Source organism: Roseateles sp. DAIF2, assembly GCF_015624425.1.
Taxonomy (GTDB): domain Bacteria; phylum Pseudomonadota; class Gammaproteobacteria; order Burkholderiales; family Burkholderiaceae_C; genus Kinneretia.
This window is the reverse complement of record NZ_CP049919.1, coordinates 2,629,089-2,686,759: the sequence shown is the minus strand read 5'-3', so window position 1 is coordinate 2,686,759 and position 57,671 is coordinate 2,629,089. Positions and strand designations below refer to the sequence as shown.

Below are 57,671 nucleotides of genomic sequence, written 5' to 3'. Positions count from 1 at the left end.
GCTCGCAGTCGCGCGGCTGGAACGGGGACTGGCCGGTGTCCATGCGGTCGGCGGTCAGGTACTCGTCCACCAGCGCCGCCATGCGCTGCGCGGCGCTGCGCAGGTTCATGCAGCGTGCCAGCGTCTTCTCGCGCACCGCGTCCAGGTTGCGCGCGATCTGCTGCGCGGTCGTGTTGATGATGGCCAGCGGCGTGCGGAACTCGTGCGAGACCATCGCGACGAAGTCCAGCTGCGATTGCTTGGCGCGGCGCTCGGTCTCCAGCGCCGCGCGCAGCTCCTGCTCGAGCCGCTCGCGCTGCGCGATCTCCTGGCGCAGATCGGTGGTGCGGGCCCGTACCGCCTGCTCCAGACGCTCGTTGTGCTTGCCGACGATCTCGACGATGCGGGCCTGCGCGCTCTCCTTGTCGCGCCGCTCCTGGTCGTAGCGCCGGTTCAGCCGCATGCTCATCAGCACCATGTGCAGCAAGGTGCCCAGGGCGGCCACGTTGTTGGTCCAGACATTGGTCGGCAGCCAACCCAAATTGCGCACGAAGCTGAGCAGCACGCCGGCGTAGTAGACGCCGAAGATCAGCAGGAAGGCGCGTGCCTGCCCCTTGTCGCGCGGCAGCAGCCAGCAGGCCGCGCCGAGCAGGAGCACGATGCTGAGCATCGCCACCGGCTGCATCGCCAGCATGCCGGCCCCGTTGCGTCCGGTCAGCACCAGCACCGCCGCCACCAGGCTCAGCCCGGTCACGACGCGCAGGCTCCAGCGGAAGAAGCCCGGCCAGCGCTGGTCCAGTCCCAGCTGCATGCCGGCGAAGCGGATGCCGATCGCCAGCCCGGCGCACATTGACAGGCCCAGCATCGGGTCGGACAGCCAGACCGGCATGTCGAACAGCTGCTGCGGCAGCCCCGCGGTCAGGGCCTCGACCAACAGCGCATTCGACACATACAGCAGGTACCAGGCGCTGAGTCGCTCGCGCGTCATCTGCCAGAACAGCAGGTGAAAGGCGATCAGCAGCAGGCCGAAGCCGAAGCCCAGACCATAGACCAGGTACTCGCGCCAGATCCGGCCGGTATGGACCTCGGGCGTCATCAGGGTCAGGTAGGTCGACATCGCGTTCTTGGTGCGCAGCCGCAGCAAGAGGGTCTCCGGCTCTTGCTCCGGAAGCCGCAGCGGCAGCAGCACATTGCGCGCATCGATCGCCCAATGCCCGCGGCCGACGTCCTCGCCGGAGCGCTGCGCGAGCCGCCATTGGCCCTGCTCGTCCTGGCGAAACAGGCGCACATCGTCCAGCAGGGCATGGCTGAACTGCAGCAGCCAGTCCGGCGCGGCGCCCGCCGGCCGCTGCACCACCAGGCGCAACCAGATCACATCGTTGGTGTAGCCGATGTTCAGCGGGCCGGGCAGCGCGCGCCAGCCGGGCGCGGCGGCGGCCGCCTCGGCCTCGAGCCGACCTTCCGGGTCGCGCAGCATGGCCAGATGCCCGCCGCTGGAGAGCGCGCGCTCCGGGTCCAGCCGCAGCGGCGGCTGGGCCTGGGCCAGCGCCGACAGGCCCACCAGCCCCAACAGGGCCAGCCAGCCGCAGATCCGCCCCCAACACCGCAACACAAGCCAGTTTTTCATCGGCGCGCATTATCGGGGCCGGCCGCGGCCTGCCTACAATCGCGCCCCGGATGCGCTCAGAAACGCTCAGACAGTTGCCCTCGCCTGCCCCTACCCTTGCCCCATGCGTGATGTGATCCTGCTGGAAGACGAGGCCGTGCTGCGCGAGGAACTGAGCGAGTTCCTGGCCGGCTGCGGCTACCGGGTCGATGCCGAGTCCTCGCTGGAGGGCTTCCAGCGCCGCTACGACCCGACTCGCCATGGCATCGCGCTGATCGACCTGGGCCTGCCCGATGGCGACGGCCTGACCCTGATCCAGCAGCTGCGCGCGCGCGGCGACAGGCTCGGCATCGTGGTGTTGACCGCACGCGGCGCGACGCGCGACCGGGTTGCCGGCCTGGACATCGGCGCCGACTACTACCTGGCCAAGACCTCCGACCTGGACGAGCTGGCCGCCACCCTGAGCGCGCTGTCGCGCCGCCTCGGCGATGGCGGCGGCGCGCCGCAGCCGAACGCGGCCTGGGTGCTGGAGCTGAGCCCGCGGCGCCTGCTGCCGCCGGGTTTCGGACCGATCGCGCTGTCCGAGCAGGACCTGATCGTGCTGCACGAGCTGATGCGCGGTGCCGGCCAGATCGCCAGCCGCCAGCAGATCGTCGAGGCGCTGGGCGAGGATTTCCTCAGCTACGACCAGCGCCGCCTGGACACCCAGATGCGGCGCCTGCGCCGCAAGGTCAACGAGGCCACCGGCCTGGCGCTGCCGATCAACACCGCACGCAATGCCGGTTATCGCTTCCACGCCCGAGCGCTGATCCGGCCCTGAGCCAGGCGGCAAGCGTGAACAAAACCACGCTCGGCACCACCAGCATCCTCGGCGCTCAGAAACGCTCAGTTTCGCGCCCCACCCCATGCCTACCCTGAGGGCATGACACAAGCTCCGCCCGCTGATCCGGCCCGCCAGCCCATGGGCTGATACCGGCCCGGCCCCTGCTCCCCACGATCGACCCGCATGCCCTGCGGGCAGCGCCGCCGCATGCCCGAACCGCAGCTTCAGCCTCTCGCCACGAGACCTCGACAATGAACAAGACCTACCGACTGATCTGGAACGAACTCAGCCAGAGCTGGGTGCCCGCCCCCGAGGGCGCACGTGCGCGCGGCCAGCGCGCCGGTGGCGGCCTGCTGCGTCTGGCCGCGTTGAGCGCCACCACCTTGCTGGCGGCCGGTGCCACGCAGGCCCAGAGCCTGCCCAGTGGCGCTCAAGTCGTCGCCGGCAGCGGCAGCATCGCGCAGAGCGGCAACCAGCTGACGATCACCCAGACCAGCGACAAGCTCGCCACCAACTGGCAGAGCTTCTCGATCGGCGCGGGCCAGAGCGTCAACTTCGTCCAGCCCTCCAGCAGCGCCATCGCGCTGAACCGCGTGCTGGGCTCGGGGGTCTCGACCATCCAGGGCGCGCTCAACGCCAACGGTCAGGTCTTCCTGCTGAATCCCAACGGCGTGCTGTTCAGCGCCACCGCCCAGGTCAATGTCGGTGGCCTGGTGGCCTCGACACTGAACCTCGGCGACGCGGACTTCATGGCCGGCCGCTACCGTTTCAGCGGTGACAGCACGGCCAGCGTGGTCAATGCGGGCCGCATCCAGGCCGCTGCGGGCGGCCACGTGGCCCTGATCGCCGCGCGCATCAGCAACACCGGCAGCATCGCCACCGGCGACGGCGGCCGGGTGCAACTGGGTGCCGGCCGGCGCGTGCTGCTGGATCTGGGCGGCCCCGCCAGGCTGGAGGTCGAGCAAGGGGCGCTCGACGCGCTGATCGAACAGGGCGGCGCGATCCGCGCCGACGGCGGCCTGATCTACCTGACGGCCAAGAGCGCCGGCGAGATCGCCGGCAGCGTGATCAAGCACACCGGCACCAGCGAGGCCCGCACCCTGGCCAGTGGCGCCAAGGGCGAGATCTACCTGCTGGGCGACCTGCGCCGCGACGGCGTCCAGGTCGGCGGCACGCTGGACGCCAGCGCGCCCCAGGGCGGCGATGGCGGTTTCATCGAGACCAGCGCGGCCAAGGTCAATCTGGCCGCCGACCGCAAGATCAGCACCCTGGCCGCCCGGGGCAAGACCGGCACCTGGCTGATCGACCCGAACGACTACACGATCGCCGCCAGCGGCGGCGACATCACGGGCGCCCAGCTGTCCACCGACCTGGCCAGCACCAATGTCACGATCGCCACCACCAACCAGGGCACGGCCGGCGGCAACGGGGACATCTTCGTCAACGACGGCATCGACTGGAGCAGCGGCAACACCCTGACGCTGAAGGCCGAGCGCGACATCCAGATCAACCGGCAGATCCGCCATGGCGCCGGCACGGGCGACCTGATTCTGCGCAGCGACAGCGATGCCAATGGCACGGGCGTGGTGAAGTTTGCCGATGCCAGTACCCGCTACATCGATTTCAGCGGTTCGGACGGAAATATCAAGCTGTATTACAACCCGACCAACGCCAATCCCGAAAAAAAGTACCAGACACCCACAAATTTCGATCGCAACATCATCCTCGGTGGCGGCGCGCTGGCACCTTACATGCTGGTCAACAACGCCAGCGATTTACTGAGATTCCTCGACTCAGCCGGCCAATTTGGCGATCCATCCCAATTTGGTTTCGTGGCCCTGGGACAGGACATATCCCCAGATACTGGTCGATTGACAATCCAAAAGAACGCATATATCAGAGGAGTCTTCGACGGCAACGGCCACAAGATATCCAATATGGACATCAAGGGGGGCGGACTCTTCTATTACGCGGTGGGTGGTGTCATCAAAGATCTAACTATTGATGAAACCAATACTGTGGAGCTCTCCTTTCACAAGGCAGGAGCTTTTGTCGGACAAGCCAAAAACTCGACATTGGAGAATTTGGTCAACAAAGCCCCAATCTCGGTGACCGCTGGCAACCGAGGTGATTCCATCGGCGGCATCGTTGGTGAGTTCAAGGACGGAACCATGATCAATGTGATCAATCATGGCAACATCGATGCAGGCAACAGTCTTCTAGGCCTTGGCGGAATTGTCGGCTGGATGGAATCCAGCCACCTGTATCGAGGCCGGAATCATGGCCACATCTCGGGCTCGACCTCATCCAGCACGAACAACGATCACCAAGCGGGAGGTATCGCTGGGACTTCAATTTACTCCACCATTGTCGACGTCAAAAATACAGGCAACATATCAATTCGCGTCCCTATTCAATCAGATACAAGCAGGGGAAATTTCGTCGGCGGAATTATCGGAGATTCCTTTGGCGACAAAATAATGTCCCAGCTGGAAAGTCGTGGATCCATCGCCGTGACCACGCATGGAAGAACCAGTGTCGGCGGCCTTGTTGGCCAGTTGCGGGGTTCGGGACAGATCGTCGCCCGCGACCTCTTTTTTGATGGCGCGATCAACGTCACGGCCAACAAGTACACGAATGGCGCAGATGCGAATCTCTACGCGGGGGGGATCTTCGGAAGCATCAGCAGGTCCACGACCACCAACAGCAAGCACCAGATCAACAATGCCATTGCCCGGTTCAGCTATACGTTGGACGGCGGCTCGACAATTCCGTCAAGCTTCCAATACACCGCCGCCCTGATCGGCTCGCTCTATACCTATGCCACCGTCAGCGACGCGTACTGGCTCGACTCGGCCACCGGCTTTACTTCCGCAGATGGTGCCTGGGCGCCAGGAGCGTTCTCCTTTGGCACGGGCAGCGCCAAAACGAATATGGCCGCCAAGAGCACGGCCGAGCTCGGGACGGCCGCAACCTTCGGGCCATCCTGGGAGGGATGGTCCATAACGGATGGCAGCCTGCCCGCGCTCAAGCCGACGGTCATCGCCTATGCCGATCCCATCGTCAAGCAATACGACGGCCAGACCTACTCCGCCCAAGCCGCTGCCGCTCACATCAAGTACGCCGGCGGCAGCAGCGCCGACGTCAGTGGCAACGCCACGATCGGTGGCAGCTTTGCCAGCGCCAAGGCGGCAAACGATTGGTCATGGTATGAATCCACCGCATATGGAACCCAGGTCGGAGGTCTCTCCGCGGCCTCCGCGGACAAGCTGCTCGTCCAAGCGGGAGGCTTGTTCAAGATCAACCAGCGCCTGATCACGGTCACTGCGGACAACCTGAGTTACACCTACGGCGGCACCGATCCGGCACTGACCTGGCAAATCACGAGCGGCGCCCTCGCTGGCAGCGACGCGTTCACCGGCGGCGTGACGCGCAACGCCGGCACGAACGCCGGCATCTACCGGATCAGCACCAGCGCGCTGTCTGCCGGTAAAAACTATCTGGTCGCGAGGAACGACGGCACGCTGACCATCGCGAAGGCGCCCCTCACCATCACCGCTAACAATGCCAGCAAGACCTACGATGGCCTGCGCTGGTCCGGCGGCAATGGCCTGATCTACTCGGGGTTCGTCAACGGCGAGACCGCCGCGAATCTGGGCGGCACCCCGAGCTATGGTGGCAGCAGCCGGAATGCGGTCAACGCAGGCAGCTACACCCTCGCGCCCTCGGGCTTGAGCAGCGGCAACTACACGATCACCATGGTCAGCGGCGTGCTGACCATCACGCCACGTGCCATCACCGTCACGGCCGACCACGCAAGCAAGGTCTATGGCGATGCCGACCCCAAGCTGGGTTGGCGCGTCACGGCCGGCAACCTGGTCGGCAACGATCGTCTCAGTGGCGCGCTGACCCGTATCGCCGGCGACAGGGTCGGCAGCTACAAGATCGATGCCTCAGCCCTTGGCAACGCGAGCGGCAACTACACGATCACCACCGTCGACGGCGCCCTCACGATCGCCCCGCGTGCCATCACCGTCACCGCCGACAGCACCAGCAAGGCCTATGGCGAGGCCGATCCGACACTGGACTGGCGTATCACCAGCGGCAGTCTGGTCCAGGGCGACAGCCTGTCCGGCAACATCACCCGCGCCACCGGCGAGAACGCCGGCCGCTATACGGTCAGCGTCGCCGACCTCGCCAATGGCAACTATGCGATCACCGCGGTCGATGGCGCCCTGACTATCAACCCGCGTGCCCTCACCGTCACTGTCGACAACGCCAGCAAGATCTACGGCAGCGCCGACCCCGCGCTTAGCTGGCAGCTCACCGGCGGCAGTCTGGCGGGCAGCGACAAGCTCAGCGGCAGCCTGACACGTGCACCGGGTGAGAACGTCGGCCGGTACGCCATCGACGCCTCGGCCCTGGCCAACGGCAACTACGTGGTCACGGTGCAGGAAGGCAACCTCACGGTGAACCCGCGCCCGATCACGGTAACGGCCGACAGCGCCAGCAAGGTCTACGGCGATGCCGACCCGGCGCTGGGCTGGCGGCTCACCGGCGGCAGCCTGGTGGGCGCCGACACGCTCGGCGGCGGCCTGACACGCGCGCCGGGCGACAAGGTCGGCAGCTACAAGATCGATGCCTCCGCCCTCGTCAACGGCAACTACGCAATCAGCGTGGTCGACGGCGCATTGACCATCACCCCGCGCGCGATCACGGTCACCGCGGGCAACGCCAGCAAGGTGCAAGGCCAGACCGACCCCGCACTGGGCTGGCGCGTCAGCAGCGGCAGCCTGATCGGCGACGACCGCCTGGAAGGCCAGCTCACCCGGGCCGCCGGCGAAGACGTCGGTGGCTACGCGATCAGCGCAGCCGCCCTGGCCAATGGCAACTACCTGATCACCGTGATCGACGGCATGCTCAGCATCACCGCCGCGCCCAAGCCCGGTCCCGGAACCCCCCCCACTCCCGCGCTGGAAACTGCCCAGTCCAGCGCCGCCCGGCAGGCCGCCGCTTCGGGAGGACTGCAGGCCAGCAGCGCAGCCAGCACGCCCCTGTCGCCGCGGCTGCAGGACAACAGCAGCCTGAACCTGGTGCCAATCAGCGGCGATGCCCTGAGCACCGCACTGGCCGCCAGTGGCAGTGGCCGCGATGCGGGTGGCGCGCTGCGCGTGCTGGTGGTTGATGGCGGCCTGCGCCTGCCCGTGCCGCCGGCCCTGTCCGTCGGCCGCGCCGAATCCGATGCCCGAGCGCAATGAACGGCAGCGCTGCTGCCGTCCTCCAATCCCTTCCGATGCCTGAGATGACCCGTTTCACCACCGCCCCGAACACCCGCGAACACCAGCGCCCCCATCCGATCGCGCTGGCCCTGGGCGCGCTGCTATGCGCAGCCCCGGCCCTGGCCCAGCAGGCGCTCCCCGACGCCGGCCGCACGCTGCGCGAACTGACGCCGCCCGCCGAGGCACCCAAGCCGTCCAGGCCGCTGGACATCCTGACGCCGGACAGCGGACAGCCGGTCGCCCCCGGTGGACCCCAGGTGCAGCTCCAGTCGGTCGACTTCAGCGGCCATACCGTGTTCGACGCCGATGCATTGCGCGCCGTGCTGGGCGAGGTCACCGGTCAACGTTTCGATCTCGCCGGCCTGCGCGGCCTGGCCGCGCGCATCACCGCGCATTACCAGCGCGCCGGCTACCCCTTCGCCCGCGCCCTGCTGCCGGCCCAGGCCTTGGGCCAGGGCCGCTTACAGATCGAGGTGATCGAGGGCCGCTGGGGCAAGGTCCGCGCCGCCAACGAGGTGACCGATGTGCAAGCCGCGGCCCAGGCCTATCTGGCGCCGCTGCCAAGCGGCGCGCTGATCGAGCAGGCCCCGCTGGAGCGCGCGCTGCTGCTGCTGTCCGACCTGCCGGGCGTCACCAGCCATCCGGTCGTGCGCCCCGGCGAGGCCGGCGGCAGCGGCGACCTGGAGGTGTCGGTGCAGCGGGAGCGCAGCGTCGGCGCCGAGCTCGCGCTGGACAACCACGGCAGCCGCTACAACGGCATCTACCGGGCCCGGCTGCAGTTGCAGATCGACAGCCCCTTCACCTTTGGCGACCAATTGCAGCTGCGCACCATGGCCAGCGATGAGGCCCTGCTGCTCGGTTCGCTGGACTACAGCCTGCCGCTGGGCGCCCAGGGCTGGCGCGGCCGCATCGGCTACGCCCATACCAGCTACGAGCTGGGCCAGCAGTTTGCCGCGCTGCGGGCAGGCGGCAGCGCCAAGGTCGCAAGCCTGGGCCTGAGCTACCCGCTGCGGCGCACCCGTCTGGCCAACGTCACGCTGGCCGCCTCCTACCAGCACAAGGATCTGCGGGACCGGCAGGACGCCCTCGCCACCCGCAGTGCCAAGCGCAGCGACAGCGTCGCGCTGACCCTGCAGTTCGACCGGCGCGACGAGATCGGCGGCGGCGGCATCAGCTACGGCAGCCTGAGCTGGACGCCGGGCCGGCTGCGCCTGGACCCGCAGGCCCGCGCCGGCGACGCACTGACCGCGCGCAGCCAGGGCCGCTTCGACAAGCTCGGCCTGGACCTGCACCGCATCCAGGCCCTGAGCGGCGCCTTCAGCCTCTACGGCCATCTGGGCGCGCAGTGGAGCGAGGGCAATCTCGACTCGTCGGAGGACTTCGGCCTCGGTGGCCCGGCCGGCGTGCGCGCCTACCCGAGCAGCGAGGGCTATGGCGACCGCGGCCTGCTGGCCCAGCTCGAGCTGCATTACGCCTTGCAGCCCAACACCAAGCTGCTGGCCTTCTACGACGCCGGCCGCGTCGACATCAATGCCCGGCCCTGGGACCGGGCCGACAGGCATCGCAGCCTGGCCGGTGCCGGCCTGGGGCTGCGCTGGCAGCTGCGGGGCGTCAGCGCCGACCTCAGCCTGGCCTGGCGGACCCAGGGCGGCAGCCCGCGTTCGGACACGCGCCCGGGCCAGCCGATGGCCTGGTTCAGCCTGGTGTCGCGCTTCTAGACCTCCGCCTCCAGCGCCTTCAGCACCTCCGAGCGGAACTCGCGCTGATAGAGGATGTAGATCACGCCGGCGGTGCCGGCGATGAAGGCCCAGGGCGAGAAGAACCAGGCCACCGCGGCGAAGGCCAGGTAGTAGGCGCGCAGGCCGTCGTTGAAGGTCTCGGCCGCCAGGCCGACGACCTTGCCGGCGCGGTCGGCGAAGGCCTCGCGCGACAGGCTCGGGTCGGCCTCGAACTGCTTGGACTCGGGCGCCGCCGCGACCAGCAGCGCGCCGAAGGTGTACTGCCGCATGCTCCAGGTGAAGCGGAAGAAGGCATAGACGAAGATGCCCGCCAGCAGCACCAGCTTGAGGTCGAACACCAGGGTGGAGGTGCGCGCCGCGAACGGGATCTCGCGCACCAGCTCGCTGGCCTGGTCGCTGGCGCCCAGCACGGCCAGCAGGCCGCCGATGATCAGGATCGTGGTCGAGGCGAAGAAGGAGGGGCTGGTCGACAGGCTCTGCACCACGACGCCGTCGATCACCCGCACCTCACGGTAGGTGGTCTGCAGCATCCAGCGCCGGCGCTCGCGGTTGGTCGCGCCCAGCACCGAGGCCTTGGTCAGCGAGCGTTGCTTCGCGAAGCGCGCATATCCGGCCCAGCCGACGAAAAAGAGCCCCAGGGCGAGCCAGTCGATCAGGGGCAGGAATTTCAGCAGCGTCAGCAAGGTGTTCATGGGCCGGAGTCTATCCAGCCCATGAGGCTCAACGAGGCAGGTCGAACACCAGGACCTCGGCGTCGGCGCCGCCGGCGATCTCCAGCCGCTCAAGCTCGCGGATCTGCAGCGCGTCGCCGCCCGTCAGCACCTGGCCGTTGACCGTCAGCGCGCCGCGCACCAGGTGCACGTAGGTGAGGCGGCCCGGTGCCAGCGCCAGCTCTGCGGTCTCGGCGCCGTCGAACAGGCCGGCGTAGAGCCTTGCGTCGGCATGGAGGCTGACCGAGCCCTCGGCGCCGTCCTTCGAGGCCACCAGGCGCAGTTTGCCGCGCTTCTCGGCCGCGTCGAAATGCTTCTGCTCGTAGCCGGGCGCGACGCCGCGCTGGTCCGGCATGATCCAGATCTGCAGGAAATGGGTCGCGCCGGTCTTCAGGTTGTTGAACTCGCTGTGCATCACGCCGGTGCCGGCGCTCATGCGCTGCACGTCGCCGGGCCGGATCACGCCCGCGTTGGCGCCGCCGGCATGGCCGTTGCCCATGCTGTCCTTGTGCGCCAGCTCGCCGTCCAGCACATAGCTGATGATCTCCATGTCGCGGTGCCCATGGGTGCCGAAGCCGGTGCCGGCGGCGACGCGGTCCTCGTTGATCACCCGCAGCGGCCCGAAGCCCATGCGCTTGGGGTCGTAATAGTCGGCGAAGGAGAAGCTGTGGAAGGACTTCAGCCAGCCATGGTCGGCATAGCCACGGTCGGCGGATTTGATCAGTTCGACATCGGACATCGTCGGCTCCTTGTTCCTTGTGAGGCACCGATGGGCGCCATGCAGTCAATGTAGGAGCGCCCTCCCCCGGCATCGCCCAGCCCGCTCTGAAGCCAGCATTCAAATAAGATGAAGGGTCTGCCCCGCTCCCCCATTTCCGATGTCGATTGCCGATAAACGCCGCGTCCTGACCCCCGAAGCCCTGGCGATGATGGACAGCATCGCCCGCGCCGGCAGCTTCGCCGCGGCCGCGCGCGAGATGGGCAAGGTGCCCTCGGCCCTGACCTACAGCGTGCGCCAGCTCGAAGACGCGCTGGACGTGCTGCTGTTCGACCGCCGCTCGCGCCAGGCCGAGCTGACCGCCGCCGGCCAGGAACTGCTGGTCGAGGGCCGGCGCCTCTTGCAGGAGATGGACGCGGTGGCGAACCGGGTGCGCCGCATCGCCACCGGCTGGGAAAGCGAGCTGACGATCGCGATCGACGACGCGATCGCGCGCCGCGCCCTGTTCGACCTGATGGAGGCCTTCTACCAGTTGCCGGTCGACGACAGCGCAGGGGCCGCGCTGGGCCCGCCGACCCGGCTGAAGCTGCGCGTCGAGGTGCTGTCCGGCACCTGGGAGGCCCTGCTGTCCGGCCAGGCCGACCTGGCGATCGGCACCACCGACCAGCCGCCCGGCGCCTCGGTCTTCTGCGAGCTGCTGGGCGACATGGAGATGGTGTTCTGCGTCGCGCCGCACCACCCGCTGGCGCGCGAGACCGGCGTGCTGTCCGCCGCCACGATCGCCCAGCACCGCATCATCGCGGTGGCCGACAGCGCCCGCACCCTGGCGCCGATGACGGTGGGCGTGATGCCCGGCCAGGAGGTGCTGACCGTGCCCTCGATGGCGACCAAGCTGGAGGCGCTGATGCGCGGCCTGGGCTGCGGCTCGCTGCCGGTGTCGATGGTGCGCCGGCATATCGAGGCCGGCCGTCTGGTCGCGCCGCCGACCTACCAGGAAAAGCGCATCTTCCCGATGCATTACGCCTGGCGCAACACCGGCCAGCGCCCGGCCAAGGCCCTGGCATGGTGGCTGTCGCAGCTGCAAAGCGGCGCGACGCGCAAGGCGCTGCTGGAGCAGCACGAGGGCCTGCTGCTCTGACGATGACAGTGCCGTCTTCTTCCCCCTCCTACATCGGCCGGTTCGCCCCCTCGCCCACCGGGCCGCTGCACGCGGGCTCGCTGGTCGCGGCCCTGGCCAGCTGGCTGGATGCCCGTGCGCATCAGGGGCGCTGGCTGGTGCGCATCGAGGATGTCGACATCCCGCGCTGCGTCCCCGGCGCGGACCATTTCATCCTGCAGCAGCTCGCCACGCTGGGCCTGCGGCCGGACGAGGCGCCGCTCTGGCAGTCGCGGCGCGGCGCGCACTATGCCGCCGCGCTGGAGCGGCTGCGGGACGCCAGCCAGGCCTACCCCTGCGGCTGCTCGCGCAAGGACATCGACGCCGCGCTGGCCGCCGCCGGCCTGACCCCCGAGCGCCACGGCGAGCGGGTCTACCCCGGCACCTGCCGACCCGCCCATGGCGGCTTGGGCGGCAAGCCGGCGCGCGCCTGGCGGCTGCTGACCGCGCAGGCCGGCGTCATCGACTGGCAGGACCGGCGCCTGGGCCCGCAGCGCCAGGACCTGGAGGCGGAGGTCGGCGACTTTGTGCTCAAGCGCGCCGACGGGCTTTGGGCCTACCAGCTGGCGGTGGTGGTCGACGATGCGGACCAGGGCATCACCGACATCGTGCGCGGCGCCGACCTGGCCGACAACACGCCGCGCCAGCTCCAGCTGCAGCGCCTGCTGGGCCTGCCCCGGCCGCGCTATCTGCACACTCCGCTGGTGCTGGCCGCCGACGGGCAGAAGCTCTCCAAGCAGAACGGCGCCGCCGCGCTGGACCTGGCCGACCCGCCGGCCGCGTTGCGCGCCGCCGCGACCCATCTGGACCTGACCCTCACACCGGGCCTGGGCCTGCCGGAAACCCTGGCCGAAGCCGTGCTCCGGTGGCGGGATCGGTGGCGGGATTTATGATGCCGGCCACTTTCTGCAAAGGATTTTCTTCATCATGAACACCACCGCCAGCGGCCTGCAATACGACGACACCACCCCGGGCACCGGCGCCGAGGCCAAGAGCGGCCACGACGTGTCGGTGCACTACACCGGCTGGCTGTACAAAGACGGCGTCAAGGGCGCCAAGTTCGATTCCAGCAAGGATCGCGGCGAGCCCTTCGACTTCGAACTGGACGGCGGCATGGTGATCCGCGGCTGGGACGAGGGCGTGCAGGGCATGAAGGTCGGCGGCAGCCGCACCCTGGTGATCCCGCCCGAGCTGGGCTATGGCGCGCGCGGCGCCGGCGGCGTGATCCCGCCCAATGCCACCTTGATGTTCGAGGTCGAGCTGCTGGGCGTGTCCGGCGGCGACGAGGCCGTCAGCCTGAGCCTGACCACCACCGCCAGCGGCCTGCAGTACCAGGACCAGGTCGTCGGCGATGGCGCCGAGGCCAGGAGCGGCGCCAAGGTCACCGTGCATTACACCGGCTGGCTCTACAAGACCGAAGGCGCCCTGCGCGGCAAGAAGTTCGACTCCAGCAAGGACCGCCGCGATCCCTTCAAGTTCCAGCTCGACGCCGGCATGGTGATCCGCGGCTGGGACGAGGGTGTGCAGGGCATGAAGGTCGGCGGCACCCGCATCCTCGTCATCCCGGCCGAGCTGGGCTACGGCGCCCGCGGCGCCGGAGGCGTGATCCCGCCGAATGCCACGCTGATGTTCGAGGTGGAGCTGCTGGCGGTCTGAGCAAGGCCGCGGCGCGGGGGCGGCAGTGACGCTGTCCACGTGAAGTGAAATGAAACGAGAGAGAAGCCGGCGGGCGCGAAGCCCGGCCGGCTTCTTTCTTTGCCTAGACCGCCCTGGAACTAGATGAGTGGCCGCCTCACAACGACGAGCCCGTCCGCCTGTTCCTTGACGATCGAGAAGCCCGCGGACAGATAAAGCGACAGGGGCCCGAAGTGCTGCTCCGCGTCCGAGACAGCCTCGCGCGAAGGATTGGCCTCCGCCACAAGAAGCCCCTGGTCTCGCAACAGGGCGCAAGCCTCTTCGAGCAAGGCCCGAGCCACGCCGGTGCGCCGATGCTCGCGCGCGACCACAAAGCAGGTGATCTGTCCCACCTGCTCGGCATCCGGGATCGGTTCATCGGCGAAGGAGTCCAGCAGCACCCGCGGCGCGGCATTACACCAGCCGACAACCTGTCCATCGCGATAGGCCAGCAGCCCCTGCATGCGCTTGCAGGCAATGCGGTCGCAAGCCGCGCTGCGGTTCTCCTCGGCAGTGCGAGCGCTCCAGTTGACGATGGCGTGATCGACGTACAGGAACTGGCAATAGCAGGACTTCCACTTCGGATTGTCGGCAAACGCGGCGCCTTCGAAGTACCGAAGGAAGTCGTCTTTCAGCTCGGGTGCCAGCCGGCGGATGGTGAGGCTGCTGTCCTTGGTCATGCGTGGGCTGTACTGCGCTGGCTAAGGTTGAAACCAAGTCGTGAGGGACACAGGGGGCGAGTCGGCTTGAGCGAATACGAAGGGACTTCCCACCTTCGGGCAAACGGCGTCAATGCGCCAAGATTGGTGGTGTTCGAAGTCATCAATCTGCAGCCATATGAAAAGGGGAAGTCCATGGACGAGATTACCCGAGTCGGGGTGGATTTAGCCAAGCGTGTTTACCAGGTCCACGCGGTGGACGGTTCGGAGCGGACCGTGCTTGCGCGCCCGATGTCACCCCAGCGCTTCGAGCAGTGGGCCGCCACCTTGCCGGCAGGCTGCGTGGTCGCCATGGAGAGTTGCTCGGGCGCGCATCACCTGGCCCGCAGGCTGCGCTTGATGGGCTTGGATGCCCGGCTGATCGCCGCACACTTCATCGCCCCGTTTCGCGTGCAGGGCACCAGTGGCAAGAACGACGCCTACGATGCCGCGGCCATCTGTGAAGCCGCTTCGCGCGTGCGCACCCGCTGCATAGCGGTGAAGACACCCCAGCAGCAAGGCTGGCAAGGCATCCATCGCCTGCGCGAAGGCTACAAGGAGGAGCGCACCGCCTGCATCAACCGCATCCGCGGCCTGCTGGCAGAGTTCGGCCTGGTGTTCCCTCAGAGCCCTGACGCCTTGCGTCGCGTGCTCAGCCACGCCTTGGAGGACGCCAGCAACGAATTGCCCGGCATGCTGCGCCTGGGCCTGCAGCGGGCGCAGGCGCATTGGCGTCTTCTGGATGAGGAGATCGCCTGGTGCGACAGCCAGGTCAAGCAGCATGTGCGCCAGGATCAGGCCGCCGCGCGGGCGGCCCAGTTGCACGGCGTGGGTGAACTCACCGCCTCGGCTCTGGTGGCCGCGGTCGGTGACATGCACCAGTTCAAGAGTGCTCGCCAGTTCAGTGCCTGGCTCGGCCTGGTGCCCAGCCAGAACTCCAGCGGCGGCAAGCACCGCCTGGGCCGCATCACCAAGCGCGGCAACAACTATCTGCGCACGCTGCTCATCCAGGGGGCCAAGTCCGCGCTGCTGGCCGCGCCCAAGCGCTGCGACCGCATCTCGCAGTGGCTGCTGCAGCTCCGGGATCGTGTGGGTTGGCAGAGGGCCCTGGTGGCGCTGGCTAACAAGAATGCCCGCATCCTGTGGGCGGTGCTGACGCGGGAGCTCGATTACGACCCCGAACATGTACCGCCCATTCCGCAGTGCAAGCAGCCCGCGCCAACAGCGCCGCTGCCGGCCTGATCTCGACGCTCCAGAGTCACTTCGCAGACCCACGTTCGCAGAGGCAAAGCACAGGTCAGACCGGCAGCTGGTGAACCCGATAACCCGTCCGTTGCACGCGCGGTGCGCCGCGCCAACAACGACGAACGAATGGGGCCCCGCTGAGCGGTTCGTATCTGGGGCCGCGGCAACGTCCGCATCAAGCCCGTTTGTAGATGTTCAGTCTGTTCCTCGTTGCGTTGCCGCTGCCCAGAACACAGGTCTTGAATGAGAAGTGCCCCTGGAGGGGTCATGTCTTGCTACTGGAGCTTGAAACAGTGGGAAGTCCTTGTAGACTGGTTATATTTCATTCGGTATGCAAGGTGTCGCAATTGACTACGCGATTAGAAGATCGAGATGAAGTCGACATTGTCTGAAACAAAAGACAAAGAAACTTTCTCTTTGCGCGCATCAAAGTGCACCTGAGCCGCCAATAAGAATCTCGCCTGAATGCCTTCTCGAAATGGCTCCAGGCTTGAGGGGAACTTCTGAATGGAAACTTCGGGCGACCATAGCTTTTTATAGAACGTGATTACAGCCCCATGAGTGAAGAACAAGAACTTCGTTCGTTCTCCGTCCTCTCGCATTACAGGATTTAGCTCCAATAGATATTCACCCGACGCATCATCCACTAAGTACAGATCTGGAAATGTACGGACGTCTTCGCAAACAAGGCTGTACTGAAACGCTGTCTTGTAGCTGTAGGAATCGCCCACGACTCGCATCAGGTCCGCGACCCGGAATGGTCTAGCAAGGAATGACATGGCGTGACAAAGCGTGGTTGGTGTGTTGTGAAATCTAACGTTTGACATGAGGGGCAAACGACGGCGGCACCAACTTGGGCGGAAAGCCCTGAACGGAACCGCCGTTGTTTGTCCCCTCGATGGAATGGTTAGGTTTCACTCTGACACCTTCGAGCAATCCAACTTGTACCTTTGCTTGGTCGCTTCGGCTTCGCTCTTGGATTCCTTCGTCAGCAGCGCGCACAAAGTGAAATTTCCGACCATTCTGCGTTGACCTTTGTCGATGTAGAGCCAATCCACTATCTGGGCACGAGCAAAGGCATATCTCTGACCGAGCTTGACGGTCTTAACCATCCTAGGTTCGTTACCAATTTCACCCTCGAAGGAGCTTCCGTCTTTGGTCGCAAAGTCGTTCACCCAAAAGTACTCCGTATTGCCGCCTTGAGAAATGGCGACCTTCAAAGAGAACCCGGTTCTGCTTTGCGATTGCGCCGCGGCAAGGCCAAGAAATTCATCGAGCGAACCCCGCGCGACCTGAAATGCCTTGCGCATAGCAGGCTCTTCCTCCCGCATGAACACGAGTTCATCCTTCTCGGCCCGCTCGTTCATGGTTTGGGCCGGAACTGCGGATGGGATCAGGAGCGCGAGGAGGAGGAATGGACGCATTTGTATTGGCTGCAATGTGAAACCTAACGAAGCTGTCCAATAACCCTCTGCCCACGCGTCATGGACTTTGACGAGCGGAACGGGAGCTGGTTCAGCAGAGTTTTCATTCCGGATGATTGTGGCGCCAACTGCGGGCGCCTGTGAGCGCTGCCGAACCCTGCTGATGGGGGATATCACGGCCCTGGCTGTGGCCCTCACCGCCTCCAGCCGCTGTGCGCCAACTTCTCGATGTTGTGCACCAGGCAGAACAACTGCCACTGTGCCCCCACCTTGCCCGTGCCGCGCAGCGTGAAGCGGCTCAGCCGCTTGTTGTGCCGCAGGTTGGCGAACACCGGCTCCACCGTGGCGATGCGCCGGCTGTACAACGCTCGCCCCTGCGGGCTGTCGATGGCCCGGCGCATGCGCTGACTCGGATCGTTCGGGTCGAGCTCTCTGGCGTGGAACAGCGAGACCTTGCGTGCAGCTGTGCGTTCGGGGTGGCGCAGGCACTGGGTGCGCAGCGCGCAGCCTTGGCAATCCTCGGGCCTGGCCTTGAAGTCTTCGCGCCGCTGGCCCTTGCCCACCTGGTAGATCGCCCCGCTGCTGCGCAGCGTCTGGCCGGCCGGGCAGATCGCCGTCCTGGCCTTTGGATCAAATCGGAAGTCGCTCGGCCCGAAGTGCTTGATCGATGGTTTGCCCTGCCCGGTGGCCTGCTTGTCGTAGAGCGGGTCGGGCTGGGCTTTGTGCTGAGCGTGGTCCTTGAAGCGTTCATCGCGCTGGCGCATCTGCGTGTCGGCAATCAGCGCGGGCCTGCCTTGCGCGTGCAGGGCCTGCACGTTGACATCGCTGTGGTAGCCAGCGTCTGCCGTGACGAGTGTCTGCGCGTCAGCGAAGGGCCGTGCCTGCTCCACCATGGGCAGCAGCATGGCCTGCTCCGAGCCGGAGCCAGTGATGTCCGCCGCGATGATGACCTGGTGCCGCGCGTCCACCGCGGCCTGGGCCGCATAGCCCTGGATCACGCCCTTGCTGGTGGCCATCTTGGCGCTGTCAGGATCGGTGATGTTGGTCTTGAGCTCCTGGCCCTTGCGGTTACGCCGCGGCGTCGTGGTGCGCAGGAACTCTCGCGTGCGCTGGGCCTCGCGGCGCAGGGCGTCCACACGCTGCTGGCGGCGCGCCTGCAGTGCTTCATCGCCGGGCGTCCCGGTGCGGCTGTCCTGCGCCTGGTGCAGGCTCACGATCTTCTCGGCCGCCTTCTCCAGCCGGCGCGCCCGGTGGAGCAATTCCGCATGCGTGCCGCTGCGCTCCTTGCTGGCGTTGGCCGGCAGCTTCACGCCGTCGATGGCGAACAGCTCTCGACCGATCAAGCCCTGCGCATCGCAGGTCAGCAGCACCTGATGGAACAGCGCCTTGATCTGCGGCCCCAGGCCGCTGACGAATTTGGCCAGTTGCGCATGGCTGGGGTGGCTGTCCCCGCTGATCGCGATGAACTGGATGTCATGCTCGCAGGCCCGCTCCAGTTGCCGGCTCGACACCAGGCCGCGGCTGTAGCCCAGCAGCACGATCTTGAGCAGCACGCGCGGGTCGTAGGCGCTGGCGCCCACCTCTTCGTTGCGAAAGCGCGCGTCCAGCGCCGAGAGGTCCAGCTCCTCATCCACCAGCAGGTTCAGCGCAAAGGCAAAGCTGCCCGGCACCAGCTGCTCCGACAGCACCACCGGCAGGAACATCGTGCGCTGCCCCCGAGGATTCGTAGCAGGCCGTTCTAGAGTCCGATCAACCCGAGATGGAGATCGGACCGATGAAGAAGCGATACACCGAGGAACAGATCATTGGCTTCCTGCGTGAGGCCGATGCCGGGCTGCCGGTCAAGGAGTTGTGCAGGAAGCATGGCTTCAGCGAGCCAAGCTACTACGCCTGGAAGGCCAAGTTCGGCGGCATGAACGTGTCGGACGCACAGAGGCTGAAGACGCTGGAGGCCGAGAACACGAAGCTCAAGAAGCTGCTGGCCAACTCGATGCTTGAGATCGACGCGATGCGCGAGGTTCTCAAGGGAAAGTGATGGCCGTGGCGGCGCGGCGCGAGGTCGTGCGGCAGTTGCAGGACAGGGGCTTGAGCGAACGCCGAGCCCTCGGGCTGGTGGGCATGAGCGCCAGCACCCTGCGCTACCGCCCTCGCGACGACGGCAACGGCCGGCTGCGTGAGCGATTGACGGAGCTCGCCGGCCAGCACCGCCGTCACGGCTACCGGATGCTGCACAGCCGGCTGCAGCTCGAAGGTTGGACGATCAACGTCAAGCGGACGTACCGGGTCTACCGCGAGGAAGGGCTGATGGTGCGCAAGCGCCGGCGCAAGAAGCTGCCGGTGCCTGAGCGGCAGCTGTTGGTGCGCCCGATGCAACCCGATGAGGTGTGGAGCATGGACTTCGTGTTCGACGAGCTGGCAAACGGCAGACGAATCAAGACGCTGACGGTCGTGGACGACTGCAGCAAGGAGGCGGTGCGGATCGCTGTGGATACGTCGATCCCAGCGCTGTACGTCACGCGGGTGCTCGACCAGGTCAAGGCCGAGCGGGGCTTGCCCAAGGTGATCCGCACAGACAACGGCCCGGAGTTCGCCGGCCGGACGATGCAGTGCTGGGCCGCCCGCAACGGCGTTGAACTGCGCTTCATCCAGCCAGGCAAGCCGGTGCAGAACGCCTACATCGAAAGCTTCAACAGCCGCTTCCGCGACGAGTGCCTGTCGCAGCACTGGTTCGCCAGCCTGAGCCACATGCGCAGCGTCATCGACAACTGGCGCGAGGACTACAACCACCACCGGCCGCACAGCACCCTTGGCTACGTGCCGCCGGCCGTGTTCGCCGCACGGTGCCGCCAGCATGCGGGCGGCACCGCGCCAAACCCCGCATCACCAACTACGATGCAAACCCCAGGGCTCTAGATCGAAGTGCTACGAAACCTGGGGGCAGCGCAATCGCACCTCGGACCTGAGGCTTGTAGCGCGGCATCCGTGGCCTCCTCTGACTCGGCCTCGATTGCAGCGCCCGGCGCCTGACCGCGCTATTCGGAGACTCCCGCACCGGGGAGATTTTTTACAGCCTCAACGCCCAAGGTAAGCGGCGCCGGAGCCCGACAGGGCGGAGGGCACCAACACTGGCCATGAAGATGGCGAAGCCATGGCCCGTGTTGGCGTCCGCTTGACCGACAAGTTAGACATCGGGGACGTGCGCCAACGACTACTGGACATGCCCTCTCCTTGCATTCATGGCGTACCGCCGTAGGTCTTCCGGCGGACTCGCAGCGTGGAGGTATTGGTCGATGACTTCTTCCACGCGCTCAGGGTAGGAGGAATAGATGTGGCCTAAGCCATGCAAGCCGCTCTCCACACATGCTCGATTTGGTGATGTCAGCGCACGTTCTAAGACGTCGCAGACCGCACCGTAGAAGATGGTGCGCTTTGGCGATCGCTCCCAGTATGACAGCGGCGATATGTCCCAAAGCATGTAGCACATGTAGTTCAGCGCATTGCTGCCAGGTTCGCTTGTGTGACCAAGGACGGGCGCGCAGCGAGTTTCGAAGATGTGTGAGTACACATGCTTGAGTCCCGCAATAGCGCGCAAACGTAACTCGACTGCGACATCCTCAGACATGATTGCGAACACGATGTCAGAGGCGCCGTTGTCGACAATGTACGAGAGCCCGTAGCGCAACTGCTCATTGGAGTACGAAGCGAGATCGCGGGCGCAGTTCTCGAAGGCGGCCGCCACGAGCTCCACCAACTCACTCGCATCGGCTTCAAACAGCTCTAGAGTTTCAATATCGAAGTACCAGCCATTGGGCGTCACGGGGCGCTCAAAAACGTACTTCAACCACTCGGCGTAGCGGGGGGGCATAGCGAGGTCTAACGAAGCTGTCCAATAACCCTCTGCCCACGCGTCATGGACTTTGACGAGCGGAACGGGAGCTGGTTCAGCAGAGTTTTCATTCCGGATGATTGTGGCGCCAACTGCGGGCGCCTGTGAGCGCTGCCGAACCCTGCTGATGGGGGATATCACGGCCCTGGCTGTGGCCCTCACCGCCTCCAGCCGCTGTGCGCCAACTTCTCGATGTTGTGCACCAGGCAGAACAACTGCCACTGTGCCCCCACCTTGGCCGCGCCGCGCAGCGTGAAGCGGCTCAGCCGCTTGTTGTGCCGCAGGTTGGCGAACACCGGCTCCACCGTGGCGATGCGCCGGCTGTACAACGCTCGCCCCTGCGGGCTGTCGATGGCCCGGCGCATGCGCTGACTCGGATCGTTCGGGTCGAGCTCTCTGGCGTGGAACAGCGAGACCTTGCGTGCAGCTGTGCGTTCGGGGTGGCGCAGGCACTGGGTGCGCAGCGCGCAGCCTTGGCAATCCTCGGGCCTGGCCTTGAAGTCTTCGCGCCGCTGGCCCTTGCCCACCTGGTAGATCGCCCCGCTGCTGCGCAGCGTCTGGCCGGCCGGGCAGATCGCCGTCCTGGCCTTTGGATCAAATCGGAAGTCGCTCGGCCCGAAGTGCTTGATCGATGGTTTGCCCTGCCCGGTGGCCTGCTTGTCGTAGAGCGGGTCGGGCTGGGCTTTGTGCTGAGCGTGGTCCTTGAAGCGTTCATCGCGCTGGCGCATCTGCGTGTCGGCAATCAGCGCGGGCCTGCCTTGCGCGTGCAGGGCCTGCACGTTGACATCGCTGTGGTAGCCAGCGTCTGCCGTGACGAGTGTCTGCGCGTCAGCGAAGGGCCGTGCCTGCTCCACCATGGGCAGCAGCATGGCCTGCTCCGAGCCGGAGCCAGTGATGTCCGCCGCGATGATGACCTGGTGCCGCGCGTCCACCGCGGCCTGGGCCGCATAGCCCTGGATCACGCCCTTGCTGGTGGCCATCTTGGCGCTGTCAGGATCGGTGATGTTGGTCTTGAGCTCCTGGCCCTTGCGGTTACGCCGCGGCGTCGTGGTGCGCAGGAACTCTCGCGTGCGCTGGGCCTCGCGGCGCAGGGCGTCCACACGCTGCTGGCGGCGCGCCTGCAGTGCTTCATCGCCGGGCGTCCCGGTGCGGCTGTCCTGCGCCTGGTGCAGGCTCACGATCTTCTCGGCCGCCTTCTCCAGCCGGCGCGCCCGGTGGAGCAATTCCGCATGCGTGCCGCTGCGCTCCTTGCTGGCGTTGGCCGGCAGCTTCACGCCGTCGATGGCGAACAGCTCTCGACCGATCAAGCCCTGCGCATCGCAGGTCAGCAGCACCTGATGGAACAGCGCCTTGATCTGCGGCCCCAGGCCGCTGACGAATTTGGCCAGTTGCGCATGGCTGGGGTGGCTGTCCCCGCTGATCGCGATGAACTGGATGTCATGCTCGCAGGCCCGCTCCAGTTGCCGGCTCGACACCAGGCCGCGGCTGTAGCCCAGCAGCACGATCTTGAGCAGCACGCGCGGGTCGTAGGCGCTGGCGCCCACCTCTTCGTTGCGAAAGCGCGCGTCCAGCGCCGAGAGGTCCAGCTCCTCATCCACCAGCAGGTTCAGCGCAAAGGCAAAGCTGCCCGGCACCAGCTGCTCCGACAGCACCACCGGCAGGAACATCGCACCTCGGACCTGAGGCTTGTAGCGCGGCATCCGTGGCCTCCTCTGACTCGGCCTCGATTGCAGCGCCCGGCGCCTGACCGCGCTATTCGGAGACTCCCGCACCGGGGAGATTTTTTACAGCCTCAACGTCACAGCTCAGCGGGCGGCGAAGCCGTCCGCTGGAGCGAAGGGTTGAACGTCATCCGGACCAGCGCCTCGAGTTCGTGCACATGGAGAGAGCGGGCCAGGCCCTCCCCACCTGCCGTGGCACAACTGGCGCACCATTGAGCGCGCCCTAACGCGAACTCCAACATCGATTTCCCGAGTTGCGGAGATGCAGCCTGTGAGTGCGCTGCTTGGAGTGCCACTGCCGCGTAATCGCAATCGCGAAACCAGCCAATTCGATCGGATTCACCTGCCAATCGAGCGAGCAGCGGCGGCAGCAAAGCCAAGTCATCCAATTGCGCTATGTCTCGCACCAAGGCATCAGCAGCCGCGGTGCTTCCCTCTGCCGCCTGCACTGCCTTGCGATATTCGAGCAACTCGTCCATGACGTTCAACGTGAAAGTGAGCGGACGCCGAAGGCGGTCCGCTCCAATGGCAGGTTAACCATCATTGCAGCCACAACAGTGCGATGGTGCCAAGAAAGGCAAGGCCGATGACGAGCATGCCAGCCCACCAAATCCGTCTGTCGCGAGCGGCACAAGGAAGACAGGCTCGCGCTTGAGTAGCTGGACCAGGCCCTCCAGCCACGCGGATATCAACGGATTGCATGGGGCCAAGTTCGACACCACAGCGAATGCAACTCCAAGATGTCTGAACGCGCGTGGCCTTCCGATGAATGCGCCGATCCAAGAGGTAGAGAATCGCGGCGACAAGGACGAGAGCAACGGCGGCCCAGTGCTTGGCTTCCATGATGGTTAACGTGATATGGGGAGACACCAACTGCTGCATAACATCGGAGCTGTCCGCATAACAAAGCCACGCCGATATCTCGCAAGCCCATGATTCATCTGTAATTTCTCCCCGGATGAAGCCTTGGCGAGGGTACTAAAAAATCCGACAAAAGCGGCAAGTGTTACAACCGACAGCACGCACGCGCGAAGAACGCTGAGGTCCCCCTCGCGGCTCAGCCCGCGCCATCCTCCGCCCCCTCCCCCGGCCCCTGGTGAAACACCAGCTCCGCCACCGGCCGGCCGCCGACCAGGTGCTCGGTGATGATGCGGTCCAGGTTCTCGCCCTGGGCGTCGTAGTACCAGGTGCCGTCGGGCTGCACGCACATCACCGGCCCGCCCTTGCAGGCCGCAAAACAGCTGACCCGGCTGCGCTTGACGCGCAGCGGCCCCTCCTGGATGCCGGCCGCCTTGAACTTCTCGCCCAGGCTGTCGAACACCGCCTGCGCCTGGCCGTCCTGCGTGCAGCGCGGCCCGGTGCAGACCAGCAGATGGCGGCGATAGGCCTGGATGCTGGGCTTGCTGACGGCAGGGCTGGATGGCGGCGACTTGTCGTCGTTCATTGATTTATTGACTTCTTCGGTCTCGAAATTCGTTGCTGTTGCTGCTTGCGCAAACGCCGCACGCCCAGCACCAGGCCAGCGCTGGTCAACCCCAGGCCCAGCAGGCTCAGCGCGATCACCACGCCATCGCGCGCCAGCGGCAGGCCAACTAACGGCGGCAGGTCCCAGCGGTGCAGCGCGTTGAACAGCCAGCGGTTCCAGCGCCCCGCCTCGTCCAGGCGCAGCACCACCCGGGCCGTGCGCGGGTCGAGATAGTAGACCAGGCCACCGGTGCTCGGTTCGTCGAAGGCCACCCGGTAGACCGGGAAGCTGCGGCGCTGGTGGCGCAGCGCGTAGTAATGCAGGTCCGGCTCATGCAGCCACCCGGCCGCCACGATCGTCGCCTGCGGCTGCAAGCTCTGGGCCGCGGCGCGCAGGCGTGCATCGTCCAGCCCCGCCGGCAAGACCTGGCCCTGTGGGTCGATCAGCGCCGTGCCGGTGGGCGTCGTGGCCAGCCAGAAATGCGTGCCCTGGAAGCGCTGCGCGGCCAGCTCGCCGGTGCCGGCCGGCAGCTGGGGCGGCATCCGCAGCGCGGCCGGCTCCAGCGCGCCGCCGCGCCAGCGCTGCTGCTCGCCGGCTGCCGGACCGTCGCCACCGGGCCAGCCCCAGGGATCCATCGACAGCCAGCCGCTGAAGATCCAGGCCGCCAGCACCAGGCCGCCGCCCAGGCCCAGCAGGTGATGCCAGCGCTGCCAGGGCTCGCGGTAGGGGCTGACGCTGCCGCTGGCATAGCGACGCCGCAAGCGCAGCCGCTGCACGCCCAGCACCAGGCCCAGCGCGCACAGGCCCAGCGCGATGCCGCTGCTCCACAGCACCACCTCGCGCCACAGCTTGCCGTCGATGCGCAGCGGCGTGAAATAGAGCCAATGCGTCACCGAGCCCAGCCAGTTCCAGCCGCGCTCCCAGCGCCGCGTGTCCAACACCAGCTCGCCGCTGCGCTGCGCGATATAGAGCTCCAGCCCGTCCTCCGCGTCCAGCGCCACCCGGTACAGCGGCCGCTGGGCGTTGAAGCGGCTGTAGACGCTCCACTGGTCCGGCCCGTCCAGCAGCTCGACCCAGCGCACCGCCAGCGGCCGCCCGGCCAGACTCTGGCCATAGGCGGCGGCCAGGCTGGCGGCTTGCAGCGCATCCAGCGGCACACGCGGCCTGCCGTCCAGAGCGTCCACCGCGTGCCAGGTCTTGCCGGCCTGAAACAGCCAGACCGGCCGGCCGAGCTGCTGCTGCAGGCGCAGCGCCTCCGGCGCGCCCGATCGGCCCAGCGCCGCCCAGGCCGCGCCCGCATCGACCGCCGGCGCGGCCAGTGGCATGGCGGTGGCGGTGGCCCCGGCCGTCAGCGCCCGTTCGCGCTCCTCGGCGCGCAGCTCCGGCCGCGCGACGAACAGCATCACCAGGCCCGACAGCAGCCAGACCAGCACCAGCAGGCCCAGCGCGATGCCGAGCCAGCGGTGCAGCAGATGGAAGCAGCGCCACATGGATCGCCCCTTCAGTCGAAGCGGTGGTCCAGCACCAGCTGCGCGCTGCGCGGCGCGCCCAGCAACACCTGGGTGGCCGTGTAGCTGCTGCTGGCGTAGAGCTTGTCGCCCAGATTGCGCAGATGCAGGCGCAGCACGCTGCGATCGCTCAGGCGTTTGCCCAGACTCGCATCCCAGACCGTGTAGCCGGACAGGCGCTGCATGTTCGCGGTGCTGGTGTAGCGCTGCCCGACATGGCGCAGACCGCCGCCGATGTCGTAGCCATGCCCCTGGTAGCCCAGCCACAGCCCGGCCTGACGCTCCGGCGCATTCGGTGCGCAATTCCCGGCCAGCGAGCCGCCTTGGGCATTGAACAGGCGCTCATAGCGCGCGCGCAGCAGCGCGGCATTGGCATCCAGGCGCCAACCCGGCGCCGGGCTCCAGGCCGCGGCCAGCTCGACACCGCGCGAGCGCAGGCTGCCGCCCTGCACGCTTTCACGCGGGCGCAGCGGATCTGGCGTCAGGATATGGTCCTTGTCGATCTGGAACAGCGCCGCGCTCCATTCCAGCCGGCCGGCGGCGCGCTTGTAGCCGAGTTCGAACTGGCGACCCTCGGTCAGGCGCAGCGCGGTATTGGCCTTGCTGAGCGTCGCGATCGTGCCGACCGGGTCGGTGCCGCTGCTGAGCTGGGCGTAGATGCTCTGCATCGCGTCGGGCTGGAACAACGCCCCCAAACGCCAGCTGGTCGGGCTGAAGCGCGCACCCCAGCCGTCAGGCCGCGGCGACAGGATGTCACGCTGCAGCCGCGTGCGGTCATGCCGCAGCCCGGCGCTGAGATGCCAGTCCGGTGTCGGCTGCCAGTCGGTCTCGAGGAACAGGGCCTGCTGGCGCGTCTCGGAGCGGTTGCGCGGCAGCATCGGCGCGGCGGCGATGTAGCGGCCGGGATCGAAGCCCTGCAGCGGCACCTGGGTGACGGTGTCGTACTCGTACAGATCGTTGGCATGCTGGAAGCGCAGCCACATCTGCTCCAGCCCGCTGGTCCATTGCCAGCCGCCGGCGCGGCCGCGCAGTTCGGCGCGCAGGCCCGACTGGCGCAGCCGGTGCTCGATGCCCAGATAGCCCTGGCGCTCGATCGAGCGGCCATCGGCGCTGGCACCGTACTCCTCCAGATTGCGCCAGCGTCGGTCGGCCAGGAAGCGGTAGGCCACCACGCGGGCATCCAGCCCCTCGGCCAGGCGCCAGTCCAGCCGCGCGCGGGCACGCTCCTGGTCCATGCGCCACAACGCGTCCTCGACGTTGTAGTTCTCGCGCCGTAGCTCGCGCCAGAGGCTGCCGTCCGGCTTCAGCGGCGTGCCGAAATAGGCGGTCGGGCGCTCGCGATGCACGTCCAGGCTCAGGTCCAGGCGCAGGTCCGGCGTGGCTTCCCAGCGCCAGGTGCTCATCAGCTTGCCGTTGCGGTAGTCGCCGCGCTCGATATGGCCATCGCCGCCCTTGGCCAGCAGGTCCAGGCGCAGCGCGCTGCGCTCGCTCAGGGGGCGCGCCAGGCCCAGGCCCAGGCGGTAGTCGCCCCGGCTGCCCAGGCCCGCACTCAGTTCGCTCACAGCCTCGCGGCCCGGCACCTTGCGCACCAGGTTGATCAGGCCGCCGATCGCGCCGTCGCCGTACAGCACCGAGGCCGGGCCGCGCAGGATCTCGACGCGCTCATAGCCCCAGCCGTCCGAGGGGACGGACTGGGTGCCGGAGGCGGTGGCCATGCGCAGCCCATCCTCGGCCAGCGCCACCGAGTCGTTGCCGCTGAAGCCGCGGCTGGCGAAGGTGCTGCCCGAACCGGGCGAGCCCAGCGCGCTGACACCGGTGGCACGCCCCAGCAGGTCGGCGATCGTGGCCTCGCCGCGCGCGCGCAGGCGCTCGACGTCGAGCACCTCGATGCTGGCGGCGGTTTCGAGCGCGCTGAGGTCCAGGCGCGAGGCGGTGGACTGCGAGGCCAGCAGGCCGTCCGCCGGCTTTGAGGCCTGGCCGGACACGCGCACCGGCTGCAACTGCTGCTGGGCCAGGGCCGGCGCGGCGGCCAGCGCGGCCAGCATCAGCAACGCGGCATGCGGCAAGGGGCGCAGGCACGGACCTGCCTGGAACGGACGGGGATTCTTGGAGCTGTGATGCATCGGTGGACTCGGGATCGACCACGGGGCCGCAGGCCCGGGACGCAGACGCGCCGGGCCGATGCGCGCACGCCGATCGGTCAGCAAGAGAGGACGAGGGAAGAGGAACGAGAACTCAGGCCACGGACGGCAGAGGATCGGGACTCATGAAGCTGGTCTGTCTGGGCCAAGGCCCGCTGTCGCGCCCGGCCTGCCTCCCCGCAGACCCGCGCCTCATGACGCAGCGATCCCGAACAAGCCACGGGACCGCGCATCGCCTTGTTGGCCGGTATCCGGGCTGACGACGACTCGCCGGCCCTTCCCAGACGCGCAAAGGCATCCAGTGGGCGGAGGAAGCGAGGTGGAAACACGGCCGCGGCGCACGGCCGGGGAAAGCACGGCGCCGGGTCGGATTCCGGTCGTTTGACCGTTGCGGGGGCAGCTCAGGCAAGGATCGGGCCGTTCTTCTGGCCTGTCCCCCTCCTGATTCCCGTTTAACTGCAGGATGGCAATCATCCCGCGAGCACCAACGGCGCGAATCCTAAACGATTCGCGGTCAAGACCTGCCCCTGGGGCCGGCGGCGGCGTAGCATCGGGCGGTCGGCACCCGCAGGGAGACCCCCATCATGCTGGACCTGGAACAGCTGCTGCGCTATTGGGCGATCGGTCAATGGCAGGCCAATGTGCTGATGCTGATGCACCTGGGCGGCGCGATGGTGCTGGGCCTGATCCTCGGCTACGAGCGCGCCTACCATGGCCGCGCCGCCGGCATGCGCACCTATGCGCTGGTCTGCATGGCCTCCTGCGCGGTGACGGTGCTGGTGGCCTTCCCGCAGCATTGGTTCGGCGGGCTGGCCGGCGCTCTGCCCCCGCCCTTCACCGACCCGACCCGCGTGATCCAGGGCGTGCTGACCGGCATCGGCTTTCTCTGTGCCGGCGTGATCATGCGCGAGGGCATGAACATCAGCGGCCTGACCACCGCCGCCTCGCTGTGGGCCGCCGCGGCGCTGGGCATCGTGGTCGGCATGGGCTTTTACTTCGCGGCCATCGCGCTGACCCTGCTCTGCGCCAGCCTGATGATGTGGGGCGCCAAGCTGGAGGCGCGCCTGCCCTCGCATCCGGCGATCTCGGTGCTGCTGCGCGGCGAGCCGGCACGGCGCTTCGAGCAGGCCGAGCTGGCCGCCTTCGCCGAGCAGATCGGCTACCGCTTCGCGCCCGGCTCGCTGAGCATCGAATGCGTCGGCGGCCGCGAGGAATGGCGCTTCGTCTGCACCGCAATGCGCAACTACAAGGGCCAGACCCTGACGCGCTTCTCCAGCCATATCGGCGAGCTGCCCGGCGTCGCCGAATACAGGGTCACGCACGCGCGCAACTGAGCTCCTGGTGTATCCCGCGCGAGCGGGAGTAGACGTCGAAACCGCTGCTTCCCCGTCCTACCAAGATTGATAGGTGCCGCACGAGCGCGCCTTTCGTATCGTCCGCGGACCTTACGGGAGGCATATGAATATCACCGCGATCGCACATGCGGAAATGGGTCAGCAGCTGCTGGCCGAGCTGGCGGCCTACCGCTACCGCGTCTTCGTCGAAACCCTGGGCTGGACCCTGAACTGCGCGCCGCAGCGCGAGCTGGATCAGTTCGATCATGCCGACGCCCACTACGTGCTGCTGCGCGACCGCGAGGGCCGTCTTTCGGGCTGCGCGCGCCTGCTGCCGACGACGCGGCCCTACCTGCTCAGCGAGGTGTTCCCGATGCTGGCCCCCGGCGGCCTGCCGTCCGATGCGGCGGTCTGGGAGCTGTCGCGCTTCGTCACGCTCAGCCCCGATAGCGAAGCCCAAGCGACGGGCGGCAACCCGGCGCTGCGCCAGTTCTCATCCGACCAGGCCATCGCGCTGCTGCAGGCCGCGATCGACCATGCCAGCGCCCAGGGCGTGAGCCGCCTGGTCACGGTTTCGCCGGTCGGCGTCGAGCGGCTGCTGACGATGGCCGGCTTCAGCGCCGGCCGTCTGGCGCCGCCGCAGACCGTCGGCGGCCGGCGCCTGTTCGCCTGCCAGATCGAGTGCCGGCCGCGCCAGGTGCAGGTCCAGCCGGCACAGGCCGCGGTCGCGGCCTGATCGCCCGCCTCTTCATCCGCCACCGCCATGGATGTCGCCGCCCCTCTGATCGCCACCATGCCCGCCGAGCCGGACCCGGCGCTCCCGGCCCGGCCGGCAGGCACCTCGTGGAGCTTTGCCGACGCGCTGCGCCGCAATGCCTTCGAGCAGCCCGATGCCCTGGTCTACCGCTTCTGGCAGACCGAGGACGATGCCGATGAACAGCTGAGCCACGCGCAGCTGGCCGACTGGGTCGGCCGCTATGCGGCGGCGCTGCGCCAATGCGGCGGGCCGATCCCGCCGCGCCTGGTGCTGGTGCTGCCGCAGGGCCGCCAGTTCGTCGCCGCCTTCTTCGCCTGCATGGCGGCCGGGGTGGTCGCGGTGCCGACCTTCCCGCCGCGCAACCCGCTGCAGGCCGAGCGCCTGCGCCTGGTGCTCAAGGAACTGGACAACGCGCTGGTGCTGGCGCGCCGCGGCAGCCTGGACGGCGAGTTGGCCGCGCTGCGCCGCGACCCGGAACTGGCGCGCACCGGCTGGCTGGCGGTCGAGGAGTTCGACGCCGCGCCGGCCGCGGGCCTGGCGGGCCTGCGCCCCGATCCCGAGGCGCTGGCGATGCTGCAGTACACCTCGGGCTCGACCGGCCGCCCCAAGGGCGTGATGCTGAGCCAACGCAACCTGGTCGAGAACTCGCAGCTGATCCAGGACTGCTTCGGGCACCGCAAGGGCCAGAGCCGCTCGGTGATCTGGCTGCCGCCCTATCACGACATGGGCCTGGTCGGCGGCATCCTGCAGCCGGTGCATGCCGGCTTCGCCAGCCTGCTGATGCCCACCAGCCTGCTGGTGCGCAGCCCCTACCGCTGGCTGCAGGCGGTCAGTGAGTTCGGCGCCGGCTGCAGCGGCGGCGTCAGCAGCGGCGGCCCCAACTTCGCGTTCCAGCTCTGCGTCAACAACATCCGCGACCGCGACCTCGGCGAGCTGGACCTGAGCGCCTGGCGCATCGCCTTCTGCGGCGCCGAGCCGATCAGCGCGCGCACGCTGGACGAGTTCGCGCGGCGCTTCGCGCCGAGCGGCTTCCGCGCCGAGGCGCTGTACCCCTGCTACGGCATGGCCGAGACCACCCTGATGGTCAGCGGCAAGCCGCTGGGCGAGGCCTTCCGGCGCTGCCACCTGGACGCCCGCGCGCTGGCGCGCGGCCAGTGGCAGCCGGCCGAGCCGCAGCGCCCCGGCACCCAGGCGGTGGTCAGCTGCGGGCGCCCGCATGCCAGCCTCGAGCTGCGCATCGTCGAGCCCACCCTGCAGCTGGCCCGCGGCGAGCGCGAGCTCGGCGAGGTCTGGGTGCGCGGCCCCAGCGTCACCCATGGCTACTGGCAGGACGAGCCGCGCAGCGCGCAGCAGTTCGGCCAGATGCTGGACGGGCGCAGCGGCTGGCTGCGCACCGGCGACATCGGCTTCGTCGAGGCCGGCGAACTGTTCATCACCGGGCGCATGAAGGAGATCCTGATCGTGCGCGGGGCCAACTACTTCCCGCAGGATCTGGAGCATGAGGCCCTGCTGGCCTGCCCCGAGCTGCACAACTGCCGCGCGGTGGCCTTCCAGCATGGCGACGGCGAGACCGAGCAGGTGGCGCTGGCGCTGGAGGTGCCGCGCGGCGCGCTCGACCATCAGGACCTGCGCCGGCGCATCAACGCCCGGCTGGGCGAGAAATACGGCCTGCGCATCGAGACCCTGCTGTTCATCCCGCGCAAGACGGTGCGCACCACCTCGTCGGGCAAGCTGCAGCGCCTGGCGCTGAAGCAGGAGTTCCTGCAGGGCGAGCTGCCGGTCTATCTGCGGCTGGACGACGCGGCCGAGGAGCAAGGCGCCGCGCCCGCCGCGGCCGCGCAGCCGCTGCGCCTGGACAGCGAGGCCGAGGTCTGCCAATGGCTGCTGCAGCGCATCGCCGTCGCCACCCGCAGCGAGCTGGGCCGGCTGCGCGCCGAGGACAGCTTCGCCAGCCTGGCGATGGACTCGGTCGCGGCGATCGAGCTGCTGGACGAGCTGGACCGCGGCCATGGCCTGCTGCTCTCGCCCGATGCCTTCTACCGGCACAACAGCCCCGCGCTGCTGGCGCGGGAAATCTGGCGCGAGGCCCGGTCGGCCCGCGCGCTCCGCTGAGAAGGAATGCATGCCCATGGTCGACAGCTTTTTCTCGCAACGCCTGTGTGCCTTCATCGCCGAGGCCTTCCTCGGTGACGGCAGCCGCGTGCAGCGCGACACCCGCCTGCTCGAACTCAACATCCTCGATTCCGCCGCGCTGTTCGACGTCGTCGACTTCGTGCGCCAGGAATTCGGCGTGCAGATCCCGATCGGCGACATCCATCCCCAGCATTTCGCCAGCGTCGCGCAGCTGGAAGCGCTGGTGATGCGCCTCAACCCCTTGGAGAAGATCGCATGATTCCGAACCAGTGGTATGCCGTCCTGCGCAGCGAGGACGTCAAGAGCAAGAAACCGGTGGGCATCCGCCGCTTCAACAAGAAGCTGGTGCTCTACCGCGACACCCGCGGCCAGATCGTCTGCCTGGACGACCGCTGCGCCCACAAGGGCGTGCCGCTGAGCCATGGCAAGCAGCATGGCGACCTGATCGCCTGCCCCTATCACGGCTTCCAGTACGACGCCAGCGGCCGCTGCGTGCACATGCCGGTGCTGGGCAAGCAGGGCGTGCCGCCGCGCCATATGTGCGTCGCCTCCTACACGACGCGCGAACAGCATGGGCTGATCTGGTTCTGGACCGGCGAGCGCGTGCCCGAGGCGCTGCCCGAGGTGCCGATGTTCAAGGAGTTCGCCGAGTACGAGGGCTTCAGCTCGCGCTACGCCTGGCATGCGCCGACCCATTACACCCGCTATGTGGAGAGCGTCTGCGAGGTCTACCACGTGCCCTTCGTGCACAAGGGCTCGGCGCTGAACATCTGGGACCCCAAGGGCGGCCGCGTCGACGACTTCCGCTGCCAGCTGGAGGGCACGCTGATCCGCAGCGACTTCATCCTGCGCCCCGACGACGAGCGCACGGCCGAGGAGACCCTGCGCGCGCGCCTGCCCTGGACGCGCGGCTGGCGCATCGGCGTCGACGTGCAGATGCCCAATATGGTCCAGATCCGCAACGACGTGTTCGACGTCTATCTGATCGCGACGCCGATCGACGACGACAACTGCTGGCTGTGCATCTGCTACAAGGAACCGAAGCGCGACCTGCTGTTCCCGATGATCAAGCCCCTGCCCATCCCGGGCTGGCGTCGCGTGCGCCCCTGGCTGATGTGCCGGATGGAGCGCTTCATCCAGCAGTCCAAGGACATGGCCGCGCTGAAGGGCCAGGAGCCCCGCATCTCCAGCCTGACGGCCAACAAGCTGATCTCGGTCGACAAGGTCAACGCCTACTACCTGCGGCTGCGCGAGCAGCTGACCCAGGAGGCCCTGGCGGCCCAGCGCCAGGCGCTTGAGACCCCGACCGACGCGCTCCCGCCCGAGCAGCCCATCCACATCGTGCCGCGCAGCCATCAGGCCGCCTGAACGCCCCACCGAGCACCGATCATGAGCGCCATCCCACAAGATCCCGTCGCCGCCGTGCGCGCCGTCGTCAAGAAGCATTCCCAGTACGACGACGAGACGCTGCGCCCCCAGTCCCTGCTGCAGGAGGACCTGGGCATCGACTCCATCATGCTGGCGGCCATCGTCAGCGAGCTGAACCAGCTGTTCCAGACCAGCGTGCGGGTCGAGATCAACGACTCCGACACCCTGGACAGCCTGTGCGTGCGCTTCGGCGCCACGCCGGCCGCCGTGGCCGCGTCGGCCGCGCCGCTGCAGACCATGCGCGACTTCGTCGCCAACGGCAGCGACACCGATGTGTTCGCCAAGACCCGCCGCTTCGCGCGCTTTCACCGCGAGCGCGCCGCGCAGGGGCATTTCTGGTACGGCATGGCCTCGCGCGGGCGCAGCAGCAACCGCGCGCTGATCCACGACACGCATGAGGGCCGCGACCGCGAGTTTCTGCTGTTCGCCTCCAACAACTACCTGGGCCTGGCCAACGACGAGCGCGTGCTGGAGGCCATCATCCAGGCCACCCGCGAGTACGGCGCCACCAACACCGGCAGCCGTCTGATCGCCGGCACCACCGAGCTGCACCGCGAGCTCGAGCGCCGCCTGGCCCAGCTCAAGGGCCGCGAGGACTGCATCGTCTTCCCCTCCGGCTACTCGGCCAACCTGGGCAGCATCGCCGCCCTGGTCGGCCCGGGCGACCAGGTGATCGGCGATGTCTACAACCACATGAGCATCCAGGACGGCTGCAAGCTGGCCGGGGCCGCGCGCCGCCTGTATCCTCACAACGACATGCAGGCGCTGGAAGCGCTGCTGGCGCGCAGCGAGGACGAGGGCGGCGGCCGCCTGATCGTGGCCGACGGCGTGTTCAGCATGCATGGCGACATCGTCAGGCTGCCCGAACTGTCGCGGCTGGCGCGCCGCTACCAGGCCCGGCTGCTGATCGACGATGCGCACAGCACCGGCGTGCTGGGCCTGACCGGCTCAGGCACCACCGAGCATTTCGACATGAAGGGCCAGGTCGATCTGGAGGTCGGCACGATGAGCAAGGCGCTCGGCGGCCAGGGCGGCTTCGTCGTCGGCGACGCCGAGGTGATCGACTACCTGCGCTTCTACGCCAACAGCTATGTGTTCGCGGCCACCATCCCCGCGCCGGTGGTCGCCGGCCTGCTGGCCTCGCTGGACCTGATGGCCGCCGAGCCGCAGCGCCTGGCCCGGCTGTGGAGCAATATCGGCTACCTGAAGAAGGCGCTCGACGAGCTGGGCTTCGACACCGAGGACTCGCAGAGCGCGATCATCCCGGTGCGCCTGGGCGACGAGGCGCTGGCGATGAACATGGGCCGTTCGCTGCGCCGGCGCGGCATGTACTGCCAGACCGTGGTGTTCCCCGGCGTCGCGGTCGGCGATGCGCGGCTGCGCATCAGCGTGCTGGAGTCGCACACCGCCGAGGACCTGAACCAGGCGATCCAGATCCTGCTCGACGCGGCGCGCGAGAACGGTCTGGTGCTGCAGCCGGCGCGGGCCGCCGCATGAAGCCCACGGGCAGCGTCGCCGCCGGCGTGCACCAGGCCCTGCTGGCCCCGCCCGACGCGGCCCCGCTGCTGCTGGGCGGCGGGCAGGCGCTGAGCTATGGCCAGTGCCGCGACTGGGTGGCCCGCGCCAGCCAGGGCCCGATGGCCGATTGCGCCGGCCAGGCCGTGGCGATCTGGATGGACAAGGGCCCGCTGTACGCCCAATGCGTGCTGGCCGCCCTGTTCGCCGGCGCCCGCTACCTGCCGCTGGACGGTGCGCAGCCGGCGGAGCGCGTGCGCGCCATCGTGGCCGATGCCGGCCCGCGCCTGCTGGTGCTGGACGCCGCCCATGCGCGCCTCTGGCTGGCCCAGCCCCAGCCCGCCGACGGCCCGCGCCTGCTGGTGCTGAGCGACGAGGCCGCAGCGCCCGGCTTCGATGCCGCGCAATGGCAGCCGTCCGCGCTGGACCGACTGCGCGCCGCGGCACCGCTGAGCGAGCAGCCCGTCGCGCTCGACGAGATCGCCGCGATCCTCTACACCTCCGGCTCCACCGGGCAGCCCAAGGGCGTGCAGCTGAGCCAGCGCAATCTGCTCAACTTCGCCGCCTGGTCGGCCCGCACCCTGGCGCTGGACGCCAGCGACCGGCTGCTGAACCTGGCCAGCTTCAATTTCGACCTCAGCACCTTCGACCTGTTCGCGGGCCTGCAGGCCGGCGCCAGCCTCTATGTCACCAGCGAGCCGGAGCTGCACCATCCGGCCGGCCTGGGCGCGCTGATCGAGCAGCAGCGCATCAGCGTGATGTACGCGGTGCCCTCGCTGTACGGCCTGCTGATCCGCAGCGGCGTGCTGGAGGCGATGCGGCCGCGCTGCGCGCTGCGCCGCGTGGTCTTCGCCGGCGAGGTGATGCCCAAGCCGCTGCTGCAGCGCCTGGCCGCGGCCCTGCCGCAGGGCTGCGGGCTCTACAACTTCTACGGCCCGACCGAGACCAATGTCTGCCTCTGGCATGCGGTCGAGCCGGCCGAGCTGGACAGCCCGGAGCCGGTGCCGATCGGCCTGCCGATCGCCGGCGCCGAGGTCTGGCTGCAGGACGAGCAGGGCCGGCGCGTCGAGGCCGAGGGCGAGTTGGGCGAGATCTGGGTGGCCGGCGACTGCGTCACCCCCGGCTACTGGCGGCGCCCCGACGATGCCAACAGCGCGAACCATCGGCGCGGCTGCCATGCCACCGGCGACCAGGGCTCATGGCGCGCCGGCCGGCTGCAGTACCACGGCCGCCAGGACCGCATGCTGAAGGTCAACGGCTACCGGGTCGAGCTGGGCGAGATCGAGGCCGCGCTGGCCCGCCATCCCCAGCTGGCCGAGGTCGCGGTGCTGGGCATGCCGGCCAACGGCGGCGTGCGCCTGCTGGCCGCCTATGTGCCGCGCGAGGGCGCGCTGGTGCCCGGCTCGCTGGCGCTGAAGCAGCATTGCGCCACCCTGCTGCCGGCCTATATGGTGCCGCAGCAGCTGGTGGCGCTGGCCGGGCTGCCGAAGAACGCCAACGGCAAGACCGACCTGCGCCGCCTGCGCGAGCAACTGATCGGCAACGCATCGGACTGAGGACGACGATGCGGCCTTCCAGCTCCTCCATGCATCTGCTCGGCCTGGCGCTGCGCCATGCCAACCTGCCCGCGCTGTCGGCCTGGCCCGAGCGGCTGCAGGCGCTCGCCGAGGGCCGGCTGCCGCCGCTGCCCGACGCGCAGCGCCTGCCCGAGCCGGCCGGCCATCTCGGCCAGTACGGCGTGCCGCCGATCTACCGGCCCTCGATCCACCGGCTGCAGCTGCACCTGCTGGAGCTGGCCGACGCGGCCCTGGCCCAGGCCGAGGCGGCCGGCGTCCCGCTGGACCGCGAGCATTGCGATGTGCTGTTCGTCACCGCGCTGGGCCTGAACCGCAGCTTCGAGAACGAGGCGCGCATCTCGGCGCTGCGCTGGGCCGCCGAGGCCTGGGCCGACGAGCCGCAGGCCGCCGAGCTGCTCGGCGCCTGGCGCGACCGGCTGGAGCAGGACTTCGTGGCCAGCTCGCACGACAAGGTCGGCGAGATGGCCAGCGCGATGGCCGCGCGCATCGCCGGCCATTTCCGGCTGCGCGGCCGGGTGCTGGCGCTGGAGGCCCAGGAGCATGGCGCGCTGGAGGCCCTGCGCAGCGCCGCGACCGGCCTCGAGCAGGGCCGCGCCGGCCAGGTGCTGATCGTCGCCGCGCAGACCCTGGACAGCCCGCTGTGGCAGCGCCACCCGGTGAGCGCCGCGCAATGGCGCGAGGCCGCCTGCGCCCTGCTGCTGGGCTCGAACCGCCAGGCCGAGGGCGCCCTGGCCCGCCTGCGGCTCGATGCCGGCGAGGCCGGCACGGCCATGGGCCTGGAGCTGCGGTTGGACGACCAGCCCCTGGACCTGCAGGCCCTGGGTGGCTACACGCATGCGGTGCAGCCGCTGCTGGGCCTGGCACTGGCCGCGCAGTTGCCGCGGCAGGCAACCCTGCTGGGTCGCGACGGTGCCGGCCAGGCCTGGCGCCTGGGGCTGGAGCCGCCGCAGGCCGCCCCGGCGCCCGCCTGGGCCGAGCCGGCCGCGGTGGCGGTGCTGGCCTGCGGCGCCGCCTTCGGCAGCACCCGCGGCAGCGCGGCCTACTGGCAGGCGTTGCGCGAGCCCGGTCATGGCTTTCGCGCGCTCGATCCGCAGCGCCACCAGAGCGCGCTGTTCCTCGACCCGCGAGCCACCCATGCGATGGCCTACTACATCGACCGCGCCAGCCATGCCGCCCTGCCGGCCGAGCTCGAGGGCAGCGGCGCGGTGCGCGAGCTGGCCCGCCATGCCGCCGCCGAGCTCTGGGCCCAGCCCGGCCTGGAGGGCGAGGCGGATACGGCGCCGCTGCTGGTGCTGTGCGCCTCGACCCTGACCCTGCCCGGCGAGCGCCAGGCCGGCGCGCGCGCCCTCCTGCCGCGGCTGCTGGCGATCCTCGCGGAGCTGGGCGCGGCCACCGGCTGGGCCGAGCCGCTGCGCCAGCGCCTGGCCGAGGGCCTGGCGCGCCGCATTGAGGCGGCGGGCGTGGCGCCCGAACTGGAGCGCCTCGCCGCCAGCGACATCGCCCGCGCCGCGGCCGACGGGCGGCCGGCCCGCGTGCTGGCGGTCGAGGCCGCCTGCGCCAGCTCGATGGCCGCGCTGGACCTGGCCCTGGACGCGCTGCGCGGCGGCGAGGTCGAGCGCGTGCTGGTGCTGGGCGTCGAGCTGCCGGTCAATGTCAGCGACCTGCTGATGTGCTCGGCCCAGCGCATGCTGGCGCCGGGGCTGATGGCCAGCTTCGGCGTCGAGGCGGCCGGCTTCACGCCCGGCGACGGCGCCGGCGCCGTGCTGCTGACGCGCGCCGACCTGGCGGCCCGGCGCGGCCAACCGGTGCTGGCACGGCTGCTGGCGGCCGGCGCCAGCACCGACGGCAAGTCGCTGATCGCGCCCAATGTGGCCGGCCAGACGCGCGCGATGCGTCGCGCCTTCGCCCAGCTGGAGGCGCAGGGGCTGATGCCCTCGGCGCTGCAGTTCGTCGAGACCCATGGCACCGGCACCCTGATCGGCGACGAGGTCGAGACCCGCTCGCTGGCCGAGGTCTATGCCGGCTGCGCGCAAGACCTGGCCCTGGGCGCGCTGAAGTCCAAGTTCGGCCATTGCTTCGCCGCCGCCGGCATGGCCAGCCTGATCAAGATCCTGCTGGCGCTGCGTCACGAGCAGCTGCCGCCCAACCATTTCGAGCGCCCGCTGAAGCCCGAGCTGGGCTGGCCCGCGCATGGCTTCGATCCGCTGCTGCAGGCCAGGGACTGGCCGCGCCGGCCGGATCGGCGCCGCCGCGCCGGGCTGAATGCCTTCGGCACCGGCGGCATCAACTATCACCTGCTGCTCGAGGAGGCCTGAGTGAACTTCGCCCCGACCCCCGCCCAGCAGGCGCTGCAGGCCCGCATCGCGGCGCTGGCGCCGCTGCTGGCCGATGAACAGCTGCAGGCGCGCGACCAGGCCGCGCAGTTCTCGCGCAGCCTCTGGCAGCGCCTGTGCGACGCCGGCCTGCACCTGCTGCCGGTGCCCGTCGAACAGGGCGGCGCCGGCCTGGGCGCGCTGGACCTGGCGCTGTGCCTGGAATCCCTGGGCGAGCATTGCCAGGACACCGGCCTGGTGTTCGCGCTGGCGGCCCATCTGTGCGCCTGCATCCATCCGCTGGTGTTCTTCGCCAGCCCGGCCCAGCAGCAGGAATGGCTGCCGCGCATCCGCAAGCAGGGCCTGCTGGGCGCGCACGCGATCACCGAGCCGCAGGCCGGCTCCGACATCGCCGCGATGCGCACCCGGGCCGAGCGCCACAACGACGGCTACCTGATCAGCGGCCACAAGTGCTACATCAGCAATGCGCCGGCCTGCGACTTCATCGTGCTGCATGCCCGCACCGGCGACACCGGCAGTTTCCTGGACTACAGCAGCTTCGTGCTGGACCGCCACACGCCGGGCGTCAGCATCAGCACCCGGCCGCACGACAAGGTCGGGCTGCGCAGCACCGAGATGGGCGACATCCTGTTCGACAAGGCCTGGGTGCATGAGTCGCAGCGCATCGGCGGCGAGGGCGGCGGCGGCCCGATCTTCCAGGCCAGCATGGGCTGGGAGCGCTGCTGCCTGTTCGCGATGTACCTGGGCACGATGAAGCGCCAGCTGGCGCGCTGCTGCGCCCATCTGGAGACGCGCCAGCAGTTCGGCCGGCCGCTGATCGAGCAGCAGGCGCTGGCGCACCGCCTGGCCGAGATGCAGCTGCGCTACGAGTCCGCGCGCCTGGTCTGCCTGCAGGCGGCCTGGTCGCTGGACCAGCCCGAGCGGCGCGGCGACGCGACCCTGGCGGCCAAGCTCGCGGTCAGCGACGCGGCCCTGCGCAACAGCCTGGACGCGCTGCACCTGCATGGCGCCCTTGGCGTGCTGAGCGGCGAGGTCGAGCGCGATCTGCGCAATGTGCTGCCGGCCAGCCTGTTCTCCGGTAGCACCGAGGTGCTGAAGAACCAGCTCGCCCAGCAATTGCGCAGCGAATTCAAACGCAAACCACGCGGAAGGTCCTGAGATGCAGACCCTGGTCGGACAAGCCGTACTCGGCAAGGAGGAACTGCTGGAGGCCGCAGGGCTGATGGTGGAGTTCGAGCGCGCGCAGGGCGACCTGCTGTTCCGCCGCGATGCGGACGGCCTCGAGCAGCCGGTGCTGGACCTGGTGGGCGGCTTCGGCTGCACCCTGCTGGGCCACAACCATCCGGAGCTGAGCGCGCTGCTGCGCAGCTGCCTGGAGCAGCAGCGCCCGGTCCATGCCCAGGGCTCGCGGCGCCAGCGCGCCGCCGAGCTGAAGCAGAGCCTGGCCGACTACCTGCAGCAGCATGGCGGCGAGCGCTACCGCATCTGCCTGCTGAACACCGGCACCGAGGCGGTCGAGGCCGCGCTCAAGCATGCGCGCTACGCCTACTCGCGCCGGCTCGAGCAGATTGCGCAGGATTGCAGCGCCAACACCCGCGAGCTGCTGGTGCGGCTGGAGCGCGGCGAGCTGCAGATCGACGCGGCCCTGCTGCAGCAGGGCGAGCGCCTGCTCGGCCAGGAGCCGCTGGACAACCTGGACGAGCTGCTGGCCGCGCTGGCGCGGCGCAATCTGCAGAACCTGTCGGCCGCGCCGCAGATGGCCGCCCTGCCCTATGCCTTCCACGGCAAGACCCTGGGCTCGCTGGCCCTGACCTGGAACCGCGACGCGCGCCTGGCCTTCCTGCGCAACAACGAGGACGCGGTGTTCGTGCACGATCCGGCGGCCTTCCTGCAGCAGCAGCGCGAGCAGGCGCTGCGCTACTACCAGTTCGAGTTCCAGCCGCTGCGCCTGGTCGAGCGCCGCACGCCGCGCCTGGCCGGCCTGATCTACGAGCCGCTGCGCGGCGAGGGCGGCATCCTCGAGCTCGACGCGGCCAGCCGCGAGCTGCTGCTGGAGCTGCGCGCGGCCCATCCCGAGGTCGCGCTGATCGCCGACGAGGTGCAATGCGGCCTCGGCCGCACCGGCCGCCCGATCGAGTCCGCCGCCCAGGGCCTGCCGGCCGACTACCTGACCTTCGCCAAGTCGCTCGGCGGCGGCCTGTGCAAGATCTCGGCGCTGGCGGTGCGCGAGTCGCTGTACCACACCGAGTTCGGCATGCTGCACAGCTCGACCTTCGCCGAGGACGACCACAGCGCCATCATCGCGCGGCGCAGCCTGGAGATCCTGCAGCGCGACGCCGTGGCGCAGCGCTGCGCCGCGATCGGCACCGCCTTCCTGGAGGGCCTGCAGGCGCTGCAGCAGCGCCATCCGGCCCTGATCCGCGCGGTGCGCGGCCGCGGCTGCATGCTGGGCCTGGAGCTGCAGGACCTGAGCGAACACAGCTCGCCGCTGCTGGCCAGCCTGGCGCAGGAGCAGCTGCTGGGCATGGTCTGCGCCGGCCATCTGCTGCATGCCCATGGCGTGCGCGTCCTGCCCTCGCTGGGCCGGCGCTCGGTGTTGCGCATCCAGCCCTCGGCCTATCTCGAGCCGGCCCAGCTGCAGCAGGCGCTGCGGGCGCTGGGCGCGCTGTGCGAGGCACTGGCGGCGGTCGACCTGCGCGTGCTGCTGGCGCATCTGCTGGCGGGCGGCTTCACCCCGCCCAGCCTGCGCCCGCGCGCCCTGCCCGAGGCGCCGGCCGAGCCGCGCGAGGGCGGCGTCGAGCGGGTCGGCTTCCTGGCCCATCTGATCGATCCGCAGAGCGTGCGCGAATGGGAGCCCGGCCTGGCCGGCTTCGACGACGAGGCCCTCAGCGAGCTGCGCAGCCGCGTGCAATGGGCGCTGGAGCCGCAGCTGATCGCCAGCCGGCGCGTGCGCTCGCCGCTGGGCCGCGAGGTCGAGCTGCGCCTGTACGGCATCATGATGGACTCGGAGAGCATCGAGGCCGATGTGCGCTTCAACCGCGCGCAGCAGATCCGCCGCCAGGTGCACCATGCCTACCAGCGGGCGCGCGAGGAAGGCTGCGGCCTGGTCGGCTTCGGCGGCCATACCTCGATCGTCACCGCCAACTGCACCGACTTCGAGTACGAGCATCCGCCGGTCACCACCGGCAATGCGCTGACCGTCGCCTCCAGCCTGGCCGCCACCCGCGCCAGCGCCGCGCGCCTGGGCCTGAAGCTGGCCGAGGCCGGCGTCGCCATCGTCGGCGCCACCGGCAATATCGGCCAGGTGCATGCGCTGCTGCTGGCCGGCCAATGCCGCCAGCTCTGGCTGCTCGGCCGCCCCGGCAGCGAGGCGCGGCTGCAGCAGCTGCGCCGCGACATCGCGGCCGAGCTGCTGCGCCCCGGCGCGGCGGCGCTGGCGCCGGATAGCCCGCGCGCCGAGGAGCTGGCCGGCTGGCTGGCGGCCCAGGGGCCGCAGCCCGGCGTCCAGGCCCTGGCCGACTGGCTGGGCGAGCGCGCCTGGGTGAATCTGGGCAGCGACCTGGCCGCCTGCCGCGCCGCCGACATCGTCATCAGCGCCTCCAGCAGCGCCCAGCCGCTGCTGCGCGCCGAGCATTTCGCGGCCGAGAGGCCGGTGCTGGTCTGCGATGTCGCGGTGCCCGGCGACGTGGACCGCGCCAGCGTTGCCGCGCTGCCCCGGCTGCGCCTGATCCGCGGCGGCGTCGTGCACCTGCCGATGGCGCCGCGGTTCGAGCTGCCCGGCATGCAGCTGGAGCCCGGCCAGATCTATGCCTGTGCGGCCGAGACCCTGCTGCTGGGCCTGGCCGGTATCCGCGCCGACTTCAGCAAGGGCCCGATCCGCCCCGACCAGGTGCGCGAGATCGAGGGCCTGGCGCGCCTGCACGGCTTCGAGATCGACCATGAAAAACGCATCGCCGCGTTCTGAGGGCCGGGCATGTCGATGAGGATCGAGGCGATGCTGTCCCGGCTCAAGCCGCTCCTGGCCCTGGCCGCGTTGGCGCCCTCCTCGCACAACAGCCAGCCCTGGCATGTGCGCGCGCTGTCGCTGCTGCAGGAAGGCGAGCCGGCCGACGAGGCCCAGCTGCAGCTGAGCCCGGGCTGGCCGCTGGCCCTGTGCCTCGAGCTGGACCATCAGCGCCGCCTGCGGGCGCTGCCCTCGCTGCAGCGCGAGATGCTGATCAGCCTGGGCGGCTTCGCCGCCATCCTGCTGAACCTGCTGCGCCTGTCGGGCTGGGCGGTCGAGGCCTGCAGCATGGGCCGCCACACCAGCGGCGTGCTGCTGCGCCTGGGCTCCGGCCCGCGGCCCGAGCGCGCCGACCCGGCCGCGCTGGCGCGGCTCACCCAGGCCCTGCAGCGGCGCCAGACCGAGCGCGGCCCCTACCGCGCCGAGCAGCCGCTGCGCTTCGACTGCAACGAGCGCCTGCTGCCGCATGGCCTGGGCCTGTCCAGCGCGACCCAGCATTGGCGCCTGCTGGACGATGCCGCCGGCCGCGGCGCCGTCGCGGCCTTCTATGCCGAGCATGCGGCGCGCGACCTGCTGCACCGCTCGGCCTGGAGCGAGACCTACGCCCATCTGCATTTCGGCGCCGACACCGATGCCGCCGCCGGCGCGCAGCAGGGCATCGCGATCGAGCGCCTGTTCGGCCCGATGAGTCCCTGGCGCCGCCGCTCGCTGCAGCTGCTGCTGCATCCGGCCCTGGTCGCGCGCCTGGGTCCGCGCGGCATGGCGGCCCGCGTCGGCGCCACGCTGCAGGCCCTGATCGGCAGCAGCCCGGCCCTGCTCTACCTGGCCGGGCCGCCGACGCATGAGCCGGCCGCCGCGCTGCTGCAGGCCGGCGCCCGTATCGCCGATCTTTGGCTGCTGGCCGCCAGCCACGGCCAGGCCCTACATCCGCTCAGCGTCGCGCTGCAGCACGAGGACCTGCGCCGCCGCCTGAGCGGCCTGCTGGGCTGCAGCGAGGAGCTGCTGTTCATCGCCCGGGCCGGCACGCCGCGCGAGCCCCTGCCCGCGCCGCGCCACCGACGCCGCCCGCCCGAAGCCTTTCTGACCGCCTGAACTCATGAACGCTCGACCCGCCTTCCCGCATCGCCCGACCCGCCGCCTGTGGCTGCAGCAGGCCCTGGGCCTGGCCATCGTCCCCGCCTGGGCCCAGGCGAACGCGCCCGTCGGCGATGCCCAGCTGTCGCGCTGGATCCAGGCCGCCGAGCGGGTGCTGCGCGGGCGCAGCTCCGCCGCGGTGATGAAGATGCAGATCCAGCGCAGCGACTACCAGCGCGAGTACGACCTGCTGGTGCTGAGCGACGACCGCGACGAGCAGAGCAAGGTACTGATCCGCATGCTCGGGCCGGCGCTGTGGCGCGGCAACGCGACCCTGAAGGTCGGCGAGCGCATCAGCATCTACGACCCGCGCACGCGCCGGGTCACCGTGATGGGCAGCTCGATGCTGGCCGACCAGTGGATGGGCAGCCATTTCACCAACGACGACCTGATGCGCGAGACCGACCTGGCCCGCCACTACAGCTACGAGCTGCAGCAGCGCGTCGCCGAGCGCGACGAGCTGGACCGCCCGGTCGAGCGCCTGAGCCTGCAGCTGCGCCCCAAGCCCAACGCCCCGGTGGCCTGGGGCCGGGTGCAGTACCAGCTGCATCTGCGCGACGGCGACGCGGTGCTGCCGCTGCAGGTCGACTATTTCCGCCGCGCCGGCGATGCGCAGGCGCAGCGCTCGCTGCGCTACAGCCGGCTCGCGCCGATCGACGGCCGCCCGCTGCCGCTGCGCCTGACCATGCAGGCCCTGGACAAGCCCGGCGAATACACGCAGATCGACTACGCCCGGCTGAAGTTCGACAACGACTTCGGCGCCGACGACTTCTCCGAACGCGCGCTGCGCTGAGGCCCCGATGAGCAGCACCCTGTACCGCATGGCCTGGCGCAACCTGGGCCGCAACCGCCGGCGCAGCCTGGCCACCGGCCTGGGCCTGGCGCTGGCGCTGGCCCTGTGCATGGCCACCTTGGCGATCATGGACGGGCTCAGCCGCGACCTGATCCGCGGCACCACCGACGGCGAGGTCGGCCATCTGCAGATCCATGCGCCCGGCTATCTGGACAGCCGCAGCCTGCGCCTGAACGTGCCGGCCGACGCCGCCGCGCTGGGCGCGCTGCGGCAGCCCGGCGTCGAGGGCGTCAGCCCGCGCCTGTTCGCCTACGCGCATCTGAGCCATGGCAGCCGCTCGGCCGGCGTGCAGCTGTTCGGCCTCGATCCGCGGGCCGAGGCCGGCGTGACCCGGCTGCAGGACAAGCTCGCCGGCGGCCAGTGGCTGGCGCCCGAGCCGACGCCCTGGGCCGCGCCGCGCGCGCTGGATGCGCGCCAGCAGGCCGAGGACCGGGCGCTGACCCAGGCCGCGATCGACGCCGCCTTCGAGGCGGTGACCGGCGGCCGGCGCCCCGCCGCCGCGCCGGACGAGCGGCGCAGCCTGGACCTGGCCGAGCAGCTGGCGCCGCGGCCCGAGCGCCGCCCCGGCGTGGTGCTGGGCGTGCGGCTGGCCGCCAATCTGGGCCTGCAGCCCGACACGCAGGGTCGCTGGGGCCAGACCCTGAGCCTGCTGGTCGAGAGCGCGCAGGGCGTGCCGAGCAGCCTGGAGCTGGAGCTGCGCGGCGTGGTCGCCACCGGCCTGGACCACCAGGACCGCAGCCGCGCGCTGCTGCATGTCGCCGACCTGCAGCAGATGCTGCAGCTGGGCGGCCGCGCCCATGAGATCGCGCTGCGCCTGCTGGAGCCGGCCGAGGCCGATGCCCGCGCCGCCGCGCTGCAGCAGCGCCTGGGCGCGCAGCAGCAGGTGCAGAGCTGGTCGCAGCTGCGCCCGGACGTGCTGGCCCTGATCGCGGCCAACCAGGCGCTGATGGGCACCCTGGTCTTCATCGTGTTCCTGATCGCCGGCGTCGGCGTGCTCAACACCATGCTGGTCAGCGTGATGGAGCGCCAGCGCGAGCTGAGCCTGCTGAAGGCCCTGGGCCTGGCACCGGCGCGCGTGCTGGGCCTGGTGGCGGCCGAGACCCTGCTCTTGTGCCTGAGCGCCGGCGCCGCCGGCCTGCTGCTGGGCCTGGGCCTGAGCCTGTGGCTGCAGACCCAGGGGCTGGACGTGTCGGGCTTCGGCGAGTTCAGCCTGTCCGGCGTCGGCATGGCGCCGGTGCTGCGGGCCCAGCTGGGCCCGCTCAGCGCGCTGCTGCCGCTGGGCCTGCTGCTCTTGATCAGCCTGTTGGCCTCCCTGCTGCCGGCCGCCTGGGCCGCCCGGCTGCTGCCCGCCACCGGCCTGCGCGCCACCTGAAGGATCCGTCCGATGCTTGCCCACCGACTCGCGCTGCGCAACCTGCTGCGCCACCGCCGCCGCAGCGGCCTGACCGTTGCCGTCATCGTGCTGACGATGGCCCTGCTGACCTGCTTCATGGGCCTGTCCGACGGCGGCCACCGCGCGATGATCGAGGTCGGGGTCCGCATGGGCCTGGGCCACCTGATCGTCGGCCAGCAGGGCTACCAGCAGGACCCCAGCCTGTCCCGCCTGATCGCCGACGGCCCGCAGGCCCGGGAGGTGCTGCGCGAGGTCGCCGGCCCGAGCGTGCGCGCGGTGGTGCCCCGGCTGCGCTTCTCGGCCATGGTGCAGGCCGGTCCGCAGCAGGTGGCGGTGAGCGTCTCCGGGGTTGACCCGGCGCATGAGGTCCGGGTCTCCGGCATCGCCGACAGCCGTGCCATCGTCGAAGGCCAGACCCTGGCGGCGCGGCTGCAGCAGCCGCGCGCCGGCGCGCTGCCGCCGCTGGTGCTGGGCCAGCGCCTGGCCAAGGCGCTGGACGTGCGCCTGGGCGACCGCGTCACCCTGACCGTCAAGCCGCGCGAGGGCAGCGGCTTCGCGCGCGCCGCCTTCGAGCTGGTCGGCATCTTCCACACCGGCCTGCAGGAGCTGGACGCCTTCTGGGTCGAGCTGCCGCTGGACGCGGCGCAGCGCCTGGCCGGCGTCGGGCCGGACGTCAGCCAGCTTGCCTTCTACCTCGACGACGAGCGCGAGCTGGCGCCGCTGCAGCAGCGCCTGGGCGAGCTGCTGAAGGCACGCGGCTGGGAGGCGCAGCGCTGGATGGATGCGGCGCCGGAGCTGAACTCGGCCGTCGCGCTGGACGCGGCGGGCATGGCGCTCCTGATGGTGATCGTGATCGTCGTCGTCGTGGCCGGCATCCTCAACACCGTGATCATGTCGGCGCTGAAGCGGCACCGCGAGTTCGGCGTGATGCTGGCCCTGGGCGGCAGCCCCGGCCTGCTGGTGCGGGTGGTGCTGCTGGAGGCCCTCTACCTGGCCGGCGCCGGCCTGGCGCTGGGCCTGCTGCTGGGCGGCGCCGCGCATTGGCATTTCGCCAGCGAGGGGCTGAACTTCCGCGAGGTCTTCGGCACCAGCCTGGAGGCCGGCGGCGTGCTGCTGCCCGAGCGTTTCTATTCGCTGCTGGACCCGCTCAAGCTGGGCGCGGTCACCGCCCTGGTGCTGCTGCTGACCCTCGCGGTCAGCAGCTATCCGGCGCTGCGCTGCGGCCGTCTCAATCCCATTCAGGCAATCCACGACCATGGCTGATCCCGTTTTTCTGGCCCAGGGCCTGCACAAGACCTTCCAGCAGGGTTCGCTGCAGGTGCAGGCGCTGCGCGGCATCGACCTGCGCATCGACGCCGGTGAATTCGTCGTCATCGCCGGGCCCTCCGGCTCCGGCAAGTCCACCCTGCTCAATATCCTGGGCCTGCTGGACAGCCCCAGCGAGGGCCGGCTGCAGTTCGCCGGCCAGGACATGGCGGGCCTGCCGCAGGCCGAGCTGTCGCGGCTGCGGCGCGACCGGCTGGGCTTCGTGTTCCAGGCCTACAACCTGATGCCGGTGCTGACCGCGCTGGAGAACACCGAGATGGTGATGGAGTTCCAGGGCATGCCGGCCGAGCAGCGCCGCCAGGTCAGCAGCGCGCTGCTGACCCAGCTGGGCCTGGCCGAGCAGATGCACCGCTACCCCGACCAGCTCAGCGGCGGCCAGCAGCAGCGCGTCGCGGTGGCGCGCGCGATCGCCAGCCGGCCGCGCGTCGTGATCGCCGACGAGCCGACCGCCAATCTCGATTCCGCCAGCGCCACCGCGCTGATGGACCTGATGGTCGGCATCAACCGCAGCCAGGGCGTCAGCTTCGTGTTCAGCTCGCACGACCCGCATGTGATCCAGCGCGCACGCCGGGTGCTGACCCTGCGCGACGGCCGCCTGGTCTCGGACGAGCTCCAGGGCGGCGCCACGCCGCCGGCCCCGCCGCAGGGCGCGCGCGGCAGCACCGCCCATGCGGTGGTCTGAATGGCGGCCGGCGCTGCTGCTGCCGGGCCTGCTGCTGGCCGCCGCGGGCCTGGGCGCGCAACCGGCCGATCCGACGGGCGAGGCATCCGGCATCGAGACCGGCGCCCTGCTCTGGCTGCGCGGGCTGCAGCTGTCCGGCGAACCGGTGCCGGGGCAGCGCCTGGCCAATGCGCAGCTGCGCCTGCAGGCCGAATCCGGCGCCGGCGAGCTGCGTTCGCCGCGCTGGGTCGCGCATCTGGAAGGCGGGCTGTGGCGCAGCCGCCGGCCCGAGGGCTGGGCCTGGCTGGAGCCGGCCGCCAGCGAGCGCGGCTGGCAGACGCCGCGGCCGCGGCGACGCGCCCGCGAGGCGGCCAGCCTGCAGCTGGACTGGGCCTATCTGGAGGGCCGCGACGCGCACTGGCAGTACAGCCTGGGCCGGCAGCCGATCAGCCGCGGCCTGGGCCGGCTGTGGTCGGTGCTGGACCTGCATGCGCCCTTCCAGCCCACCGATCTGGAGCGGCTCTACAAGCCCGGCGTCGATGCGCTGTGGCTGGAGCGTCAGCTGGGCCCGGGCCTGGCAAGCCAGAGCCTGATCAGCCTGCGCCGCGAGGCCCCCGACGCCGGCCGCTCCGCGCATTGGCAGCAGGGCCTGGCCTGGCAGGGCGAGCAGGCGCTGGGCCAGCTCTGGCTGGCCGGCCGCAGCGGCCAGCGCCTGCTGGGCCTGGGTGCGCAGCGCCTGGACTGGCTGGGCGGCGACTGGTACGCCGAGCTGCTGCTGCACCGCGACGACCGGGCCGCGGGGGCCGACTGGCAGCGCCGCCTGCTGCTCGGCGCGCAGTACCGGCTCGCGCCGCGCCGCGTGCTGGGCGTGGAGCTGCTGCAGCAGAGCGAGCCCGCGGCGCGCGCGCTGCCGCGGCTGGGTGGCGGGCGGCACTACCTGGCCGGCACCTTGGGCTGGGAGCTGCATCCGCTGCTGCAGCTGGACCTGCTGCTGCTGCGCAATGGCAGCGATGCCAGCGCCCAGGGTCTGGCAGCGCTGAAGTGGCAGGCGCGCGAGGCGCTGGAGCTGCGCGCCAGCTGGAGCGCGCCGCTGGCCGGCGGCCCGGGCAGCGAGTACCGCCGCCAGGGCCGCGTCCTGCAGCTGAGCCTGCTGCTGCATTACTGATCACGAGGGAGACCCGATGAAGCTCGCGACCTTGCGAAAACTGCTGTTCGAAAAGAGCATCCTGTCCTTTCTGCGCCTGGGCGGCGAGACGCAGAGCCTGTACCGCAGCGCCTTCGCCACCGCGGCCGGCCAGGCCGGCGTGCTGGGCCTGCTGCACGAGGCGCCGCGCGACGGCCTGGCGATCGCCCAGGCCCTGCAGATCGAGCCGGAGCGGCGCCATGCGCTGCTGGCCTGGCTGGACTGCGGCGTGCGCATCGGCGAGCTGGAGCTCAAGCGCGAGCGCTACCACCTGAAGGGCCGGCTCTCGCGCCTGCTGGCACGGCCGCGCAACGAGGTCACCGCCGCCCTGTTCACCGAGGTGACGCGCTACCACTTCGACGCCCTGCTGCAGGCCCCGACCCGGCTGCGCGAGCAGCGGCCCTACACCCTGGCCGACCAGGACGGCGAGCTGATCGCGCGCTCCTCGCGCATCCTCGAGCCCTTCGTCGAGGAGGCGATCGACTGGGCCTTCGAGCAGGCCCGGCCGCGCCGCGTGCTGGAGGTCGGCTGCGGCGCCGGCCATTACCTCGCCTACATGCTGCGGCGCTGGCCGGAGCTGCAGCTGGAGGCGATCGACCTGCAGGCCGATGTGGTGGTCTGCGCGCGCCGGCATCTGCAGGAGCAGGGCCTGCTGTCCAAGGTGTCGATCGGCCAGGCCGACCTGTTCGAGCTGCCGCTGCCGGGCGCCGGCACGCCGGGCTACGACCTGATCACCCTGCACAACAACTTCTACTACTTCGACGCCGCGCAGCGCGAGGCCCTGCTGGACCGGGTCGCGGCCCTGCTGGCGCCGGGCGGGCGCCTCCTGATGACCAGCAGCTGCCGCGGCGGCAGCCCGGCGATCGCCGCGCTGCACCTGTGGTGGAGCCTGTCCGAGCGCAGCGCCGGCCTGCCCGAGCGCGACGCGCTGCTGGCGCGGCTGCGCGACGCCGGCTGGCGCGATATCCGGCATCGCCGCCTGCTGCCCGGCGAGAGCTATTACGGCTTTCTGGCCGAACGGCCCTGAGCGGGCCGTTCCCCCTGCATGCATCGAAGGAGTCCTCATGACGATGGAACTGAATCTGGACCCGGCGCCCGAGCGCCTGGGCAGCGACAAGAACGCCGCCCCGGTCTGGGCGCGCCGCTTCGCCGACTGCGCCGAGCCGGATGCGCGGCAGCTGGGCGGCAAGGGCGCCAGCCTGGCGCGTCTGCACCAGCAGGGCCTGCCGGTGCCCGACGGCTTCTGCATCGAGGCCGCCTGCCTGGACGAGGTCGCAACATTGCAGCAGCTGGCGCTGGACGAGGCGCTGGCCAGCGGCGACGCGGCGCGCTGGGCCCGCATGGCCGAGCAGCTGCGCGCGGTGCAGTTGCCGAGCCGGGCGATCGCGGCGATCACGCTGGCCTACGAGGCGCTCGGCGCCGGCGCGGTGGCGGTGCGCTCCTCGGCCTGCGACGAGGACGGCCAGGCCCATTCCTTCGCCGGCCAGCATGACAGCTTCCTGCAGGTGCAGGGCCTGCCCGAGCTGCTGCAGCGGCTGCGCGACTGCTGGGCCTCGCTGTTCAACCCGGCCGCGCTGGCCTACCGGCGCCAGCATGGCGGCGCGCTGGCCGGCGCGCGCATGGCGGTGGTGGTGCAGCGCATGGTGCCGGCCGGCTTCGACACCGCGGCCGGCGTGGCCTTCGCGCGCGACCCGCTGCAGCCGGGCGCGCCGCGCCTCTTGATCGAGGCCTGCGTGGGCCTGGGCGAGGGCCTGGTCTCGGGCCGCGTGGTCAGCGACGCCTATCTGCTGGCGACCGGCGACCTGCGCCAGGTCGAGCAGCGCATCCTGCACAAGCCCGCGGCCCTGCTGTGGTCGCCCGAGCGGCGCGAGGCCCAGCTGCAGCCGCTGCCGGCCGCGGCGCGCGAGCGGGCGGTGCTGTCCGAGGCGGCGCGGCATGCGGTGGGCGAGCTGCTGCAGCGCTGCACCCGCCTGCAGGGCAGCCCGCAGGACATCGAATGGGCGCTCGATGCGGCCGGGCGGCTGTGGCTGCTGCAGAGCCGCCCGATCACCACCCTGGACGAGCTGCCGGACGAACCCGAGGGCCCGCACCAGGGCGCCCCCGATGCGCAGCGCGACGCGCGCATCCTGTGGTCGCGCATGGACATCGGCGAGATCTTCACCGGCCGCATGAGTCCGCTGGGCATCAGCTTCGCGCGCTACTACCAGTACCGCGTGCACCGCGAATGCGGCAAGGGCATCGGCCTGCTGGACCTGGGCGATCCCGACGAGTACATGGGCTACCACCGCGGCCATGTCTATCTCAACGTGGCCTACACCGCCTACCTGCTGTCGCAGACGCCGCCCGGCCTGGACCAGACGCCCTTCCTGCACCGCTTCACCAGCGAGGAGGTGTCGCTGAGCGACTACCGCAACCCCTACGGGCTGCGCCATGGCCGCAACGGGCTGGAGCGCCTGCACAGCCAGCTCTACTGGTTCGGCAAGACCCTGGGCGAGCTGGTTGGCGCGCGGCGCCGCGCGCGCCGGATGATCGAATCACGCCGGCGCGAGTACGAGCGGGCCTGCGCCCAGGACCTCGGCGCGCTGGACCAGGCGGGCCTGCGCGACGAGCTGCGCCATGCGCTGGACTATTTCCGCGCGATGCACATCGGCTACCTGCCCTTCTACATCAACGCCTTCGGGCTCTACGGCCTGCTGGAAGAGCTGTGCGGCGCCTGGCTACCGGGCCGCGGCCTGCATCTGCAGAACCGGCTGAAGGGCGACATGTCGAACCTGCGCACCGTCGAGTCGGCGCGCGACCTCTGGGCCCTGACCCAGGCCCTGTGCGCCCACCCGGGCCTGCGCGAGCTGCTGCAGCGCACGCCCGCGGAACAGGTGCATGGTGCCCTGTTGGCCCTGCCCGAGGGCCGGCGCTTCCTGACCGGCGCCTATGCCGACTTCATGCGCGACAACGGCGTGCGCGGACGCGAGGAGATGGAGCTGACCCATCCGCGCTGGGTCGACGATCCCTGCTATGTGTTCCAGATGGTCAAGACCTATCTGCAGCAGGGCTTCGGCGTCGACCAGCGGTTGGCCGCCAGCGGCCAGCAGCGCGGCCAGGACACCGAGGCGCTGCTGCGCGAGCTGACGCCGCGCCGGCGCTGGCTGCTGCGCCAGGTGATGCGGCTGTACTGCGGCTGCAGCCGGCTGCGCGAGGACACGCGCATGAGCATGATCACCTCGATCTGGCTGGTGCGCCGGGTGGTGGTCGAGCTGACGCGGCGCCTGGTGGCCCAGGGCCTGCTGCATGACATGGACGAGATGGCCTGGCTGGACTTCGAGCAGCTGCGCGGCTATCTGGAGGGCGAGCTGAGCGCCGAGCAGGCCTTCGCCCGCCCCTTGATCGAGGCACGCCGACGGCGCCAGCAGGCCTGGCTGCGCGCCGGCGAGCCGGCCCTGACCTTCATCGGCGCGCCGCCCACCCGCACGCCGCAGCCGGCACCGCCCGCCGCTGCCGGCGGCGACGGCCTGGCCGGCCTGGGCACCTCGCATGGCGTGGTGCGCGGCCGCGCCCGCGTGATCCACGACCTGAGCCGCCAGGCGGCCGAGCTGCAGGCCGGCGAGATCATCGTCACCACCTTCACCGACGCCTCCTGGACGCCGATCTTCGCGCTGGCCGGCGGCGTCGTCACCGACATCGGCTCGATGCTCTCGCACAGCTCCATCGTCGCGCGCGAGTTCGGCATCCCCTCGGTCGTCAACACCCGCCATGCCAGCAGCCGCGTGCGCACCGGCGACTGGCTGACCGTGGACGGCGAGCGCGGCACCGTGCGGATCGAGCCCGCCACCGACACCAAGGAACCCGCCCCATGCTGACCCTGATCGACCGCATCCGCCTGAAGTCCCCCGAGCAGCGCGCGCCCTTCATGCGCTGGGTCCGCGAGGTCGACTACCGGGCCTGCCAGGACCTGCCCAGCGTGCTGCGCTTCCAGGTCTTCGAATGCCCGGGCGGCGACGGGCTGGACTTCTTCGAGATCGTCGAGGTCAGCAGCGCCGAGGCTTTCGACCTGGACATGCGCACGCCGCTGTTCCAGACCCTGGTGCAGCGCTTCAGCCAGATGGCCGAGCTGGGCGACCAGTTCGGCGGCCACCTGCTGGAGCCCGGCTTTGAGCGCCAGCGCTGAGCCGACGGCGCTGCGCCTGGGCGGCCCGCCCCTGTTCGAGCTGCCGCTCGACGCGCTGCCCGAGGCGCCGGCCGCTGACTGGCTGGCGCAACACCTGCACCCGCAGGAGCTGGCGCGCTGGTCGGCCTACGGCCTGCCAAAGCGGCGGCGCGAATGGCTGGCCGGGCGGCTCTGCGCCAAGGCCGCGCTGCGCGCGCTGCTGGCGCCAGCGCCGCCACCGCACGCGGCGCTGCGCATCGAGCCCGACGCGGCGGGCCGGCCGCGCACCCCGGGCCATGCGCTGCACCTGAGCATCAGCCACAGCCGGCGCCGCGCGGTGGCGGCCGCGGCCGCGCTGCCGCTGGGCATCGATACCGAGAGCCACGAGGCGCTGGGCGCCGCCAGCCTGGAGGCGCTGCTGACGCCGGCGGAGGTGGCGCTGACGGCGCGGCATTTCGGCTGCGGCGAGGCCGCGGCCCGCACCCTGCTGTGGTGCCTGAAGGAGGCGCGCTTCAAATGCCAGGGCCGCGGCGGCTTCGTCGGCCAGGCCCTCGCCTGGCGGCTGCGCGCCTGGAGCCGCGACGACCAGCCGCGCTGGGCCGATGCCGGCGCCTGGCCGGCACCGCCGCCGGGCTGCCGCTGGGAGGTGCGCCTGCGGCTCGATGCCCAGGAGGCCTGCGTGCTGGTGCGGGCCTGCCGGCAGAACTCATTCCACAACAACCCCGATCACGAAAGCCGCGCGTCATGCATGCCGACAGCCTGAACCTGGCCAGACAATGGGAGCAGCTGCTCGGCGACCCGCGTCACAGCGACGCGCTGCTGCACTTCGGCGCCAGCCTGCAGGAAGACGAGCGCGAGCTGTTCCCGCAGGCCCAGCTGCTGACCCTGCAGCGCATGGGCCTGTTCGAGCAGCTGGTGCCGCGGGCCGATGGCGGCCGGCTCGACGAGCCGGAGCGGGTGCTGCTGCTGTCGCGCATCCTGTCGCGCCGCAATCTCAGCTGCGCGGTCGCCTTCGGCCAGAGCCTGCTCGGTTCGATCCCGATCTGGCTGGCCGGCAGCCCGGCGCAGCGCGCCGCCCATGCGGCCAGCCTGCGCGCCGGCGGCCTGGCCTGCCTGGCGCTGACCGAGCGCGCCCATGGCAGCGACATCCTGGCCACCGAGTTCGAGGTCCGCGCCGAGGGCGAAGAACTGCGGCTCAGCGGCGAGAAATGGCTGATCAACAACGGCAGCCGCGGCGCCTCGGCCACGGTGCTGGCGCGCCAGGTCCATGCCGACGGCCGCAGCGAGCTGGTGCTGCTGCGCCTGGCGCGCCCGGACGCGCCGGCGCCGGCCTGGCAGTCCCTGCCCAAGATCGCCACCCATGGCATCCGCGGCGCCGACATCAGCGGCTTCACGCTGCAGGACCATCGCTGCGCCGCCGCCGAGGCCCTGCTGCCGCGCGGCGAGCCCGCGATCGGCACGGTGCTGAAGACCCTGCAGATCTCGCGCATCCTCTGCGCCGGCTTCTCGCTCGGCGCCACCGACACCCTGCTGCGCCTGACGCTGGGCTTCGCCGGGCAGCGCGAGCTCTACGGCAAGCAGGTCGCGCAGATCCCGGCCGCCCGCGCCAAGCTGGCGCAGAGCTATGCGCGCCTGCTGGGCGCCGACCTGCTGGCGCAGGCCTGTACCCGCGCGATCGCGCTGCTGCCGCAGGAGCTGAGCCTGATCTCGCCGATCTGCAAGTACCGGCTGCCGCTGGAATGCGAGGCGATCGCGCGCGAGCTGGCCGTGGTGCTGGGCGCACGCCATTACCTGCGCTCCAGCGATGCGCTGGGGATGTTCCAGAAGATGCAGCGCGACCTGCAGGTGGTGAGCCTGTTCGACGGCAGCACCCAGGTCAACCTGGCCCTGCTGGCCGGCCAGCTGCGGCATCTGCAGGAGCGGCTGGAGCAGCCGGGCGGCCCTCACGACGCCGAGGCCGCGCGCGCGCTGGCGCGCCAGCTGCTGCGCCCGGCCGCCTGGGCCGGCGGCTGGCCCGAGGCCGGCGCGCTGCGCCTGGCCAGCCAGGGCCGCGACAGCCTGATGCTGGCCTACCGCCAGCTGCGCGCGCGGCACGAACCCGCTGCGGACGAACCGATGCTGGCCGCGACGCTGCAGCGGCTGGACCGGCGGCTGCAGGCCTGGCTGGATGCCGTGCGGCAGGCCCTGTGGGAGGAGCGCTGCGCGCTGGACAGCTGCCGCGTGCTGGCGCTGGCGCAGGACTACACCCGGCTCTGGCATGCCTGCGCGCTGGCGCTGGCCTGGCAGCTGGAGCAGGAAGACAGCGACGGCGGCCCCGGCGGTGGCCTCGACGCCGACCTGCTGCTGGAGAACCTGCGCCAGGCCCTGCCCGAGCTGGAGATCGCCGGCTGCGAGGCGCGCGACGAGCGCCTGCTGCAGCGCGCGCTGGCCGCGCTGCGCCATCCGCATCTGTTTTCGCTCAGCCCCCTGCCCTGCGCCTGGTAGGCGCAGCCCCGCTTGCTTCCCCACGACCACCACCCCAAAGAAAGCGAGTCGACGACATGCGATGCAACAAACCTCTTCTCGGCCTGGCGCTCGGCGTCCTGGCGGCCCAGAGTGCCTGGGCCGGCTGGGACCCGCAGATGGTCAGCGGCCAGTACACCGTCACCCTGCAGTACGGCGGCGGCAGCCTCAGCTACAGCGAGGACCACAACGCCTGGGGCCCGCTGGCCCGCACCGCCTCCGAGCTGCGCGGCATCCCGGCCCAGATGGAAAACGGCCTGAACAACTTCATGCGCAACTACGCCAGCAGCAACGGCGTCAACTTCCGCAGCGGCACGCTCAGCGGCGATCTGCGCCTGCAGATCAGCCCGCAGGGCGGCGGCGTGATGCGCAGCACCCTCAGCGGCCTGCGCTACGACGCCTGGACCCAGTTCTCCGGCAAGAAATGGGGCATCATCAAGTTCAACTGCGTCAGCCATCTGTCGCTGGCCAACATCACGGTCGGTGCCAGCTACAACGCCAGCAACGGCCAGGTGCCGACCAACAGCATCCTGCTGGACGGCCAGCCCGGCTCGTCGACCGACTGCGATTCCAACCTCAGCTGGATCCTGCCGGTGGTCGGCAACTACATCGTCCGCAAGGTCGAGGGCCAGATCGACCAGGGCGTGCTGCAGGGCCTGCAGGGCACCCTGGGCCAGGGCAACCAGGCGTTGTTTTATGGCCGCGACCATCTGCAGCTGACCGGCCTGACCCGGCTGGTGCCGGTAGACAAGGAGATCGTGCTGCCCAACGGCCAGCGCTTCGCGATCGGCCAGTATGTGCACAACAACCTGGCCTATCTGCTGAGCAACGCCAGCATCACGGTGCAGCTGGGCAAGGGGGCGATCATGCCGGACACCCAATGGGGTTCCGGCGACCCGGGCTACGACTCGGTGCAGGGCGAGCACCTGCTGCTGCAGATCAGCGTGCCCGGGCTCAGCTTCAGCGTGCGCCTGCATGAGCAGATCAACCTGAGCTGGAGCTGGAACAACCGCTGCGGCCCGAACTCCGACATGATCTGCCACATCCCCTGACGCCCTCCGCCGCCCCGCGGGGCGGCTGGCTTTTCTAGTTGAGAAGCCCCAGCATCGCCGCCTGCACCACGGCCGAGGTCTTGTTGCAGGTGCGCATCTTCGCGACCGCGTTCTTCACATGGAAGTTCACCGTGTTCTCGGAGACGGCCAGGATGGTGGCGATCTCGCCGGAGGTCTTGCCGTCGGCGGTCCACTTCAGCACCTCCAGCTCGCGGCCGGACAGCGCGGCCTGCAGCGGCCGGCCATGGCGGCTGCGCAGCAGGCGCGACAGCGACTGATGCGCGACGCAGACCAGCCAGCGCAGCTTCATCTCCTCGCTGAGCAGCCAGCCGCGGGTCAGCGGCTCGGCGCCGCGCGCCAGGGTCAGCATGCCACCGACGCCCAGCGCATCCAGGCTGGACTGGGCCCAGCCGTGACGCAGCCCATGGGCCTGGGCGTCCTCCCACAGCGCGGGCGCGTCGGCGAACAGCGCCTCGCTCCAGACCAGGGGGTCGGTGCTGACGCGGCAATGCGCCACGGTCGGGTCCACCGCCAGATAGTCCTGGCTCTCGTAGCGCTGCTGCCAGCCCTTCGG

At 70.0% G+C, this 57,671-nt stretch carries 44 protein-coding genes, 1 pseudogene and 1 riboswitch (2 of these 46 cut by a window edge); of the genes and pseudogenes, 31 read left to right on the top strand and 14 right to left on the bottom strand.

What is annotated here, in order from left to right; genetic code table 11:
• A protein-coding gene (locus G8A07_RS12360) for a sensor histidine kinase (protein WP_195797277.1) crosses the window boundary here: on the bottom strand, nt 1–1,606 show its 5' portion. Its footprint begins 440 nt before the window's first position; only the first 1,606 of its 2,046 coding nucleotides appear in the window; the start codon lies at nt 1,604–1,606; the stop codon falls past the left edge of the window.
• Between the two features lie 103 nt (nt 1,607–1,709).
• On the opposite strand from G8A07_RS12360, the gene G8A07_RS12355 reads away from it, so the two are divergent.
• The 3 genes from G8A07_RS12355 to G8A07_RS12345 all read left to right on the top strand — a co-directional run bounded on the left by G8A07_RS12355 (nt 1,710) and on the right by G8A07_RS12345 (nt 9,405).
• Nucleotides 1,710–2,405, top strand: a complete 696-nt coding sequence (locus tag G8A07_RS12355) for a response regulator transcription factor (protein WP_195797276.1) — start codon at nt 1,710–1,712, stop codon at nt 2,403–2,405.
• A gap of 254 nt (nt 2,406–2,659) precedes the next feature.
• Nucleotides 2,660–7,666: an MBG domain-containing protein gene (locus G8A07_RS12350; protein WP_195797275.1), complete on the top strand. Its 5,007-nt coding sequence runs from the start codon at nt 2,660–2,662 to the stop codon at nt 7,664–7,666.
• Between the two features lie 44 nt (nt 7,667–7,710).
• Nucleotides 7,711–9,405: a ShlB/FhaC/HecB family hemolysin secretion/activation protein gene (locus G8A07_RS12345; RefSeq protein WP_195797274.1), complete on the top strand. Its 1,695-nt coding sequence runs from the start codon at nt 7,711–7,713 to the stop codon at nt 9,403–9,405.
• Here G8A07_RS12345 and G8A07_RS12340 read toward each other — a convergent pair.
• Nucleotides 9,402–10,118 carry a DUF599 domain-containing protein gene (locus G8A07_RS12340; RefSeq protein WP_195797273.1) on the bottom strand — a complete coding sequence of 239 codons (717 nt, stop codon included), beginning with the start codon at nt 10,116–10,118 and terminating at the stop codon, nt 9,402–9,404. The genes G8A07_RS12345 and G8A07_RS12340 overlap by 4 nt on opposite strands.
• Nucleotides 10,119–10,146: 28 nt before the next feature.
• Nucleotides 10,147–10,875 (bottom strand): pirin family protein, encoded by a 729-nt coding sequence (locus G8A07_RS12335; protein ID WP_195797272.1) that lies wholly within the window; start codon nt 10,873–10,875, stop codon nt 10,147–10,149.
• 145 nt (nt 10,876–11,020) lie between these two features.
• On the opposite strand from G8A07_RS12335, the gene G8A07_RS12330 reads away from it, so the two are divergent.
• The 4 genes and pseudogenes from G8A07_RS12330 (at nt 11,021) to G8A07_RS27870 (ending at nt 13,666) form a co-directional block, all read left to right on the top strand.
• Entirely contained in the window at nt 11,021–11,992 is a 972-nt protein-coding gene (locus G8A07_RS12330; protein ID WP_195797737.1) for a LysR substrate-binding domain-containing protein, read from the top strand.
• A gap of 2 nt (nt 11,993–11,994) precedes the next feature.
• On the top strand, nt 11,995–12,903 hold the full coding sequence (gluQRS, locus tag G8A07_RS12325; protein ID WP_195797271.1) for a tRNA glutamyl-Q(34) synthetase GluQRS: 909 nt from the start codon (nt 11,995–11,997) through the stop codon (nt 12,901–12,903).
• A gap of 34 nt (nt 12,904–12,937) precedes the next feature.
• A pseudogene (locus G8A07_RS27875) lies at nt 12,938–13,282 on the top strand (FKBP-type peptidyl-prolyl cis-trans isomerase); the annotation flags it as partial.
• A gap of 24 nt (nt 13,283–13,306) precedes the next feature.
• Nucleotides 13,307–13,666: an FKBP-type peptidyl-prolyl cis-trans isomerase gene (locus G8A07_RS27870; protein WP_249937356.1), complete on the top strand. Its 360-nt coding sequence runs from the start codon at nt 13,307–13,309 to the stop codon at nt 13,664–13,666.
• Between the two features lie 119 nt (nt 13,667–13,785).
• On the opposite strand, the gene G8A07_RS12315 is transcribed toward G8A07_RS27870, so the two are convergent.
• Entirely contained in the window at nt 13,786–14,364 is a 579-nt protein-coding gene (locus G8A07_RS12315) for a GNAT family N-acetyltransferase (RefSeq protein WP_195797269.1), read from the bottom strand.
• Nucleotides 14,365–14,538: 174 nt separating this feature from the next.
• On the opposite strand from G8A07_RS12315, the gene G8A07_RS12310 reads away from it, so the two are divergent.
• On the top strand, nt 14,539–15,624 hold the full coding sequence (locus G8A07_RS12310) for an IS110 family transposase (protein ID WP_195797736.1): 1,086 nt from the start codon (nt 14,539–14,541) through the stop codon (nt 15,622–15,624).
• 362 nt (nt 15,625–15,986) lie between these two features.
• On the opposite strand, the gene G8A07_RS12305 is transcribed toward G8A07_RS12310, so the two are convergent.
• From G8A07_RS12305 to G8A07_RS12295, 3 genes are all read right to left on the bottom strand, one after another.
• On the bottom strand, nt 15,987–16,358 hold the full coding sequence (locus G8A07_RS12305) for a hypothetical protein (RefSeq protein ID WP_195797268.1): 372 nt from the start codon (nt 16,356–16,358) through the stop codon (nt 15,987–15,989).
• 183 nt (nt 16,359–16,541) lie between these two features.
• A complete protein-coding gene (locus G8A07_RS12300; protein WP_195797267.1) occupies nt 16,542–17,051 on the bottom strand; it encodes a YegJ family protein in 510 nt (169 codons plus the stop codon).
• A 194-nt stretch (nt 17,052–17,245) separates the two neighbouring features.
• On the bottom strand, nt 17,246–18,754 hold the full coding sequence (locus G8A07_RS12295) for an IS1182 family transposase (protein WP_195797266.1): 1,509 nt from the start codon (nt 18,752–18,754) through the stop codon (nt 17,246–17,248).
• Nucleotides 18,755–18,825: 71 nt separating this feature from the next.
• Here G8A07_RS12295 and G8A07_RS12290 point away from each other — a divergent pair.
• A protein-coding gene (locus G8A07_RS12290; RefSeq protein WP_371816442.1) for an IS3 family transposase occupies nt 18,826–19,964 on the top strand; the annotation gives its coding sequence in 2 pieces (ribosomal slippage) (nt 18,826–19,072 and nt 19,072–19,964; 1,140 coding nt in all).
• Between the two features lie 295 nt (nt 19,965–20,259).
• Here G8A07_RS12290 and G8A07_RS12285 read toward each other — a convergent pair.
• From G8A07_RS12285 to G8A07_RS12260, 6 genes are all read right to left on the bottom strand, one after another.
• Complete coding sequence (locus tag G8A07_RS12285; RefSeq protein WP_195797265.1) at nt 20,260–20,916, bottom strand: hypothetical protein; 657 nt, start codon at nt 20,914–20,916, stop codon at nt 20,260–20,262.
• A gap of 179 nt (nt 20,917–21,095) precedes the next feature.
• The gene (locus tag G8A07_RS12280; protein WP_195794317.1) at nt 21,096–22,637 is read right to left on the bottom strand and encodes an IS1182 family transposase; all 1,542 of its coding nucleotides are present in this window, start codon (nt 22,635–22,637) and stop codon (nt 21,096–21,098) included.
• Between the two features lie 98 nt (nt 22,638–22,735).
• Nucleotides 22,736–23,137, bottom strand: a complete 402-nt coding sequence (locus G8A07_RS12275) for a hypothetical protein (RefSeq protein WP_195797264.1) — start codon at nt 23,135–23,137, stop codon at nt 22,736–22,738.
• 578 nt (nt 23,138–23,715) lie between these two features.
• Complete coding sequence (locus G8A07_RS12270; protein ID WP_195797263.1) at nt 23,716–24,102, bottom strand: ferredoxin; 387 nt, start codon at nt 24,100–24,102, stop codon at nt 23,716–23,718.
• Nucleotides 24,099–25,613: a PepSY domain-containing protein gene (locus tag G8A07_RS12265; protein WP_195797262.1), complete on the bottom strand. Its 1,515-nt coding sequence runs from the start codon at nt 25,611–25,613 to the stop codon at nt 24,099–24,101. Before G8A07_RS12265 ends, G8A07_RS12270 begins: the two co-directional genes overlap by 4 nt.
• A gap of 11 nt (nt 25,614–25,624) precedes the next feature.
• Nucleotides 25,625–27,754 carry a TonB-dependent siderophore receptor gene (locus tag G8A07_RS12260; RefSeq protein ID WP_195797261.1) on the bottom strand — a complete coding sequence of 710 codons (2,130 nt, stop codon included), beginning with the start codon at nt 27,752–27,754 and terminating at the stop codon, nt 25,625–25,627.
• A 242-nt stretch (nt 27,755–27,996) separates the two neighbouring features.
• Nucleotides 27,997–28,276: riboswitch (cobalamin riboswitch) on the bottom strand.
• Nucleotides 28,277–28,356: 80 nt separating this feature from the next.
• Between G8A07_RS12260 and G8A07_RS12255 the strand changes: the two genes are divergently transcribed.
• The 22 genes from G8A07_RS12255 (at nt 28,357) to G8A07_RS12150 (ending at nt 57,097) form a co-directional block, all read left to right on the top strand.
• Nucleotides 28,357–29,106, top strand: a complete 750-nt coding sequence (locus tag G8A07_RS12255) for an MgtC/SapB family protein (RefSeq protein WP_195797260.1) — start codon at nt 28,357–28,359, stop codon at nt 29,104–29,106.
• Between the two features lie 124 nt (nt 29,107–29,230).
• Nucleotides 29,231–29,842 (top strand): acyl-homoserine-lactone synthase, encoded by a 612-nt coding sequence (locus G8A07_RS12250; RefSeq protein ID WP_195797259.1) that lies wholly within the window; start codon nt 29,231–29,233, stop codon nt 29,840–29,842.
• Between the two features lie 27 nt (nt 29,843–29,869).
• Nucleotides 29,870–31,975: an AMP-binding protein gene (locus G8A07_RS12245; protein WP_195797258.1), complete on the top strand. Its 2,106-nt coding sequence runs from the start codon at nt 29,870–29,872 to the stop codon at nt 31,973–31,975.
• Between the two features lie 16 nt (nt 31,976–31,991).
• Complete coding sequence (locus G8A07_RS12240) at nt 31,992–32,255, top strand: acyl carrier protein (RefSeq protein ID WP_213086270.1); 264 nt, start codon at nt 31,992–31,994, stop codon at nt 32,253–32,255.
• Entirely contained in the window at nt 32,252–33,364 is a 1,113-nt protein-coding gene (locus tag G8A07_RS12235; RefSeq protein WP_195797256.1) for a Rieske 2Fe-2S domain-containing protein, read from the top strand. Before G8A07_RS12240 ends, G8A07_RS12235 begins: the two co-directional genes overlap by 4 nt.
• A gap of 21 nt (nt 33,365–33,385) precedes the next feature.
• Nucleotides 33,386–34,921: an aminotransferase class I/II-fold pyridoxal phosphate-dependent enzyme gene (locus tag G8A07_RS12230; protein ID WP_195797255.1), complete on the top strand. Its 1,536-nt coding sequence runs from the start codon at nt 33,386–33,388 to the stop codon at nt 34,919–34,921.
• Nucleotides 34,918–36,495 (top strand): AMP-binding protein, encoded by a 1,578-nt coding sequence (locus tag G8A07_RS12225; RefSeq protein WP_195797254.1) that lies wholly within the window; start codon nt 34,918–34,920, stop codon nt 36,493–36,495. The genes G8A07_RS12230 and G8A07_RS12225 overlap by 4 nt, the downstream gene beginning before the upstream one ends.
• Nucleotides 36,496–36,503: 8 nt before the next feature.
• On the top strand, nt 36,504–38,831 hold the full coding sequence (locus G8A07_RS12220; protein ID WP_195797253.1) for a polyketide synthase: 2,328 nt from the start codon (nt 36,504–36,506) through the stop codon (nt 38,829–38,831).
• Nucleotides 38,832–40,007, top strand: a complete 1,176-nt coding sequence (locus G8A07_RS12215; protein WP_195797252.1) for an acyl-CoA dehydrogenase family protein — start codon at nt 38,832–38,834, stop codon at nt 40,005–40,007. It abuts the gene before it with no gap.
• Between the two features lies 1 nt (nt 40,008).
• The gene (locus G8A07_RS12210) at nt 40,009–42,813 is read left to right on the top strand and encodes an aminotransferase class III-fold pyridoxal phosphate-dependent enzyme (protein WP_195797251.1); all 2,805 of its coding nucleotides are present in this window, start codon (nt 40,009–40,011) and stop codon (nt 42,811–42,813) included.
• A gap of 9 nt (nt 42,814–42,822) precedes the next feature.
• On the top strand, nt 42,823–43,944 hold the full coding sequence (locus G8A07_RS12205; RefSeq protein WP_195797250.1) for a hypothetical protein: 1,122 nt from the start codon (nt 42,823–42,825) through the stop codon (nt 43,942–43,944).
• Nucleotides 43,945–43,948: 4 nt separating this feature from the next.
• Nucleotides 43,949–44,779, top strand: a complete 831-nt coding sequence (locus tag G8A07_RS12200) for an outer membrane lipoprotein-sorting protein (RefSeq protein WP_195797249.1) — start codon at nt 43,949–43,951, stop codon at nt 44,777–44,779.
• A gap of 7 nt (nt 44,780–44,786) precedes the next feature.
• On the top strand, nt 44,787–46,211 hold the full coding sequence (locus G8A07_RS12195) for an ABC transporter permease (RefSeq protein WP_195797248.1): 1,425 nt from the start codon (nt 44,787–44,789) through the stop codon (nt 46,209–46,211).
• A gap of 12 nt (nt 46,212–46,223) precedes the next feature.
• Nucleotides 46,224–47,495, top strand: coding sequence for an FtsX-like permease family protein (locus G8A07_RS12190; RefSeq protein ID WP_195797247.1), 1,272 nt, complete (start codon nt 46,224–46,226; stop codon nt 47,493–47,495).
• Nucleotides 47,488–48,240, top strand: a complete 753-nt coding sequence (locus G8A07_RS12185) for an ABC transporter ATP-binding protein (RefSeq protein ID WP_195797246.1) — start codon at nt 47,488–47,490, stop codon at nt 48,238–48,240. The genes G8A07_RS12190 and G8A07_RS12185 overlap by 8 nt, the downstream gene beginning before the upstream one ends.
• Nucleotides 48,227–49,384: a hypothetical protein gene (locus G8A07_RS12180; protein ID WP_195797245.1), complete on the top strand. Its 1,158-nt coding sequence runs from the start codon at nt 48,227–48,229 to the stop codon at nt 49,382–49,384. The genes G8A07_RS12185 and G8A07_RS12180 overlap by 14 nt, the downstream gene beginning before the upstream one ends.
• Before the next feature lie 16 nt (nt 49,385–49,400).
• Nucleotides 49,401–50,429 carry a class I SAM-dependent methyltransferase gene (locus G8A07_RS12175; RefSeq protein WP_195797244.1) on the top strand — a complete coding sequence of 343 codons (1,029 nt, stop codon included), beginning with the start codon at nt 49,401–49,403 and terminating at the stop codon, nt 50,427–50,429.
• 37 nt (nt 50,430–50,466) lie between these two features.
• On the top strand, nt 50,467–53,256 hold the full coding sequence (locus G8A07_RS12170; protein ID WP_195797243.1) for a PEP/pyruvate-binding domain-containing protein: 2,790 nt from the start codon (nt 50,467–50,469) through the stop codon (nt 53,254–53,256).
• Nucleotides 53,250–53,564 (top strand): RedY protein, encoded by a 315-nt coding sequence (locus G8A07_RS12165; RefSeq protein ID WP_195797242.1) that lies wholly within the window; start codon nt 53,250–53,252, stop codon nt 53,562–53,564. Before G8A07_RS12170 ends, G8A07_RS12165 begins: the two co-directional genes overlap by 7 nt.
• On the top strand, nt 53,548–54,306 hold the full coding sequence (locus tag G8A07_RS12160) for a 4'-phosphopantetheinyl transferase superfamily protein (RefSeq protein WP_195797241.1): 759 nt from the start codon (nt 53,548–53,550) through the stop codon (nt 54,304–54,306). The genes G8A07_RS12165 and G8A07_RS12160 overlap by 17 nt, the downstream gene beginning before the upstream one ends.
• Entirely contained in the window at nt 54,288–56,027 is a 1,740-nt protein-coding gene (locus G8A07_RS12155) for an acyl-CoA dehydrogenase family protein (RefSeq protein ID WP_195797240.1), read from the top strand. Before G8A07_RS12160 ends, G8A07_RS12155 begins: the two co-directional genes overlap by 19 nt.
• 56 nt (nt 56,028–56,083) lie before the next feature.
• Nucleotides 56,084–57,097: a hypothetical protein gene (locus tag G8A07_RS12150; RefSeq protein WP_195797239.1), complete on the top strand. Its 1,014-nt coding sequence runs from the start codon at nt 56,084–56,086 to the stop codon at nt 57,095–57,097.
• Between the two features lie 34 nt (nt 57,098–57,131).
• Here G8A07_RS12150 and G8A07_RS12145 read toward each other — a convergent pair whose 3' ends face one another.
• Nucleotides 57,132–57,671 carry the 3' portion of an autoinducer binding domain-containing protein gene (locus G8A07_RS12145; RefSeq protein ID WP_195797238.1) on the bottom strand. The gene runs 174 nt beyond the window's last position, so only the last 540 of its 714 coding nucleotides appear in the window; its start codon lies off the right edge, out of view; its stop codon occupies nt 57,132–57,134.

Coding starts and splice junctions, on each gene's coding strand:
- G8A07_RS12195 (WP_195797248.1), top strand. CDS start 44,787: ATGAGCAGCACCCTGTACCGCATGGCCTGGCGCAACCTGGGCCGCAAC.
- G8A07_RS12220 (WP_195797253.1), top strand. CDS start 36,504: ATGCGGCCTTCCAGCTCCTCCATGCATCTGCTCGGCCTGGCGCTGCGC.
- G8A07_RS12280 (WP_195794317.1), bottom strand. CDS start 22,637: ATGCCGCGCTACAAGCCTCAGGTCCGAGGTGCGATGTTCCTGCCGGTG.
- G8A07_RS12270 (WP_195797263.1), bottom strand. CDS start 24,102: ATGAACGACGACAAGTCGCCGCCATCCAGCCCTGCCGTCAGCAAGCCC.
- G8A07_RS12185 (WP_195797246.1), top strand. CDS start 47,488: ATGGCTGATCCCGTTTTTCTGGCCCAGGGCCTGCACAAGACCTTCCAG.
- G8A07_RS12200 (WP_195797249.1), top strand. CDS start 43,949: ATGAACGCTCGACCCGCCTTCCCGCATCGCCCGACCCGCCGCCTGTGG.
- G8A07_RS12155 (WP_195797240.1), top strand. CDS start 54,288: ATGCATGCCGACAGCCTGAACCTGGCCAGACAATGGGAGCAGCTGCTC.
- G8A07_RS12310 (WP_195797736.1), top strand. CDS start 14,539: ATGGACGAGATTACCCGAGTCGGGGTGGATTTAGCCAAGCGTGTTTAC.
- G8A07_RS12175 (WP_195797244.1), top strand. CDS start 49,401: ATGAAGCTCGCGACCTTGCGAAAACTGCTGTTCGAAAAGAGCATCCTG.
- G8A07_RS12180 (WP_195797245.1), top strand. CDS start 48,227: ATGCGGTGGTCTGAATGGCGGCCGGCGCTGCTGCTGCCGGGCCTGCTG.
- G8A07_RS12205 (WP_195797250.1), top strand. CDS start 42,823: ATGTCGATGAGGATCGAGGCGATGCTGTCCCGGCTCAAGCCGCTCCTG.
- G8A07_RS12355 (WP_195797276.1), top strand. CDS start 1,710: ATGCGTGATGTGATCCTGCTGGAAGACGAGGCCGTGCTGCGCGAGGAA.
- G8A07_RS12260 (WP_195797261.1), bottom strand. CDS start 27,754: ATGCATCACAGCTCCAAGAATCCCCGTCCGTTCCAGGCAGGTCCGTGC.
- G8A07_RS12230 (WP_195797255.1), top strand. CDS start 33,386: ATGAGCGCCATCCCACAAGATCCCGTCGCCGCCGTGCGCGCCGTCGTC.
- G8A07_RS12350 (WP_195797275.1), top strand. CDS start 2,660: ATGAACAAGACCTACCGACTGATCTGGAACGAACTCAGCCAGAGCTGG.
- G8A07_RS12275 (WP_195797264.1), bottom strand. CDS start 23,137: ATGGACGAGTTGCTCGAATATCGCAAGGCAGTGCAGGCGGCAGAGGGA.
- G8A07_RS12300 (WP_195797267.1), bottom strand. CDS start 17,051: ATGCGTCCATTCCTCCTCCTCGCGCTCCTGATCCCATCCGCAGTTCCG.
- G8A07_RS12255 (WP_195797260.1), top strand. CDS start 28,357: ATGCTGGACCTGGAACAGCTGCTGCGCTATTGGGCGATCGGTCAATGG.
- G8A07_RS12265 (WP_195797262.1), bottom strand. CDS start 25,613: ATGTGGCGCTGCTTCCATCTGCTGCACCGCTGGCTCGGCATCGCGCTG.
- G8A07_RS12240 (WP_213086270.1), top strand. CDS start 31,992: ATGGTCGACAGCTTTTTCTCGCAACGCCTGTGTGCCTTCATCGCCGAG.
- G8A07_RS12150 (WP_195797239.1), top strand. CDS start 56,084: ATGCGATGCAACAAACCTCTTCTCGGCCTGGCGCTCGGCGTCCTGGCG.
- G8A07_RS12165 (WP_195797242.1), top strand. CDS start 53,250: ATGCTGACCCTGATCGACCGCATCCGCCTGAAGTCCCCCGAGCAGCGC.
- G8A07_RS12225 (WP_195797254.1), top strand. CDS start 34,918: ATGAAGCCCACGGGCAGCGTCGCCGCCGGCGTGCACCAGGCCCTGCTG.
- G8A07_RS12170 (WP_195797243.1), top strand. CDS start 50,467: ATGACGATGGAACTGAATCTGGACCCGGCGCCCGAGCGCCTGGGCAGC.
- G8A07_RS12210 (WP_195797251.1), top strand. CDS start 40,009: ATGCAGACCCTGGTCGGACAAGCCGTACTCGGCAAGGAGGAACTGCTG.
- G8A07_RS12250 (WP_195797259.1), top strand. CDS start 29,231: ATGAATATCACCGCGATCGCACATGCGGAAATGGGTCAGCAGCTGCTG.
- G8A07_RS12295 (WP_195797266.1), bottom strand. CDS start 18,754: ATGTTCCTGCCGGTGGTGCTGTCGGAGCAGCTGGTGCCGGGCAGCTTT.
- G8A07_RS12335 (WP_195797272.1), bottom strand. CDS start 10,875: ATGTCCGATGTCGAACTGATCAAATCCGCCGACCGTGGCTATGCCGAC.
- G8A07_RS12340 (WP_195797273.1), bottom strand. CDS start 10,118: ATGAACACCTTGCTGACGCTGCTGAAATTCCTGCCCCTGATCGACTGG.
- gluQRS (WP_195797271.1), top strand. CDS start 11,995: ATGACAGTGCCGTCTTCTTCCCCCTCCTACATCGGCCGGTTCGCCCCC.
- G8A07_RS12190 (WP_195797247.1), top strand. CDS start 46,224: ATGCTTGCCCACCGACTCGCGCTGCGCAACCTGCTGCGCCACCGCCGC.
- G8A07_RS12285 (WP_195797265.1), bottom strand. CDS start 20,916: ATGCCCCCCCGCTACGCCGAGTGGTTGAAGTACGTTTTTGAGCGCCCC.
- G8A07_RS12245 (WP_195797258.1), top strand. CDS start 29,870: ATGGATGTCGCCGCCCCTCTGATCGCCACCATGCCCGCCGAGCCGGAC.
- G8A07_RS12345 (WP_195797274.1), top strand. CDS start 7,711: ATGACCCGTTTCACCACCGCCCCGAACACCCGCGAACACCAGCGCCCC.
- G8A07_RS12235 (WP_195797256.1), top strand. CDS start 32,252: ATGATTCCGAACCAGTGGTATGCCGTCCTGCGCAGCGAGGACGTCAAG.
- G8A07_RS12315 (WP_195797269.1), bottom strand. CDS start 14,364: ATGACCAAGGACAGCAGCCTCACCATCCGCCGGCTGGCACCCGAGCTG.